This window comes from Salipiger sp. ABN3_019, assembly GCF_056158605.1.
The window spans coordinates 2,125,164-2,179,068 of record NZ_JBSWTP010000009.1 but is presented as its reverse complement, the minus strand read 5'-3'; the positions used below and the strand labels follow the sequence as shown (position 1 = coordinate 2,179,068).

General features: G+C 65.4%; 53 protein-coding genes, 1 tRNA gene and 1 pseudogene (2 of these 55 only partly in view). 23 read left to right on the top strand and 32 right to left on the bottom strand.

The window, feature by feature from the left end:
• Together trpD and ACXAD2_RS18700 are read right to left on the bottom strand one after the other, a co-directional pair.
• Nucleotides 1-307, bottom strand: the beginning of a protein-coding gene (gene trpD / locus ACXAD2_RS18705; protein WP_475172866.1) for an anthranilate phosphoribosyltransferase. The gene continues 716 nt to the left of window position 1, outside the view; only the first 307 of its 1,023 coding nucleotides appear in the window; its start codon is at nt 305-307; its stop codon lies beyond the left edge, outside the window.
• Nucleotides 304-885: an anthranilate synthase component II gene (locus ACXAD2_RS18700; protein ID WP_475172863.1), complete on the bottom strand. Its 582-nt coding sequence runs from the start codon at nt 883-885 to the stop codon at nt 304-306. The genes trpD and ACXAD2_RS18700 overlap by 4 nt, the downstream gene beginning before the upstream one ends.
• 176 nt (nt 886-1,061) lie before the next feature.
• On the opposite strand from ACXAD2_RS18700, the gene ACXAD2_RS18695 reads away from it, so the two are divergent.
• Nucleotides 1,062-2,723 carry a divergent polysaccharide deacetylase family protein gene (locus ACXAD2_RS18695; protein ID WP_475172859.1) on the top strand — a complete coding sequence of 554 codons (1,662 nt, stop codon included), beginning with the start codon at nt 1,062-1,064 and terminating at the stop codon, nt 2,721-2,723.
• A gap of 51 nt (nt 2,724-2,774) precedes the next feature.
• On the opposite strand, the gene ACXAD2_RS18690 is transcribed toward ACXAD2_RS18695, so the two are convergent.
• The 3 genes from ACXAD2_RS18690 to ACXAD2_RS18680 all read right to left on the bottom strand — a co-directional run bounded on the left by ACXAD2_RS18690 (nt 2,775) and on the right by ACXAD2_RS18680 (nt 4,497).
• Complete coding sequence (locus ACXAD2_RS18690) at nt 2,775-3,503, bottom strand: DUF1638 domain-containing protein (protein ID WP_475172856.1); 729 nt, start codon at nt 3,501-3,503, stop codon at nt 2,775-2,777.
• Nucleotides 3,487-3,660, bottom strand: a complete 174-nt coding sequence (locus ACXAD2_RS18685; RefSeq protein ID WP_193789500.1) for a hypothetical protein — start codon at nt 3,658-3,660, stop codon at nt 3,487-3,489. The genes ACXAD2_RS18690 and ACXAD2_RS18685 overlap by 17 nt, the downstream gene beginning before the upstream one ends.
• 138 nt (nt 3,661-3,798) lie before the next feature.
• On the bottom strand, nt 3,799-4,497 hold the full coding sequence (locus ACXAD2_RS18680) for a corrinoid protein (RefSeq protein ID WP_066100089.1): 699 nt from the start codon (nt 4,495-4,497) through the stop codon (nt 3,799-3,801).
• Between the two features lie 149 nt (nt 4,498-4,646).
• Between ACXAD2_RS18680 and ACXAD2_RS18675 the strand changes: the two genes are divergently transcribed.
• Complete coding sequence (locus ACXAD2_RS18675; RefSeq protein WP_475174960.1) at nt 4,647-5,723, top strand: PA0069 family radical SAM protein; 1,077 nt, start codon at nt 4,647-4,649, stop codon at nt 5,721-5,723.
• Nucleotides 5,724-5,772: 49 nt separating this feature from the next.
• On the opposite strand, the gene ACXAD2_RS18670 is transcribed toward ACXAD2_RS18675, so the two are convergent.
• From ACXAD2_RS18670 to ACXAD2_RS18660, 3 genes are all read right to left on the bottom strand, one after another.
• Nucleotides 5,773-6,003 (bottom strand): N-(5'-phosphoribosyl)anthranilate isomerase, encoded by a 231-nt coding sequence (locus ACXAD2_RS18670; RefSeq protein WP_066100086.1) that lies wholly within the window; start codon nt 6,001-6,003, stop codon nt 5,773-5,775.
• An 89-nt stretch (nt 6,004-6,092) separates the two neighbouring features.
• Entirely contained in the window at nt 6,093-7,103 is a 1,011-nt protein-coding gene (gene bmt / locus ACXAD2_RS18665; protein WP_164179517.1) for a betaine--homocysteine S-methyltransferase, read from the bottom strand.
• 118 nt (nt 7,104-7,221) lie between these two features.
• Nucleotides 7,222-8,295: a site-2 protease family protein gene (locus ACXAD2_RS18660; RefSeq protein ID WP_475172850.1), complete on the bottom strand. Its 1,074-nt coding sequence runs from the start codon at nt 8,293-8,295 to the stop codon at nt 7,222-7,224.
• A 192-nt stretch (nt 8,296-8,487) separates the two neighbouring features.
• Here ACXAD2_RS18660 and ACXAD2_RS18655 point away from each other — a divergent pair, with 192 nt between their 5' ends.
• Nucleotides 8,488-8,988: a superoxide dismutase family protein gene (locus tag ACXAD2_RS18655; protein WP_475172847.1), complete on the top strand. Its 501-nt coding sequence runs from the start codon at nt 8,488-8,490 to the stop codon at nt 8,986-8,988.
• Between the two features lie 52 nt (nt 8,989-9,040).
• On the opposite strand, the gene ACXAD2_RS18650 is transcribed toward ACXAD2_RS18655, so the two are convergent.
• The 6 genes from ACXAD2_RS18650 to ACXAD2_RS18625 form a co-directional block, all read right to left on the bottom strand.
• A complete protein-coding gene (locus ACXAD2_RS18650) occupies nt 9,041-9,631 on the bottom strand; it encodes a DsbA family protein (protein WP_475172844.1) in 591 nt (196 codons plus the stop codon).
• 59 nt (nt 9,632-9,690) lie between these two features.
• Nucleotides 9,691-10,173: an N-acetyltransferase family protein gene (locus tag ACXAD2_RS18645; RefSeq protein WP_475172841.1), complete on the bottom strand. Its 483-nt coding sequence runs from the start codon at nt 10,171-10,173 to the stop codon at nt 9,691-9,693.
• Nucleotides 10,166-11,680 (bottom strand): anthranilate synthase component I, encoded by a 1,515-nt coding sequence (gene trpE, locus ACXAD2_RS18640; protein WP_066100068.1) that lies wholly within the window; start codon nt 11,678-11,680, stop codon nt 10,166-10,168. Before trpE ends, ACXAD2_RS18645 begins: the two co-directional genes overlap by 8 nt.
• Nucleotides 11,681-11,684: 4 nt before the next feature.
• Nucleotides 11,685-13,532 carry a peptidyl-prolyl cis-trans isomerase gene (locus ACXAD2_RS18635; RefSeq protein WP_475172837.1) on the bottom strand — a complete coding sequence of 616 codons (1,848 nt, stop codon included), beginning with the start codon at nt 13,530-13,532 and terminating at the stop codon, nt 11,685-11,687.
• Nucleotides 13,533-13,569: 37 nt separating this feature from the next.
• Nucleotides 13,570-14,796, bottom strand: coding sequence for an aminotransferase (locus ACXAD2_RS18630; RefSeq protein WP_475172834.1), 1,227 nt, complete (start codon nt 14,794-14,796; stop codon nt 13,570-13,572).
• Nucleotides 14,797-14,859: 63 nt separating this feature from the next.
• On the bottom strand, nt 14,860-15,288 hold the full coding sequence (locus tag ACXAD2_RS18625; protein WP_475172830.1) for a winged helix-turn-helix transcriptional regulator: 429 nt from the start codon (nt 15,286-15,288) through the stop codon (nt 14,860-14,862).
• Nucleotides 15,289-15,405: 117 nt separating this feature from the next.
• On the opposite strand from ACXAD2_RS18625, the gene ACXAD2_RS18620 reads away from it, so the two are divergent.
• A complete protein-coding gene (locus ACXAD2_RS18620; protein ID WP_475172828.1) occupies nt 15,406-16,287 on the top strand; it encodes an NAD(P)H-binding protein in 882 nt (293 codons plus the stop codon).
• Between the two features lie 76 nt (nt 16,288-16,363).
• Here the strand turns inward: ACXAD2_RS18620 and gpt are convergent, their stop codons facing one another.
• Together gpt and fabI are read right to left on the bottom strand one after the other, a co-directional pair.
• Nucleotides 16,364-16,873: a xanthine phosphoribosyltransferase gene (gpt, locus tag ACXAD2_RS18615; protein WP_066106495.1), complete on the bottom strand. Its 510-nt coding sequence runs from the start codon at nt 16,871-16,873 to the stop codon at nt 16,364-16,366.
• 51 nt (nt 16,874-16,924) lie between these two features.
• Nucleotides 16,925-17,731 (bottom strand): enoyl-ACP reductase FabI, encoded by an 807-nt coding sequence (fabI, locus tag ACXAD2_RS18610; RefSeq protein ID WP_224904179.1) that lies wholly within the window; start codon nt 17,729-17,731, stop codon nt 16,925-16,927.
• Between the two features lie 129 nt (nt 17,732-17,860).
• On the opposite strand from fabI, the gene pdxH reads away from it, so the two are divergent.
• The 5 genes from pdxH (at nt 17,861) to ACXAD2_RS18585 (ending at nt 23,817) form a co-directional block, all read left to right on the top strand.
• Entirely contained in the window at nt 17,861-18,466 is a 606-nt protein-coding gene (gene pdxH, locus ACXAD2_RS18605; RefSeq protein WP_475172825.1) for a pyridoxamine 5'-phosphate oxidase, read from the top strand.
• 119 nt (nt 18,467-18,585) lie between these two features.
• Nucleotides 18,586-19,113, top strand: a complete 528-nt coding sequence (locus ACXAD2_RS18600) for a cold-shock protein (protein ID WP_263620157.1) — start codon at nt 18,586-18,588, stop codon at nt 19,111-19,113.
• Entirely contained in the window at nt 19,089-19,565 is a 477-nt protein-coding gene (locus ACXAD2_RS18595; RefSeq protein WP_475172818.1) for a DUF192 domain-containing protein, read from the top strand. The genes ACXAD2_RS18600 and ACXAD2_RS18595 overlap by 25 nt, the downstream gene beginning before the upstream one ends.
• Nucleotides 19,566-19,612: 47 nt before the next feature.
• Nucleotides 19,613-19,689: transfer RNA gene (locus ACXAD2_RS18590), tRNA-Pro, on the top strand.
• A gap of 528 nt (nt 19,690-20,217) precedes the next feature.
• Nucleotides 20,218-23,817 carry a vitamin B12-dependent ribonucleotide reductase gene (locus ACXAD2_RS18585; protein ID WP_475172815.1) on the top strand — a complete coding sequence of 1,200 codons (3,600 nt, stop codon included), beginning with the start codon at nt 20,218-20,220 and terminating at the stop codon, nt 23,815-23,817.
• A 197-nt stretch (nt 23,818-24,014) separates the two neighbouring features.
• Here the strand turns inward: ACXAD2_RS18585 and ACXAD2_RS18580 are convergent, their stop codons facing one another.
• Complete coding sequence (locus ACXAD2_RS18580; RefSeq protein ID WP_475172813.1) at nt 24,015-25,526, bottom strand: class I adenylate-forming enzyme family protein; 1,512 nt, start codon at nt 25,524-25,526, stop codon at nt 24,015-24,017.
• Nucleotides 25,527-25,614: 88 nt separating this feature from the next.
• On the opposite strand from ACXAD2_RS18580, the gene ACXAD2_RS18575 reads away from it, so the two are divergent.
• A complete protein-coding gene (locus tag ACXAD2_RS18575) occupies nt 25,615-26,235 on the top strand; it encodes a helix-turn-helix domain-containing protein (protein WP_475172810.1) in 621 nt (206 codons plus the stop codon).
• A gap of 50 nt (nt 26,236-26,285) precedes the next feature.
• Here the strand turns inward: ACXAD2_RS18575 and ACXAD2_RS18570 are convergent, their stop codons facing one another.
• From ACXAD2_RS18570 to ACXAD2_RS18535, 8 genes are all read right to left on the bottom strand, one after another.
• Nucleotides 26,286-26,525 (bottom strand): hypothetical protein, encoded by a 240-nt coding sequence (locus tag ACXAD2_RS18570; RefSeq protein WP_475172808.1) that lies wholly within the window; start codon nt 26,523-26,525, stop codon nt 26,286-26,288.
• 290 nt (nt 26,526-26,815) lie between these two features.
• Complete coding sequence (locus tag ACXAD2_RS18565) at nt 26,816-28,108, bottom strand: branched-chain amino acid ABC transporter permease (protein ID WP_475172803.1); 1,293 nt, start codon at nt 28,106-28,108, stop codon at nt 26,816-26,818.
• Nucleotides 28,105-29,115, bottom strand: coding sequence for a branched-chain amino acid ABC transporter permease (locus ACXAD2_RS18560; protein ID WP_475174957.1), 1,011 nt, complete (start codon nt 29,113-29,115; stop codon nt 28,105-28,107). The genes ACXAD2_RS18565 and ACXAD2_RS18560 overlap by 4 nt, the downstream gene beginning before the upstream one ends.
• Nucleotides 29,115-29,534 carry a hypothetical protein gene (locus ACXAD2_RS18555; protein WP_475172800.1) on the bottom strand — a complete coding sequence of 140 codons (420 nt, stop codon included), beginning with the start codon at nt 29,532-29,534 and terminating at the stop codon, nt 29,115-29,117. Before ACXAD2_RS18555 ends, ACXAD2_RS18560 begins: the two co-directional genes overlap by 1 nt.
• A gap of 11 nt (nt 29,535-29,545) precedes the next feature.
• Entirely contained in the window at nt 29,546-29,968 is a 423-nt protein-coding gene (locus tag ACXAD2_RS18550; RefSeq protein ID WP_164179536.1) for a hypothetical protein, read from the bottom strand.
• 22 nt (nt 29,969-29,990) lie between these two features.
• Entirely contained in the window at nt 29,991-30,824 is an 834-nt protein-coding gene (locus ACXAD2_RS18545; protein WP_475172794.1) for an ABC transporter ATP-binding protein, read from the bottom strand.
• Between the two features lie 139 nt (nt 30,825-30,963).
• Nucleotides 30,964-31,746, bottom strand: a complete 783-nt coding sequence (locus ACXAD2_RS18540) for an ABC transporter ATP-binding protein (RefSeq protein ID WP_475172790.1) — start codon at nt 31,744-31,746, stop codon at nt 30,964-30,966.
• A gap of 134 nt (nt 31,747-31,880) precedes the next feature.
• Nucleotides 31,881-33,065 (bottom strand): ABC transporter substrate-binding protein, encoded by a 1,185-nt coding sequence (locus ACXAD2_RS18535; protein WP_066100022.1) that lies wholly within the window; start codon nt 33,063-33,065, stop codon nt 31,881-31,883.
• A gap of 189 nt (nt 33,066-33,254) precedes the next feature.
• On the opposite strand from ACXAD2_RS18535, the gene ACXAD2_RS18530 reads away from it, so the two are divergent.
• Entirely contained in the window at nt 33,255-34,385 is a 1,131-nt protein-coding gene (locus ACXAD2_RS18530) for a PQQ-dependent sugar dehydrogenase (protein WP_475172784.1), read from the top strand.
• Between the two features lie 4 nt (nt 34,386-34,389).
• Here the strand turns inward: ACXAD2_RS18530 and ACXAD2_RS18525 are convergent, their stop codons facing one another.
• Nucleotides 34,390-35,394, bottom strand: a complete 1,005-nt coding sequence (locus ACXAD2_RS18525; RefSeq protein WP_066100016.1) for a GlxA family transcriptional regulator — start codon at nt 35,392-35,394, stop codon at nt 34,390-34,392.
• 257 nt (nt 35,395-35,651) lie between these two features.
• Here ACXAD2_RS18525 and ACXAD2_RS18520 point away from each other — a divergent pair, with 257 nt between their 5' ends.
• Both ACXAD2_RS18520 and ACXAD2_RS18515 read left to right on the top strand, forming a co-directional pair.
• Nucleotides 35,652-37,022, top strand: a complete 1,371-nt coding sequence (locus ACXAD2_RS18520) for a class II 3-deoxy-7-phosphoheptulonate synthase (protein ID WP_475172780.1) — start codon at nt 35,652-35,654, stop codon at nt 37,020-37,022.
• Between the two features lie 175 nt (nt 37,023-37,197).
• A complete protein-coding gene (locus ACXAD2_RS18515) occupies nt 37,198-37,650 on the top strand; it encodes a DUF4174 domain-containing protein (RefSeq protein ID WP_475172777.1) in 453 nt (150 codons plus the stop codon).
• 82 nt (nt 37,651-37,732) lie between these two features.
• Here the strand turns inward: ACXAD2_RS18515 and ggpS are convergent.
• From ggpS to ACXAD2_RS18500, 3 genes and pseudogenes are all read right to left on the bottom strand, one after another.
• Nucleotides 37,733-39,249: pseudogene (ggpS, locus tag ACXAD2_RS18510) on the bottom strand (glucosylglycerol-phosphate synthase).
• A 3-nt stretch (nt 39,250-39,252) separates the two neighbouring features.
• Nucleotides 39,253-40,029, bottom strand: a complete 777-nt coding sequence (locus tag ACXAD2_RS18505) for an HAD-IIB family hydrolase (protein ID WP_475172772.1) — start codon at nt 40,027-40,029, stop codon at nt 39,253-39,255.
• Nucleotides 40,026-41,162, bottom strand: coding sequence for an NAD(P)H-dependent glycerol-3-phosphate dehydrogenase (locus tag ACXAD2_RS18500; protein WP_475172770.1), 1,137 nt, complete (start codon nt 41,160-41,162; stop codon nt 40,026-40,028). The genes ACXAD2_RS18505 and ACXAD2_RS18500 overlap by 4 nt, the downstream gene beginning before the upstream one ends.
• A 444-nt stretch (nt 41,163-41,606) precedes the next feature.
• Between ACXAD2_RS18500 and ACXAD2_RS18495 the strand changes: the two genes are divergently transcribed.
• Nucleotides 41,607-42,521: a UTP--glucose-1-phosphate uridylyltransferase gene (locus ACXAD2_RS18495; protein WP_475172768.1), complete on the top strand. Its 915-nt coding sequence runs from the start codon at nt 41,607-41,609 to the stop codon at nt 42,519-42,521.
• An 88-nt stretch (nt 42,522-42,609) separates the two neighbouring features.
• Here the strand turns inward: ACXAD2_RS18495 and ACXAD2_RS18490 are convergent, their stop codons facing one another.
• Nucleotides 42,610-43,305, bottom strand: coding sequence for a PAS domain-containing protein (locus ACXAD2_RS18490; protein ID WP_475172765.1), 696 nt, complete (start codon nt 43,303-43,305; stop codon nt 42,610-42,612).
• A 266-nt stretch (nt 43,306-43,571) separates the two neighbouring features.
• Between ACXAD2_RS18490 and ACXAD2_RS18485 the strand changes: the two genes are divergently transcribed.
• From ACXAD2_RS18485 to ACXAD2_RS18475, 3 genes are read left to right on the top strand one after another with little or no spacing between them, the layout of a single operon-like run.
• The gene (locus ACXAD2_RS18485; RefSeq protein ID WP_475172763.1) at nt 43,572-44,462 is read left to right on the top strand and encodes a YicC/YloC family endoribonuclease; all 891 of its coding nucleotides are present in this window, start codon (nt 43,572-43,574) and stop codon (nt 44,460-44,462) included.
• A 7-nt stretch (nt 44,463-44,469) separates the two neighbouring features.
• On the top strand, nt 44,470-45,114 hold the full coding sequence (gmk, locus tag ACXAD2_RS18480; RefSeq protein WP_066106482.1) for a guanylate kinase: 645 nt from the start codon (nt 44,470-44,472) through the stop codon (nt 45,112-45,114).
• A complete protein-coding gene (locus tag ACXAD2_RS18475; protein WP_066099990.1) occupies nt 45,111-45,632 on the top strand; it encodes a gamma carbonic anhydrase family protein in 522 nt (173 codons plus the stop codon). Before gmk ends, ACXAD2_RS18475 begins: the two co-directional genes overlap by 4 nt.
• Before the next feature lie 16 nt (nt 45,633-45,648).
• Here ACXAD2_RS18475 and ACXAD2_RS18470 read toward each other — a convergent pair whose 3' ends face one another.
• The gene (locus tag ACXAD2_RS18470; RefSeq protein WP_193789499.1) at nt 45,649-46,158 is read right to left on the bottom strand and encodes a hypothetical protein; all 510 of its coding nucleotides are present in this window, start codon (nt 46,156-46,158) and stop codon (nt 45,649-45,651) included.
• Between the two features lie 314 nt (nt 46,159-46,472).
• On the opposite strand from ACXAD2_RS18470, the gene ACXAD2_RS18465 reads away from it, so the two are divergent.
• Complete coding sequence (locus tag ACXAD2_RS18465; RefSeq protein WP_066099983.1) at nt 46,473-47,657, top strand: trans-sulfuration enzyme family protein; 1,185 nt, start codon at nt 46,473-46,475, stop codon at nt 47,655-47,657.
• A complete protein-coding gene (locus ACXAD2_RS18460) occupies nt 47,657-48,721 on the top strand; it encodes an ATP-binding protein (protein WP_475172758.1) in 1,065 nt (354 codons plus the stop codon). The genes ACXAD2_RS18465 and ACXAD2_RS18460 overlap by 1 nt, the downstream gene beginning before the upstream one ends.
• On the opposite strand, the gene ACXAD2_RS18455 is transcribed toward ACXAD2_RS18460, so the two are convergent.
• Nucleotides 48,718-49,356 (bottom strand): hypothetical protein, encoded by a 639-nt coding sequence (locus tag ACXAD2_RS18455; RefSeq protein WP_475172754.1) that lies wholly within the window; start codon nt 49,354-49,356, stop codon nt 48,718-48,720. The genes ACXAD2_RS18460 and ACXAD2_RS18455 overlap by 4 nt on opposite strands.
• A gap of 286 nt (nt 49,357-49,642) precedes the next feature.
• Between ACXAD2_RS18455 and ACXAD2_RS18450 the strand changes: the two genes are divergently transcribed.
• The 4 genes from ACXAD2_RS18450 to pstB form a co-directional block, all read left to right on the top strand.
• On the top strand, nt 49,643-50,671 hold the full coding sequence (locus ACXAD2_RS18450; protein ID WP_475172750.1) for a substrate-binding domain-containing protein: 1,029 nt from the start codon (nt 49,643-49,645) through the stop codon (nt 50,669-50,671).
• Between the two features lie 91 nt (nt 50,672-50,762).
• Nucleotides 50,763-52,226: a phosphate ABC transporter permease subunit PstC gene (pstC, locus tag ACXAD2_RS18445; RefSeq protein WP_475172745.1), complete on the top strand. Its 1,464-nt coding sequence runs from the start codon at nt 50,763-50,765 to the stop codon at nt 52,224-52,226.
• Nucleotides 52,226-53,575 (top strand): phosphate ABC transporter permease PstA, encoded by a 1,350-nt coding sequence (gene pstA / locus ACXAD2_RS18440; RefSeq protein WP_475172743.1) that lies wholly within the window; start codon nt 52,226-52,228, stop codon nt 53,573-53,575. Before pstC ends, pstA begins: the two co-directional genes overlap by 1 nt.
• A gap of 18 nt (nt 53,576-53,593) precedes the next feature.
• Nucleotides 53,594-53,905, top strand: partial view of a phosphate ABC transporter ATP-binding protein PstB gene (pstB, locus tag ACXAD2_RS18435; RefSeq protein ID WP_224904126.1) — the 5' portion only. 486 nt of this gene lie beyond the right edge of the window; the window shows 312 of its 798 coding nt (coding positions 1-312); its start codon is at nt 53,594-53,596; its stop codon lies off the right edge, out of view.

The window sequence follows — 53,905 nt, the reverse complement described above, 5'->3', positions numbered from 1 at the left end:
CGCCCGCGACCACAAAGGCGGTGGCGGTCGAGATGTTCAGCGTGCCCTTGCCGTCGCCGCCGGTGCCGACGATGTCGATCGCGCCTTCTGGGGCGACCACCTTGTTGCATTTGGCGCGCATCACGGCGGCGGCGGCGGCAAATTCCTCCACCGTCTCGCCACGGGTGCGCAGGCTCATCAGCAGGCCGCCGATCTGGGCCGGAGTGGCCTCGCCCTCGAAGAGGATCTCGAAGGCCGCCTCGGCCTCCTCCCGGCTCAGCGGGCGGGTACAGGCGGCGCCGATCAGCGGCTTTAGTCGATCGCTCATGCAGGGACTTTCATGGTCTTCAGGAAATTCTCGATGAGGGCATGGCCGTGCTGCGAGGCGATGCTCTCGGGGTGGAACTGCACGCCGTGGATCGGCAGTTCGCGATGGCGCAGCCCCATGATCGTGCCATCCTCGAGCCAAGCGTTGACCACCAGATCCTCGGGCAGATCGTCGCGCGCGACGACGAGGCTGTGATAGCGCGTCGCCTCGAACGGCGAGGGCAGCCCGGCAAACACGCCGGTGTCATCATGGTGCATCTGCGCGATCTTGCCGTGGACGATCTCGTCGTGGCGCTTGACCGTGCCGCCGAATGCCTGACCGATGGTCTGATGGCCAAGGCACACCCCAAAGAGCGGCGTGCCGGTCTCGGCGGCGGCATGGGTGAGCGACAGGCAGATGCCAGCCTCGGTGGGGGTGCAGGGGCCGGGCGAGAGCAGGATGCCCTCGGGTTTCAGCGCCATCGCCTCCTGCACGTCGATCTGGTCGTTGCGGATGACCTTGGCCTCCACGCCCAGCTCGCCCACGTAATGCACGAGGTTCCAGGTGAAACTGTCGTAATTGTCGATGAGAAGCAGCATGGTAGACTCTTCAGGCTGGCGGGCGAACCCGCGGTGGGGGTATACATGCGCCCGCAGGTGGTGCAGCGTCAAGGCCATGTCCCGAACAAGTGCTTCGGGAGCGGCACGGGCGCCGTAGCATGGCGGCAAAGGGTCCGGCAACGGGGCCCGGGGTAGAGAAAAGGACGGGCAGGGACATGGCACGCGGTTTCTTGGCAGGGGCGATCTGGGGGCTGGTGGTCTCTGGCGTCGGTTTGGCGGCGATTTCGGTGGCGATGGGCCCGCCCGCCAATCGCCCGACACCGCCCAGTGTCGCGGAGGCCGAGGAGGCCGAAACTGGCGATGTGGCTGTTTCGGATAGCGCCGAAATGCCCGCGCCGCAGGACCCTGAGGCGCCTTCGGACAGCGCGCCGGATCAGAGCCCGTCTGGGGAGCCGCCGGTAGAGACACCCGAGCCAGCGGATGACGCCCCAGCCGAAGCGGAGCTTGCCGCATCCGAAACATCGACCGAAATTCCGACGCCGAGCGCCGAAGAGGCCGCACCGGAGAGTGAGGGTGCCGCTGAGGAGGCTGAGCCACAGCCGGTGACGCCGCCCGCCCGCCGCCCCAGCGAAGAGCGCGGCGTCGAGGCTGCCAGCGCCGGGCCGTCGCTCGCCGCGCCGGGATTGGTCGAGGGCAGCGCGCCCGACACCCAGCCCTCGCAGCGGCCCGAGCCCATTCCCGCGCCGCAGGCCCCCGACGCCCCCGGCACCTCCGAGGCCGCGCGGCTGGCCGTGGGCGGTGACGCGCCGGTGCAGCCGGGGCTTCCGACGCTGCCGCCCGAGGCACCGCTGGCCGAAGCGCAGCCCGCCGTTTCCACCGACCCGGCCCAGCCGCCGCAACCGGCAGAGGACAGCGGGCTGGCGGCAGAGCCGGAACCGGCCCCCGATGCTGTTTCGGAAGCACCCGAAATGGACAAATCTCCGCTGCCCGAGGCAGAGCCGCAAAAGCCCCGCGTCACCGTGCTGACCCCGGAGCGCAGCGAAACCCCAGAGCCCGCACCGCAAGAGGAGCGTCCCGCCATTGGCACGCCCGCCGACACGCTGGTGGGGCGCGAGGGCGCGGTGCCGCAGAGCCGCCTGCCGGTGGTCTCGGACGCCGAGGAAGCGCCTGACACCACAGACCCCGCGCCGCAGGACAGCCCGCTCTATCGTTATGCGGCGGCCACGGATCTTCCCGCCGGCGAGCCCGCGCTGTCGATTGTTCTGATTGATGACGGCAGCGGGCCGCTTGGGCCGGAGGCGGTGGAGGCGTTCCCCTTCCCGGTGAGCTTTGCGATCTCGGCGGACCATCCCGATGCTGCGGCGGCCGCGGCGGCCTATCGCGCGCGCGGGTTCGAGGTGCTGGCGCTGTCGGACCTGCCCGAGAACGCCACGCCCGCAGATACCGAGGTCGCGCTCGAAGGCGCGCTTGGCGCGGTGCCCGAGGCCATCGGCGTGCTCGAAGGGCCTGATCTGGGCCTGCATCAAAGCCGCGAGATCGGCACGCAGGCGGCGCAGTTCCTGCGCGATACCGGCCATGGGCTGCTGCTGATGGCCAATGGGCTCAACACCGCCGAGGCGCTGGCCCGGCGCGAGGGCGTTCCGGCGCTGACCGTGTTCCGGGACTTCGACGGCAAGGGGCAGGACCCGCGGGTGATGCGCCGGTTCCTCGATCAGGCCGCCTTCAAGGCGCGTCAGGAAGAGGGCGTGGTGATGCTGGGCCGTCTGCGCGCCGACACGGTCTCGGCGCTGCTCTTGTGGGGGCTGCAGGACCGCGCCAACAGCGTGGCGCTGGTGCCGGTCTCGGCCTTGCTGAAGCGCCAGCAGAACGACGGCTGATCCTTCCGCCTGACGGGCATTGAGCGTCTGGCGGGCTTGGGGTCGGGCGCGTCAGCCCTCGGCGCGCGCCCAGCGGCTGAGGTCGCGCTGCAGATCGCCATAGCCGGTCAGCCGCCGCTCGAAGGCGAGGCCAAGGCGGGCGGCGTGTGTCTCGGCGAGCGCCGCAAGCGCCGGGTCGTCGGTCTGCGCAAGATGCACCAGCGTGGTGTATTGGCCGAAATACATCTCGCGCAGCTCCGGGTGCCGGTCGAGCCCGAGCGGACGCCAGACGAAAGCGTCGAACTGGCGCACGAGGAAATCGGTGAGGAAGAAGCTGCGCATCTCGCCCCGTGCCTCGAACCGCGCGACGCCGTCGAAAAACGCATAGCAATGGGGGCCTTGCAGGATCTCGATTCCAAGCTCGTCGCACAGCGCCTGCAGCCGCCCGCCGGTGCCGCAATCGGCGTAGAGCAGCTTGATCTCGTCATACTGCGGGCGCTGCGCCGCTACGGCAGCGCGCACGGCCTCGGGGATACGGTCCGGCGTGTTGTGAAGCTCGGCGGGCAGGCAGCGCAGGTCCAGATGGTCCAAGCTGCCAGCGGCCTGCGCCTTGATGTCGAGGATTTCGCGGGCCAGCGCGCCGCAGGCGATCAGCAGGATTTGGGAAGGCGCGGGCGGCGGCGCGTCACAGCGCGGCCCTACCTGTGAGTCAGGTCCAGAAGGCTCAGAACCGGAAGTGTCAGCCTCGGAAGGCTCAGAACCGGAAGTGTCGGGCCCAATGAGGTCAGGCGCGGGTGTCATCTGCTGGCACCGAGGACATGCCCCAGCGGATCAGCAGCGCGACGGCGAGAAGCAGCGGGATCACCTTGCTGGCGCCCCAGGCGACGAAGGCCCACACGGTCAGCCCCGCAGAAGCGAGAACCGCGATAAGAAGGGTCACAAGCGTGGTCACCGGCATGGGCATCTCCTTTCCCTGTCTCTAAAGATAGGGGCCTGTCCCCGTGAAAGCAAAGGCAAAAGCGAAATTCGGCCACATTCCTGCGCCGGGCCGGTGGGCAGAGGCGCTGGGGCCGGGGGCGGGCCGCAACGGCTGGGCTCATTGCGCGGGGGCGCGGTTGTGGCGGCGGGCGACCAGTTCCTTGGCGGTTTCCACGGCGACGGCGGCATCGCGGCAATAGGCGTCGGCCCCGATGGCACGGCCGAATTCCTCGTTCAGCGGCGCGCCGCCAACCAGCACGATGTAATCGTCGCGCAGCCCCTCGGCGACCATCGTGTCGATCACCACCTTCATATAGGGCATCGTGGTGGTGAGCAGCGCGGACATGCCGAGGATGTCGGGCTTTTCGGTGGCCATCGCCTCGAGATAGGCCTCGACGGCGTTGTTGATCCCCAGATCGACCACCTCGAACCCCGCGCCCTCCATCATCATCGCCACAAGGTTCTTGCCGATATCGTGGATGTCGCCCTTAACCGTGCCGATGACCATCTTGCCGATGGTCGGCGCGCCGGTCTCGGCCAGCAGCGGCTTGAGGATCGACATGCCGCCCTTCATCGCATTGGCGGCCAGCAGCACCTCGGGCACGAAGAGGATGCCATCACGGAAATCCTCGCCGACGATCTTCATGCCGCCGACCAGCGCCTCGGTGAGCACCCGGTAGGGCGCCCAGCCCCGATCCAGAAGAATGGTCACGCCTTCCTCGATCTCTTCCTTCATCCCGTCGTAGAGATCGTCGAACATCTGCTCGACCAGTTCGGCGTCATCGAGTTCGGAGAGAATGATCTCGTCGTCGGCCATGGTCACCTCCCTTGCAACGTCTTTCCAGCCTGCGCCCCGGTGCGCGCCCGCTCATGGCCGATTGCGACACCGCCGGGCCCGGAGGCGACCTGCGCGCCGGGGGGATTGCGCGTGTTCCCTTTATGTTCTAGCGTGGCGCCATGAGCGAGATGTCCCGCATCGTCGAAAAAGAGCGCCGCCGGGGGCGCGGTGCGGGCTCGCGCGACAGCGGCAGGTTCGAGCGGTATTCCTATGCCGATGCGCATGATGGCTGGGATATCCCCGAGGAGCTTCCGCCGCTGCGCACCGAGGTCTCGGAAGAGCGCCCGCGCAGTATGATCAACCGCGTGCGCTCGCCCGACCTGCCGTTCGACCGGTCGATCAATCCCTACCGCGGCTGCGAGCATGGCTGCATCTACTGCTTTGCCCGGCCCAGTCACGCCTATCTCGGGCTCTCGCCGGGGCTGGATTTCGAGACCCGGTTGGTGGCACGGCCCGAGGCGCCGCAGGTGCTGGCGCGCGAGCTGCGGGCAAAGGGATACGACGTGGCGCCGCTGGCGATTGGCACCAACACCGACCCTTACCAGCCGATCGAGCGCGACCGGGGGATCATGCGGGCCTGCCTTGAGGTACTGTCGGAGTTCAATCACCCGGTGGCGATCGTCACCAAGGGCACGCTGATCGAGCGCGACATCGACATCCTGTCGGATATGGCGTCGCGCGGGCTGGTGCGGGTGGGCATCTCGGTCACCACGCTGGACGCCGATCTTTCGCGCCGGATGGAACCGCGGGTGCCTGCGCCAGCGCGGCGGCTGGCGACGATCCACCGGCTGAGTGCAGCGGGCATCCCGGTGCGGGTCATGGCCTCGCCGATGGTGCCCGCGCTGACCGATCCCGAGCTCGAAAGTATCCTTGCCGCCGGGGCCGAGGCCGGGGCGAGCGCCGCCAGCTGGATCATGCTGCGCCTGCCCCGCGAGGTCGCGCCGCTTTGGCGCGCATGGCTGGAAGAGCATTACCCCGGGCGCGCGGCGCGGGTGATGGCGCGGCTGCGCGAGATGCACGGCGGGCAGGACTACTCGGCGCGCTGGCACAGCCGGATGCGCGGCGAGGGGACCTATGCGCAGCTGATCGCGCAGCGGTTCGACAAGGCGGTGCGGCGGCTCGGGCTGGACGCGGCGCAGCCCGCGCTGCGCTGCGATCTGTTCCGTGCGCCGCCCCGGGCCGGTGATCAGTTGTCGCTGTTCTGAGCGGCAAATCTCTTCGAAGAGATTTGCAACGTCCTTCGAAGGACGTTGCCTAGCGCACCACCCGCACCGGCTCGCAATTGCAGAAGATCACCGTCTGACCAGCATTCTCGACCGCCCGAAAGCCGCGCCGGTCGAGCTCTGCCAGAAACCGCTCCCGCCCGACGATCCGGTCGATATCGCGCGTTTTGCGCCGGACAACGCCGCCCTGCGCGGCGGCGCGGCTGAGGAACATCTGGCGCAGCCAGTCCTCGGGACGAATCGGCAGCGGCAGGTCGGTCATCGCTGAAGCCTGCCGCCAACTTGGTTAACGACACGTGCTCAACGCCATGTGCTCGACGAGAAGTGTCGGCCGGAGCCACGTCTCGCCGGTCAGCCCCTGCGCCGCCCGCGCCGCGCGCGCTCGGGCGCAGAGCCGCTCAGCCCGTCGCTCTCGGAACTGAACGGACCCAGTGCCGCGACGATCTGCTCGAGCGTCGGGCGCGGGCCCAGCGGGCGCTCTTCCAGCGCCGCGCGCATGGCGCGCAGGTGCTCCGGCGTCGTGCCGCAGCAGCCGCCGATGATCCGCGCCCCGGCGTCGCGCGCCATCACCGCGTAATCGGCCATCAGATCCGGCGTGCCGTCATAGTGGATATGGCCGTCCTCATAGCGCGGGATCCCGGCGTTGCCCTTGGCGATGATCGGCCGTTCGGTGCCGCTGGCGGCAAAGCCCAGCACCGTGCGCAGAAGGTCCGAGGCTCCGGTGCCGCAATTGGCGCCAAAGGCCAGCGGCGGGTTCGGCAGGCTCTCGACCAGTCGCCCGAACTCGGCCGAGGTGACCCCCATCATCGTGCGCCCGGCGGTGTCAAAGCTCATGGTGCCGCACCACGGCATGTCCTGCCGGGCAAAGGCCTCGGCGGCGGCGCGAACCTCTTCGGGCGCCGAGATGGTCTCGAGCCAGAGCACATCGGCGCCGCCTTCCTTCAGCCCGGCAGCGGTCTCTTCGAAAATCTCCACCGCCAGCGCGTGGCTGAGCGTGCCGACCGGCTCCATGATCTCGCCCGTCGGGCCGACCGAGCCGGCGACCACCACCGGGCGCCCGGCGGCATCGGCCACCTCGCGCCCCAGTTCGGCGGCGCAGCGCGACAGCGCACGGGCACGGCCCCCGGCGTCATGCAGCTTCAGCCGCGCGGCATTGGCCCCAAATGAGTTGGTCAAAAAGATATCGGATCCCGCGTCAACCGCCCCTTGGTAGAGGGCGCGGATCTTGCCCGGCTGCGTCTCGTTCCACAGTTCGGGCGCATCGCCGGGCGCAAGCCCCATGTTGAACAGCGTGGTGCCTGTGGCGCCATCGGCAAGCAGCCAATCGCGCGTGCCGAGCAGCTTGGAAAGCGCATTCGTCATAGTATGCCTCTTGGAAATTCTCCCCCGCCGTGGGCTTTCCACATCATGGCAGATGGCGCAATCCCTCCCGTCGCGGCGGCGCCAATCAGCCGGTTTTCCCTGTGCGAGACGGCAACGCTCAGCCGGTCATGCCCGGCCCGCGCAGCACCATCAGCTCGCCCACATTTTCGCGCGTGACATAGCCCAGCACCCGGCTTTGCGCGTCGATCACCGCCACGGCGGGCGCTTGCGCCAGCGCGTCCAGCACCGATTGCAGCGGCGCGGCGAGGGGCAGTTGCGGCACCTCGGTCATCAGCTCCGAGACCTGCCGCGCCGCGTGATCCTCGGCCATGCCGCGAAACAGCGCGTCGCGGGTCAGAAATCCCGCAAGCTCGCCGCCGGGGGCCAGCACCGGAAACTCGTGCTGGGTGGTGCGGATCAGGGTCTGTCCGGCCATGGCCAGCGTGTCCTCGGGGCGCAGCGCCTCGAAGCTGGTGATCATCGCGTCGCGCGCCAGAAGATCATGCGCCACCGCGCGGTTCGCGACGTCCTGACTTTCCGCCTGTCCGGCGAAGAACACGAAGATGGCGATCAGGATCAGGATGAAATTACCCGAGCTGAGCCCCCAGAAGGCAAGGCCAAAGGCGAGGATCTGCCCGGTGGTGGCCGCCGCCTGCGTGGCCTTCACCCGTCCGATGCGCAGCGCCAGCACGGCGCGCAGCACGCGGCCGCCGTCCATCGGAAAGGCGGGGATCATGTTGAACAGCGCCAGCGCGAGGTTTATCGCCGCAAGCTGGCCGAGGAAGGCACCTGTGCCAGTGCCAAGCCCTTCCAGCCCGCCGAAGCCGGAAGAGGCGCCAAGCAGTACCAGCACCAGCCAGATCACCACGTTCACCATGGGCCCGGCCAGCGCGACGAGGATCTCTTGCACCGGGTTTTCGGGCATCCGCTCGAGCCGCGCCAGCCCGCCGATCGGCAGCAGCGTGATGTCGGGCGTCTTGATGCCGAAGCGCCGAGCGGTGAGCGCGTGGCCGAACTCATGCGCCACGACGCAGGCAAAGAGGGCGAGGATGAAGAGGATGTTCTGCACCGCCGCCGCCGCGCCGCCCACCGACCACGCCGCCGCGCCGATCCAGAGCAGCAGCAGAAAGAAGGTCGCATGCACCCGCAGCTCCGAGCCGAACAGGCGACCGATGGGAAATGACCAGGACATGGGCAGAGCCTCTCTCGCTGGGCGGGCGGCACCCGTGGCCGCTGCCTTCCCCAGAAGAGTTAATCATTTCCGCCTGTTTCGGAAGAGGGCGCAGCCACGCGCGGTTTTTTGCCGCGATGCTGCAACCGCGCTTGGCGCCACGCGTTGGCTCTCTGAGGCAGGCGCGCAACGCGCCGCACAGAGGAGATTTTCATGAAACGATTTGCCCTAGCCACCGCGCTTGTCACTCTCGCCGCCGCGCCGGTTGCCGCCGCCACCGCCACCGCGCAGCTGTCGGGCACCGACGGTAGCGCCATTGGCACCGTGACCGTCGCCGACACCCCCTCGGGCATGGCGCATGCCACGGTCGAGCTGCAGGGCCTTCCCGAAGGCGCGCATGGCATCCACATCCACGAGACGGGCGACTGCTCGGCCAGCGATTTCACCTCGGCGGGCGGCCACCTCGCGGGCGATGCCGAACATGGCGTGATGGTCGAAGGCGGGCCGCATCCGGGCGATCTGCCGAACGCGCATGTTCCCGCCGATGGCGCGGTGACGGTCGAGGCCTTCCTGCCCGATTTCGATGTGGAAAGCCTGATGATGGACGACGATGGCTCGGCCTTCATCGTGCACGCGGGGCCGGATGATTACGAAAGCCAGCCCTCGGGTGATGCGGGCAGCCGTCTGGCCTGCGGTGTGTTCGAAGCGGACTGACCCAGGCTCCATTGATCTGACGCGGTGCGCGGCGGTTAGCCCGCGCGCCGTGTCAGTGGCTCATAGCCCATGCGATGGCGTCCTCGAGCCGGTCATCGCCCCAGAAAAGCTCGTGTCCCACCAGAAAGCTCGGTGAGCCGAAGACCCCCAGCGTCATGGCATCGGCGGTGGCGCTGGCGAGCGCCTGCACGATCTCTTCGGAGCCAGCGCGCTCCATCACCCGCTCGGGGTCCTGACCGATCTCGCGCAGGCTCTCGAGCAGGTTCGGTGCCTCGCCCGCGGGCTCGCCCTGTTCGAACCAGCGCCGATAGGTGGCGCGCGTGTAGTCGATGCCCCAGCCCTCGCGCATGCCAAGCTCGGCCACCTCATTGGCCAGCACCAGCCCCGCCAGTGGATAGGGCGCCGGAAGCTTCGGCGACAGCCCGTACCCCTCGGCCCGCCGCGCGATGTCGCGCCACATGTAGGCGGTCTTTTCCGGCTTGCCCTTGAAGGGGATATTGTTCTGCGCAACCATCACGTGGCGGACGTTGAACGGATGCCAGCGGACCTCAATCCCTTTGGCATCCGCCAGCTGAGGCAGGCGCATGACGGTCAGGTAGCTGTAGGTGCTGCCGATGGAGAACCAGAAATCGATCGGTGTCATGCGCACTCCCCCTTACGCGGGAGATTAGCAGAAAACCGCGCGGAAATCTCGGGGCGGCTTCAGGTGCTCAGGTCAAAGCGTTTGCAATCCACGCCATCCGGGCTGCGCCAGCTGCGAAAGCCCATGGCCGCGTAATAGCCCCGACCCTCGGCATTGGCGGTTTGGATATAGGCCTCGATGGCCGGAAGCCCCGCGGCCTGCGCCGCTTCGCGCGTCGCGCGGAAGAGCCCCGATCCAACGCCGCGCCGGGCGGCGGCGGGAGAGACATGGGTGCCGATGATGCCCCAACCTTCGGGGGTGCCATAGGGATTGCCTGCCGTGGCGCGCGACAGCGCCTGCAAGCCAAGCACCTCGCCGTCTTCGGACAGGGCGACAAAGCAGCTGATCCCGTCAGGATTCGCCACATAGCTCGCCATCACGAAAGCCTCGTCCGCCGGGCGGGTGCGCTTTCCAGCGGCCACGAGAGCTTTCAGCATTGCCGAGAGCCCCGGCACATCCGCCGGGGTGGCCCGGCGGATCGTGACCTGCGCCGCGTCAGCCATTGCCAGAGCCGGTGAAACGGGCCGCGTCGGCGGCCGCGCGGCGGATGGCATTCGACTTGTGGACGGTCTCCATATACTCGGCCTCGGGGTCGCTGTCGTAGACCACGCCGCCGCCCGCCTGAATGTAGAGCTTTTCGTCCTTCACGATGGCGGTGCGCAGGGCAATGCACATGTCCATGTCGCCGCCCGCGCTGAAGTAGCCCACACCGCCCGCATAGACCCCGCGCTTCTCGGGCTCCAGCTCGTCGATGATCTCCATCGCGCGCACCTTGGGCGCGCCCGAGACGGTGCCTGCGGGCATCCCGGCAAAGAAGGCCGACAGCGCGTCCTGATCCTCGGCGAGCTCGCCCACGACGTTCGACACGATGTGCATCACATGGCTGTAGCGCTCGATGGTGAACTGCTCGGTCGGGCGCACGGTGCCGATTTTCGAGACCTTGCCGGTGTCGTTGCGCCCCAGATCGAGCAGCATGAGGTGCTCGGCCAGTTCCTTCTTGTCCGCCAGCAGATCGGCCTCGAGCGCGCGATCTTCCTCGGGGGTCGCGCCGCGCGGGCGGGTGCCGGCGATCGGGCGGATGGTGACTTCGCGGCCAAAGACCCGGACGAGGATCTCGGGGCTCGCTCCGACCACCTGAAAACCGCCGAAGTTGAAATAGAACATGAAGGGCGACGGGTTGGTGCGCCGCAGGCTGCGGTAGAGCGAGAAGGGCGGCAGCGGGAAATCCTGCGTCCAGCGCTGCGCCGGAACCACCTGAAAGATGTCGCCTGCGCGGATGTAATCCTTGGCCTTCTCGACTGCGGCCTTATAGCTCTCGCGGGTGAAGTTCGAGACCGGCTCACCGACCTCACGCGCCTCGCCCAGCTCGCGGCCCGCCTGCGGTAGCGCGCGTTCCAGATCGCGCACCGCGTCCATCACCCGTTCGGCGGCCTGCGCATAGGCGGCGCGCGCCGACTGGCCGGACTGCACCCAAGCGGGGGCCACGACCGTGACCTCGCCCTTCACCCCGTCGAGCACCGCCACCACCGAGGGGCGCAGCATCACCGCATCGGGCAGGCCGAGCGGATCGGGGTTCACGTTGGGCAGGCGCTCGACCAGACGGATCATGTCGTAGCCGAGGTAGCCGAAAAGACCCGCCGCGGCCTGCGGCAGATCCTCGGGCAGGTCGATCTTGCTTTCGGCGATCAGCGCGCGCAGCGAGGCGAGCGGATCGAGGGTTTCTTCCTCGAAGGCCTCGGGATCAAAGCGCGCCTGACGGTTGAGCCGCGCCTGCTGGCCGTGGCATTTCCACACGAGGTCGGGCTTCATGCCGATGATCGAGTAGCGCCCGCGCACCTCGCCGCCGGTCACCGACTCCAGCATGAAGGCGTCCTTGGCCGCCCCCGTCAGCTTGAGCATCAGCGACACCGGCGTGTCGAGGTCGGCGGCGAGCCGCGTGTAGACGACTTGGTTTTCGCCCGCTTCATAGGCGCGGGCGAACTCTTCGTAGGAAGGCGTGAGAGTGACCATTGGCTTACCGGAAGTTGGTGTGAACGGCATTCACCGCCTGCTGGTCGATCGAGACCCCGGCACGCTCCTGAATGTCGGTGACATAGGCGCGGAAGAGGTCCTGCGCCACGCTGTTTGCGGCCCGGTCACGCAGCAGCCCTTCAAGCTGCTTGGAGGCATCCGTGTCGCGGTCGACCGGCGCGATCCCGTCCAGCTGCATGACCAGCGCGGCACCGTCGCCGGGCAGGGCTCGGGTCTCGCCTTCGGTCATCTCGAAGGCGGCGGGCAGCAGCGCGGCGGGCATCTCGGGGATCTGCGCGTCGCGGGTCAGCCGCTCTTCGCGGGTCGGCTCGAGGCCCAGATCCTCGAAGCTGGCACCATCCTTGATCTGCTGCGCGAGGTCTTCGGCCTGCGCGACCAGCATCTCGGTGGTCTTGTCCTTGTCCCAGCCTTCGGCAACCTCGGCGCGCACTTCCTCGAAGGGACGCGGCGCGGGCGGGCGGATCTCGTCAAGGCGCATGGCATAGACGCCACCATCGCCCAGTTCGGCAATCGCCGGGTAGTCGTCTTCGGTGACCTGCTGCGCGGCTTCGCGGAACACGTCATAGCCCGCGATGCCCTGATCGCTCTGCTGGTTCCACTCGATCTGGCCAAGCTCCATATCGGTGTCACCGGCAAGCTCTTCGAGCGTCGCGCCGCCTGCAAGCTCGTCGTCGAGGCTTTGCGCCATGCCCTCGATCACGCGGCGGGCACGGTCCAGCGCCAGCTCGTCGCGCAGCTGCGGCACAGCTTCCTCGAAGGGCGTTTCCTGTGCCTGCAGGATACCGTTCACCCGGTAAAGCGCCGGGCCGAGGTTCGACGGCAGCGGGCCGACGACATCGCCGCTTCCGGCGGCGAAGACTTCGGCACCGGCCTCGCCAAGCGCGTCCTCGGTCAGATCGCCCATGTCGGTGTCGCTCAGCTCCAGCCCGCGCTCTTCGACCAGACCTTCGAAGTCGATCTCGCCCGAGGTGATACGCTCCATCGCCGCTTGCGCTTCGGCGTCATCCCCAAAGACCAGACGTTCGATCAGGCGACGCTCGGGCAGGTTGAACTCTTCGCTGCGCTCGTCATAGGCGGCCTGCAGCGCTGCGTCGTCCAGCTCGACGCTGTCGACGATCATGTCGGGCGTGATCCAAGCGTAGGTGATGACCTTGGTCTCGGGCATGGTGAACTGATCGATGTGATCGTCGTACCATGCCTGCAGCTCGTCATCGGAGGGCACCGGCAGGCCGGTCTCCAGCGCGTCGCGGCCGATGCGCGCCCAAGTGAACGAGCGCGTCTCGCCCGCCCAGCCAAGCAGCGTGTCGACATAAGTGTCGGGCAGCGCGGTGCCCGAGTAGATCGCGGCGTTGATCAGGTTGCGGGCGCTCTCATGGCGCAGATCGGTTTCGAACTCGGCCTCGGTCAGACCGGCGTTGCGCAGCGCGTAGGAATAGCTTTCGCGGCTGAACGCACCGTCCGGGCCTTGGAAGGCAGGCATCTCGCTCAGCGCCTCGGCCACTTGATCGTCGCCGACCGAAAGCCCGATGCGCTGTGCCTCGTCGTCAAGCGCGGCGCCGGTCACCACCTGCGCCAGCACCTGCCGGTCGAGGCCGAACTGCTGCGCCTGATCCAGCGTCATCGGCTGGCCGGTCTGCGCCTCGAACGCGCGCATCTCGTTCTGCAGCGCGCGGGTGTAATCGGTGGTCGAGATATCAGTGTCGCCCACCGAGCCGATGCCGCTTACGCCGCCGCTGAAGTTGACCGTGCCGAAGGCGCCGAAGCCCATCACCACGAGGATCAGGAGACCCCACACAAGGGTCTTGCTGATACTGCTCTTGCCGCGTGCCATCGCTGCCTCTCGCTCGTCCTGTTTCTGGCGTCGGGGTTTACTGGGCCAAGCCCTTGCTCGCAAGGGGCCTCTCGGCCTTGTTGGCCTGCGGCCAGTCGAGCGCGGCAAGCCGGTCGAAGAGCGTGCCGATTTCTTCCCGGTTCACATTGGCGAAGGCAAAGCGGAACTGCCGCGCGCCGCGCGGGTCCGAGGCGGGCATGAACATCGTGCCGGGCAGGGTCAGCACGCTGGCCTCGCGCACCAGCTTCGGCGCCAGATCGGCCGAGCTGCCTTCGAAAGGATGCTCGAAATAGGCGAAATAGGCCCCAAGCCCGAGCAGCTTCCAGCCCTTGGCTTCGAGCTTGGGCATGTTGTCGGCGATGGCGGCGCGGCGGTCGAGGATCTCACTGCGCTCTCCGGCCACCCATTGGCCAAGGTTCCGCAGCCCCCAGAGCGCCGCGCGCTGCCCGAGCTGCGGCGTGCAAATGGTTACAGTGTCGAGAAATTTCTCGATCTCTGGCAGCAGGTCTTCAGCGGCGATCACCGCGCCGACGCGGTGCCCGGTCAGACGGTAAGCCTTGGAGAAACTGTAGAGCTGGATCAGATGCGCGCGGTCCTCGGGGGCGGTCAGCAGATCATGCGGCGCGCCGCTGCGGCTGTCGAAATCCTTGTAGGTTTCGTCGACGATCAGCTTGAGGTCATGCGCCTTGGCCAGCTTCATGAAGGCGCGCAAGGTCTCTGCAGGATATTCCGCGCCACCCGGATTATTCGGTGAAACCAGAACGATAGCGCGCGTTCTTTCGGTGATGAGAGAGGAGGCGGTTTCGGTCTGCGGGATGAGCTGTTCGTCGGTCGGCAGCGGCACGGTGGTGACGCCGTCCATGTCCAGCCACATTTTATGGTTGAAATACCAAGGAGTTGGTAGAAGAACCTCGTCTCCTTCACCGCAGATCGCGCTAATGCTGGCTGCGAAGGCTTGGTTGCAACCTGCCGTGATTGCGACATTTTCTGGGCGAACCTCTGCGCCATAGTGGGCAGACCAATGCGCCGCCAGTTCCGTGCGCAATTCGGGCAGACCCAGAACCGGCCCGTAAAGGTGGGTTGCCGGGTCCTGCAGCGCCTCGGCCATCGCCGCCACCAGCGGTGCGGGCGGTGGGTCGATCGGCGCGGCCTGACTGACGTTGATCAGCGGACGGTCGGGCGGGAAAGTGACCCCGTCGAGCCAGCGGCGCGCCTCCATCACCGGCGGGGCGAAGGTGGTCTGGGTGCGGCTGAGCTTGGTCATGTCTGGTCTCTCCCTCAAAACTGCGCGGACGCTATCAGCGCCATGCAGCCGGGGGAAGAGGTCTCAGGCGGCTTCCCCGGCGTCGAAACTGGCGCGGGCGGCGGTGATCTCGCCATGGTGGCTGTCGGCCCAGACCAGCAGCGCGCCAATCGGCGCAAGCGACGAGCGGCCAAGCTCGGTCAGCGCGTATTCGACCGATGGCGGCTTGGTCGGAAAGACCTGCCGCGACACCATGCCATCGCGCTCCAACTGCCGCAGGGTCTGTGTGAGCATACGTTTGGAAATGTCTCCAACCTGCCGTTGCAACTGGGAAAAACGCTTTGGCGCGGGTTCGAGCGCGACAAGGATCAGCAGCGTCCACTTTTGCGCCATCCGGTCGAGCACATCCCGCACCGGGCATTGCGCCTCATCCTCGGGCGCGCCGGTCCATGCGGCCATACTGTCGAGCATGGCGCGCACCGCATCGGGGTTCCCTGCGTGTAACCTTGTCATGCGAATGTGCCTCCTTCCGGGATCAGGCGAGTAGGTCTAGAAAAGAGACCATAGCTCGAATCAGAACCCTGCGCCAGATCGCATCGGACCGGGCAGGGCGCACAGAAAGGAAAGACCATGTCGGAGAAGCTTGATTACCTGATCACCGGTGCCACCGGGCAGCTTGGGGCGCTGGTGCTGGAGCACCTGCGCGCAGCGGCCCCGGAGGCGCGCATTGGCGCGCTGGTGCGGCGCGCCGAAGCCGCCGCCGCGCTGGAGGCGCAGGGCCTTGCGGTGCGGGTCGCCAGCTACGACGATCCGGCGGCGCTGGAGGCGGCGTTTGCGGGCGTCGGCAAACTGCTGCTGATCTCCTCCAGCGAGGTCGGCAAGCGGGCGGAGCAGCACGGCAATGTGATCGCCGCGGCGGAGAAGGCGGGGGTTGGCTTCATCGCCTATACCTCGATCCTGAACGCCACGAACTCGCCGCTGACCGTTCTGCCGGGCGAACATGTGGCGACCGAAGAGGCGCTGGCCGCCTCGGGTCTGCGCTACGCGCTGCTGCGCAATGGCTGGTACAGCGAGAACTACGTGATGGGCGCCGGTGCCGCGCTTGAGCATGGCGCGCTGATCGGCGCGGCGGGCGACGGGCGCATCGCCTCGGCGGCACGGGCAGATTTCGCGGCAGCGGCCGTGGCGGTGCTGACCGGCGAAACCCCGGCGCGCGGCACCGTCTATGAGCTGGCAGGTGACGACAGCTACACGCTGACCGAATTCGCCGCAGCGCTGTCGGAGATCGCGGGCAAAGAGATCCCCTATGTGAACATGAGCGAGGCCGATTATGCCGCGGCGCTTGAAGGTGCGGGCCTGCCCGGTCCGGTGGCGCATATGCTGGCCGACAGCGACAATGGCGCGGCTCAGGGCGGGCTCTACAGCGACGACAAGACACTCTCGCAGCTGATCGGTCGTCCGACCACGCCGTGGCGCGAGACGCTGAAAGCGGGCGTCAAACTGGACGCATAACCGGCGCTAAGGGCACAAACGAAAAGGGGCGCTGCCGCGATGGCAGCGCCCCTTTGCATTGTAGAAGACCCGAAGATCAGTCCGCGGTGCCGTGGAAGGGTTTGACGTATTGCAGCGCCATGTCCCACGGGAAGAAGATCCACGTGTCCTGGCTCACCTCGGTGATGTAGCTGTCAACCTGCGGGCGGCCCATCGGCTTGGCGTAGACGGTGGCCACATGCGCCTTGGGCAGATGCTTGCGCACCACTTCCAGCGTGCGGCCGGTGTCGACCAGATCGTCGATGATGAGCACGCCGTCGCCGTCGCCCATCACCTCCATGTCGGGGAACTTGATGACCTTCGGCTCGGACTGCTCTTGGTGGTTGTAGCTCTTGACCGAGATCGTATCGACCATGCGGATGTTGAGCTCGCGCGCGATGATCATCGCGGGGGCCATGCCGCCGCGGGTGATTGCCACCACGGCGCGCCATTCGCCGCCCCCTTCGGGCGCGTGGCTCTGCAGACGCCACGCCAGCGCGCGGCTGTCGCGGTGCAGCTGGTCCCAGCTTACGTGAAAGCCCTTTTCATGGGGCAGGCGGTCGGTCATCTCGGGCATGGGAGCACTCCCTGGCGGATATCTGTCGTCGGTGTGAAGGGCTCAGCCCTTGGAGATGTCGGGCGCGTCGACGGCCTTCATGCCCACGACATGATAGCCCGCGTCCACGTGGTGCGTCTCGCCTGTCACGCCCGCGCCCAGATCAGACAGCAGGTAAAGCGCCGATCCGCCGACGTCGTCAATGGTCACGTTACGGCGCAGGGGCGAGTTATATTCGTTCCACTTCATGATGTAGCGGAAATCGCCGATGCCCGAGGCGGCCAGCGTCTTGATCGGACCTGCGGAGATTGCGTTGACCCGGATGCCATCCTTGCCGAGGTCTTCGGCGAGGTAACGCACGGAGGCTTCGAGGGCGGCTTTGGCCACGCCCATCACGTTGTAATGGGGCATGATCCGCTCGGCACCGTAATAGGTGAGCGTCAGCGCGGAGCCGCCATCGGTCATCATCTTCTCGGCGCGCTGCATCACCGCGGTGAAGCTGTAGACCGAGATATCCATGGTCAGCTTGAAGTTGTCGCGGCTGGTGTCGACGTAGCGGCCACGCAGTTCGTTCTTGTCGGAAAAGCCGATCGCGTGCACCACGAAGTCGATCTTGTCCCAGCGCTCCTTGAGGCTGTCGAAGAGCGCGTCGATCGACGCCTCGTCGGACACGTCGCAAGGCAGCACGATGTTCGAGCCAAGCTGCTCGGCCAGCGGATCGACCCGCTTTTTCAGTGCGTCCCCTTGGTAGGAGAAGGCAAGCTCTGCCCCCGCCTCGCGCAGTTTCTTCGCGATGCCCCAGGCAATCGACTTGTCATTGGCGAGACCCATGATCAGGCCGCGTTTTCCGGCCATCAGAGTATTTGACATCCCTCACCTCTACCCGGCATTGATTTTGTTTGTGTCCTTTAGGCGATTGGCCGGGGGGCATCAAGGGTTTGAGCGACGCCACGTCAGAAAGCGGGCGGCGCAGAGCGGGCAGCACAGGGAGACAGACAGATGAGCGACCGGACCGGCATCTTTGCAGGGGACGATCCTTTCGAGATCGCACGCAACTGGCTGAAAGAGGCCGAAGCGACCGAGCTGAACGATCCCAACGCCATCGCCCTGTCGACGGTCGACGAGGATGGCTTGCCGAATGTGCGCATGGTGCTGCTCAAGGAAATCGAGGCGAGTGCCTTTGTTTTCTACACCAACTACGAAAGTGCCAAATCTAAGGAAATTTTAGGCAGCGGTAAGGCAGCTTTTGTGTTACATTGGAAATCGTTGCGGCGTCAGATCCGTGTTCGTGGATTTGTCGAGAGGGAGGATGGCCCGCAAGCGGATGCATATTACGCGTCTCGTTCGCTCAAATCGCGTCTCGGGGCCTGGGCTTCCAAACAGTCCCGGCCTCTTGCGTCACGAGCGGCACTCATGGCGGAAGTTGCCAAGATTACGGCGACCAAGGGGCCGAACCCGCCGCGGCCTGAATTTTGGGGGGGATTTCGCATCACTCCCGTTGAAGTTGAATTTTGGGCCGATGGGGCGTTCCGGTTGCATGACAGGTTCGTCTGGAGGCGCACAAGTGTTTCGGATGAGTGGACAGTGACCAGATTAAATCCTTGAATTTCATGTTACGCGAAATGCAATTTCGTAGAGAATACAGGTTTCAATGACTTGCAATTGAGAGCCACACTGGCGCAAGACAGTGGTGGGGATACGCAAGACGACCAGTGGAAACGCATTTGACACAAGAAGAGAGTGAAACGCGGCGCGTGCTCGGCCGGGTAAAATGGTTTGACCCGGTGAAAGGGTTCGGCTTCGTCATCGCGGATGAGGGAGGGCCCGATATTTTGCTGCATGCCAATGTGCTGCGCAACTTTGGGCAGAGTTCGGTCGCCGATGCGGCGCGGATAGAAGTGGGCGTTCAGCGCACCGATCGCGGCATACAAGCCACCGAAGTGTTCCGGATTGAACCGCCGGAGGCGCCCGCGGGCGCCCCGCTTGCGGACTTCGAAGAGATCGATCCCGAGATCATCAAGGCAGCTCCGCTGGAGCCGGCACGGGTGAAATGGTTTGACAAGGCCAAGGGCTTTGGCTTTGCGAATGTCTTCGGGCGTGATCAGGACGTCTTCATCCATATTGAAGTGCTGCGGCGCTCGGGGCTGGCAGATTTGCAGCCCGGCGAGGCGCTGGCGATCCGCGTGATCGACGGCAAACGCGGCCAGATGGCCACGGAGGTCTGCGCATGGGAAACCGCCTTGGTGCCCTGACCCTGCTTGGGGTTGGGCTGAGCATTCTGTCAGGGCAGGCGGCGCAGGCGGCCTGCAGTGACGAGAGCCTGTGGCTCCGCGGTGACTGGGGCAGCGCACGCTTTGCGGTGCAGGTCGCGGATGACACGCGCGAGCGGGCGCGGGGGCTGATGTTCGTCGAACAGATGCCCTCCAGCGCGGGGATGCTCTTCGTCTATGACGCGCCGCATGAGATGAGCTTTTGGATGAAGAACACGCTGATCCCGCTGGACATGGTCTTTGCGGATGCCGAAGGCGTGGTCATCTCGGTGCATGAAAACGCCGTGCCCGGCGATCTGACGCCGATCCCCAGCGCGGGAGAGGCGCAATATGTGCTGGAGATCAACGGCGGTCTGGCGGCACAGCTCGGCATTGCCGAGGGCAGCGAAATGCAACATCCGCGCATCTCTGACGCCGCATGGCCCTGCGAGTGAGTTTTCCGCTTTTCAATCCCTGACGAGGCTTGTATTGCCTGTCGCGTCGGGGCGTAGCGCAGCCTGGTAGCGCGACGGTTTTGGGTACCGTAGGTCGGAGGTTCGAATCCTCTCGCCCCGACCACCACAGAGCGGCGAAACCGGTGTTCCGCGTCTCTGGGCTCTCTCTTCAGCACAAATGCTTCCGCGACGGCATCCGTGATCAACGGACGGGCACCGCACATTTTTTTGGCGATGGCGCGATCCCGACAAAAAAAGTCATTAGTGCTGACCTGAAAACAATCGGCCACATCTTGTGTCAGACAGGGGCGGGTTTGTTGCCGAACTGGCTCAAAGCCTACGTTACGTAAGCTTTGGTGGGAATTTCAGGCCATCGCACAGGGGTGCATTTTTCATACAGATGGTGTCCCAAGTGGTCCGGCTCACCAAATATATGGAGCCGTGCGGAATTTTTCGTTGACCGATGACGCTTTCTTGATCCAGTTTGTTGTCAGCGGATCAAGAGCCACAATATGTAGTGGCCTTCAGCAGGGTCAGATCAAACCGAAGCCTTTCTAAATCTGGCGGGCGCGCGATGGCGTGTCCGGCTGGGAAAGCTCTGTGCCTCGCAATCCGGATTTGAATTGTGGCCAAGGCAAAGGCAGAGGCGAACATGAAGATCGACAGACGTTTTACCACCGCGGGGCAGGACGCATACGCGGGCATCGATTTTGTCACCACCAGTTCCGAGATCCGCAACCCCGACGGCAGCTCGGTCTTCAAGCTCGACACGCTTGAGGTTCCGGCGGGCTGGAGTCAGGTCGCCTCTGACGTGATCGCGCAGAAATACTTCCGCAAGGCCGGTGTCCCGAGCGAGCTCAAAAAGGTCAAAGAGCAGGGCGTGCCGGAGTTTCTCTGGCGCTCTGTGCCTGCCTCGGCGGACACGCCGCATGGCGGCGAAACCTCGGCCAAGCAGGTCTTTGACCGCCTCGCTGGCGCATGGACCTACTGGGGCTGGAAGGGCGGTTACTTCACTGCCGAGAGCGATGCGCGCGCCTATTACGACGAGATGCGCCACATGCTTGCCCGCCAGATGGCCGCGCCAAATTCGCCGCAATGGTTCAACACCGGGCTGCACTGGGCCTATGGCATCGACGGGCCGAGCCAGGGCCATTTCTATGTGGACCATAAGACCGGCAAGCTCACCAAATCCAAATCCGCCTACGAGCATCCGCAGCCCCACGCCTGTTTCATCCAGTCGGTCAGCGACGATCTGGTGACCGAGGGCGGCATTATGGACCTCTGGGTGCGCGAGGCGCGGCTGTTCAAATATGGCTCGGGCACGGGCACCAACTTCTCGAGTTTGCGCGCCGAGAATGAGCCGCTGTCGGGCGGCGGCAAATCCTCGGGCCTCATGGGCTTTCTGAAGATCGGCGACCGCGCGGCGGGGGCGATCAAGTCGGGCGGCACCACGCGCCGCGCCGCGAAGATGGTGATCGTCGATGCAGACCACCCGGATATCGAGGATTTCATCAACTGGAAGGTCCGCGAAGAGCAGAAGGTGGCCAGCATCGTTGCTGGCTCTAAGATGCACGAGAAGATGCTCAACGCCATCTTCGACGCGATCCGGGGCTGGGACGGAGCCGAGAGCGACGCCTATGATCCCAAGGTGAACGCGGGGCTGAAAGCCGCCGTGCGTGAGGCGAAAAAGCTAGCGATCCCAGAGACCTATATCAAACGGGTGCTGGACTACGCGAAGCAGGGCTACGCCAGCATCGAGTTTCCGACCTATAACACCGACTGGGACAGCGAGGCCTATGCCAGCGTCTCGGGCCAGAACTCCAACAACTCGATCCGCGTCACCGATGCCTTCCTGCAGGCGGTGCGCGACGATGCCGATTGGGAACTGATCCGGCGCACCGACGGCAAGACCGCCAAGACGATCAAGGCGCGCGATCTGTGGGAGCAGGTGGGCCATGCCGCATGGGCCTGCGCCGATCCGGGCATCCAGTTCCACGACACGGTGAACGCATGGCACACATGCCCCGAAGATGGCGCGATCCGCGGCTCGAACCCGTGCTCGGAATATATGTTCCTCGACGACACCGCCTGTAACCTCGCCTCGATGAACCTGCTGACCTTCCTGGAGAACGGCAAGTTCGATGCAGACGGCTATGTGCACGCCACGCGGCTGTGGACGCTGACGCTGGAAATCTCGGTGCTGATGGCGCAGTTCCCCAGCAAGGAGATCGCGCAGCTTTCCTATGATTTCCGGACACTTGGGCTTGGCTATGCAAACATCGGCGGGCTGCTGATGACCATGGGGCTGAGCTATGACAGCGACGCGGGCCGGGCGCTCTGCGGGGCTCTGACGGCGATCATGACCGGCACGGCCTATGCGACCTCGGCAGAGGTGGCGGCAGAGCTTGGGGCCTTCTCGGGCTACGCGCGCAACCGCGAGCATATGCTGCGGGTGATGCGCAATCACCGCGCCGCCGCTTATGGGCGCGCCGAGGGCTATGAGGGGCTGGCGGTGCCGCCGGTGCCGCTGGATCACGCGAACTGTCCGGATCAAACCCTTGTCGATCTTGCGAAATCCGCGTGGGACGAGGCGCTGACACTGGGCGAGAAACACGGCTACCGCAACGCGCAGGCGACGGTGATCGCGCCCACCGGCACGATTGGCCTCGTGATGGATTGCGACACCACCGGGATCGAGCCCGATTTCGCGCTGGTGAAGTTCAAGAAGCTGGCGGGCGGCGGCTATTTCAAGATCATCAACCGCTCGGTGCCTTCGGCTCTGGCGGGGCTGGGCTACACCTCCAGCCAGATCGAAGAGATCACCTCTTACGCGGTGGGCCATGGCTCGCTCGGGAATGCGCCGGGGGTGAACCACACGGCGCTGATCGGCCACGGCTTTGGCAAGGCGCAACTGGAAAAGATCGAGGCGGCGCTGGCCACCGCCTTCGACATCCGCTTCGTGTTCAACCAGTTCACGCTGGGCGAAGAGTTCTGCCGCGGCACGCTGGGCATTCCCGCCGACAAGCTGAACGATCCGAGCTTCGATCTGCTGCGCCACCTCGGCTTCAGCAAGGCCGAGATCGAGGCGGCGAATGACCATGTGTGCGGAACCATGACGCTGGAAGGCGCGCCGTTCCTGAAGGCCGAGCACATCGGCATCTTCGATTGCGCCAACCCCTGCGGAAAGAAGGGCAAGCGCTACCTCAGCGTCGACAGCCACATCCGCATGATGGCCGCCGCGCAGAGCTTCATCTCGGGCGCGATCTCCAAGACCATCAACATGCCCAACTCCGCCACCATCGAGGACTGCCAGCAGGCCTATGAGCTGTCGTGGTCGCTGGGGGTGAAGGCCAACGCGCTCTACCGCGACGGCTCGAAGCTCAGCCAGCCGCTGGCCTCGGCGCTGATCGAAGATGACGAGGACGCGCAGGAGGTGCTCGAGACCGGCACACCCACCGAGAAGGCGCAGGTGCTGGCCGAGAAGGTGATCGAGAAGGTGGTGGTCAAGGAACTGGTCCGGTCCCACCGCGAGAAGATGCCCGACCGCCGCAAAGGCTACACCCAGAAGGCGGTTGTCGGCGGGCATAAGGTCTATCTGCGTACCGGCGAATATGGCGACGGCTCGCTTGGCGAGATCTTCATCGACATGCACAAGGAGGGCGCGGGCTTCCGCGCGATGATGAACAACTTCGCCATCGCGGTCTCGGTCGGCCTGCAATATGGCGTGCCGCTGGAGGAATTCGTCGACGCCTTCACCTTCACCAAGTTCGAACCGGCGGGCATGGTGCAGGGCAACGACAGCATCAAGAACGCCACCTCGATCCTCGACTATGTGTTCCGCGAACTGGCGGTGTCCTACCTCGACCGCACCGATCTGGCGCATGTGAAGCCCTCGGGCGCGACCTTCGACGATCTTGGCCGCGGCGAGGAAGACGGGCTGGGCAATGTTGAGGAACTCAGCGAACGCGCCGCGAACCGCTCGCTGGAAGTGCTCAAGCACATCTCCTCGTCGGGTTATCTGCGCAAGCGTCTGCCCGAGGAGCTTTCGGCGCTCGGCACGCTGGTCGCCGAAGAGCGGGTGAGTACAGTGACTGCCACCGCAACCTCGTCGCTGGCCATGGATGCGCGCACCAAGGCGCGGATGCAGGGCTATGAGGGCGAGGCCTGCGGCGAATGCGGCAACTACACGCTGGTGCGCAACGGCACCTGCATGAAGTGCAACACCTGCGGCTCGACCAGCGGCTGCAGCTAAGACGGATCACCGGGGCCGGCAGACCGGCCCATGGTTTCGGAGCGGGTGCGCCCGCTCCGCACATGCCCAGGCCGCAGGCAGAACACATCGCGAGCAGCACAACAGGATGAGCCTTGGCGCATGAACCTCAGAGCCCCTTTGGGGGCTCTTTTTCTTTTGTGATCAGTGAAGTGCGGGCTCGTCTCGAAGCGGCGGGCCTAGTCCAACGCGTAGTCCTTCAGTGCCTTGCGCTGCAGCTTGCCGTTGGGATTGCGCGGCAGCATCTCGACCCGCACCCACGCGCGCGGCTGCTTGTAGCGGGCCAGCCGATCTGCCGCGAGCGCCGCTAGAGTATCGCTGTCGAGCTCTTGCTCGGCGGTGTAGAAGGCCGCGATCACCGACACGCCATCTTTCACCGCCATATCGGTCACCGCCAGTTCCTGCACACCGGGCAGATCCGCGAGCGCCGCCTCGACCTCCAGCGGCGAGACGCGGTAGCCGCCAGCGTTCATCATATCGTCATCGCGGCCAAGATAGGTGATCGCGCCGCTGTCGGTCATAACCCCATGATCTCCGGTGACAAACCACTCTCCCACGTAGCGCGCCGCAGTCTCGTCTGCTGCGCCGATATAGCCGGTCATCAGGCCCGGGTCGCTGCGGTGCACGGCGATGGTTCCGGGCGTGTCCCGGGGCACCGTTGCGCCGTCTTCGCCAAGGATCGCCACGCGCCGCCCGTGCTGCGGCCAGCCAAGCGCGCCCTCGCTGGCTGGCTTTTCGGGACTGGCCGAAATGAAGGTCGAGCATTCGGACATGCCATAGGCCTCAAAAATCTCGGTCCCGGTTGCCGCGCTCCACGCCTGCCGCAGCGCCTCGGGTAGTTTTTCACCTGCGGCCAGCGCGTGGCGCAGCTTCGGCAGCGGCGGCACCGGGTATTTCAGGATTTGCCGAAACACCCCCGGCGCGGCGGCGAAGAGGCTGGCATCATTGCGTTTCATCAAAAGCGCCAGCTGCGCGGGGTCGGTGCCCGCCTTGGGGATCAGCGCGGTCGCGCCGATGGTCCAAGGGTCCATCAGCCCGGTGCCGAGCGTGTAGGTCCAGTTGAACGCGCCCGCGTGCAGCAGCCGGTCGCTGGGCTGCAGCCCGGTCCAGCCACGCATCATCATCTGCCGCGCCCAGATCGCGCGATGCGCATGACCGACGGCGCGCGGCGTCCCCGAGGTGCCGGAGGTGAAGACCACATAAGCCAGCCGTTCGGGATCGCCCATGGCGTAGTCCGCCGGGGAAAGATCGCGCCATGCGGTGAAGGTGGCCTCGGAGATGACCGGCGTTTCGGTTTCGGGGCAGGCGATGCCCGCGCCAAGCACGATCGCAGTGGGGCTGATCTGCTGCAGCAGCTTGGCCACTTCCGGCGCGGTCAGCTGCGACGAGGTGGGCACCGGCACGATCCCGGCGGTGATCGCGCCGAGATAGGCGATGGGGAAATCCACCGTATTGCCCAGTCTCAGCAGCAGCATCTCGCCCGGCGCGACGCCGGCCTGCAGCAGCCCCGTGGCGGTGCCCCGCACCGCAGCGACCAGCCGTGCATAGGACCAGCGCTCGGCCCCGGTGGTGCGCAGGATCGACAGCGCGATCTTGTCGGGCACGGTCTCTCCGGCGGCGAGCACATGGGCCGCGAGGTTGAACGGAGCGGGACAGGGCGCAAAGGGCCCTTCATCGAAAACGGACTGCATGACAAAAGGCTTAGGCAGCGCGCCGCATTCGCGCAAGCCTGCATGAGCGCCATTGCCAGCGCGCCGCGCGGGCGCTATGGCAAACGTCATGTCGCGCGATCCTCGAACACTCATCCGCATTGCCCGCGAGTCCGGGCAGGAGCAAACCGCCGAACCCCTCGATCTGGGGATGCGTGTGCGCGAGCTTCGCAAGGAGCGCGACTGGACGCTCGAGCAGGCGGCGAAACAGGCCGGGCTTGCGCGCTCGACCCTGTCGAAGATCGAAAACGGCCAGATGTCACCCACTTACGAGGCGCTGAAGAAGCTGGCCGTGGGGCTGGGTATTTCGGTGCCGCAGCTGTTCACCCCGCCGAAGCGCGAGCAGGTCTCGGGCCGGATGGTGCATGTGAAGGATGGCGAGGGGCTGCATCAGGTCACCACGACTTACGAGCATGAGCTGCTGGCCGAGAGCCTGACGCGCAAGAAGATGCTGCCCTACCGGGCGCGGGTCCGCGCGCGGTCGATGGATGAATTCGACGGCTGGGTGCGGCACGATGGCGAGGAATTCCTCTACGTGCTTACCGGGGTGGTGACGCTCTACACCGAGTTCTATGAGCCCATCGAGATGCGCCGCGGCAATTCCGCCTATTACGACGCCTCGATGGGGCACAACGTGGTGTCGGTCAGCCCCGAGGATGCGACGATCCTCTGGGTCACTTCTCTGACCTGAGGCTGGTCTGAGCCGGGGCTAAACGGTCAAGGCACCTGTCACGCTGCCGATTAGCCAGCCAGCCGGTCGATCTGTTGGTGCAGGACATTGGCGAAGGCCCAATCATCCAGCTCGCGCGTGGCTTCCTGCTGCGTGAGGTCATGGCGGGCGGCGATATGCTGCGCCATCTCGGTATGATCGTGGCGGCGCGCGCGCAGGGCGGCGTCATCGATATGCGGGAAGCGTGCTTTCAGGCGCTCGACGGTGAGGCCCCAGTTGCGGGTGGTGTCTTGCCATTCCATGTCTGTCATCACTCCATGTCTCATGACTCTTGAACGAGGTCGCCCGGCGGTTGTTCCCACATGCGGGTCACCGCAGGTGGTAGTTTCCGCAGGCGCGCTCCGGATGATCGGAAGCTTGATCGGAAGCCCGATCCGAAGGCCGCGCCTTGGCGGTGACGTCCACCTAAGATGAGGCAGGCGAATTACCATAGCGTTAGGATGCGACACGCCGTCCGCTCGGCCAAAGCCAGCGCATGGAGCAGGCGAATGAGCCAATCACCGCCGGTAGCGCCACCGGCGGTGATTGCTCGCGGTTGCGCTCAGCGCTCGGGGAGCAGTCCGCGCGGGGCGAAGCGCAGCACCAGCAGCAGGATCACCCCCATGGTCAGCAGGCGCATGTGCTGCACGCTGTCCTGCAGGTGGCCCTTGAGCCAATTGCCATCGGCCATGCCCGCGGTGATTGCATTGATGACGAACTGTCCCATGGGCTCGACCTGCACCCAGAGGAACCAGATCAGGAACCCGCCGAGCACCGCGCCGAGGTTGTTGCCCGAGCCGCCGACGATGACCATCACCCAGATCAGGAAGGTATAGCGCAGCGGCTGGTAGGTGCCGGGCGTCAGCTGCCCGTCGAGCGTGGTCATCATCGCGCCCGCCATGCCGCAGAGCGCGCAGCCAAGGATGAACACCTGCAGGTGGCGGCGGGTGACATTCTTGCCCATCGCTTCGGCCGAGACCTCATTGTCGCGGATCGCCCGCATCATCCGGCCCCAGGGCGAGTTCAGCGCCAGTTGCGCAAGGATCAGCAGCACCACCAGCACCACGGCGAAGAGCACCGAGTAGCCCAGCTTCACCGCCAGCGTCGAGGCGGTGGTGGCGTCGAGGCCCAGAGAGCCCGCCGTTTCGACAAAGCCCGGATCGGCCTGCAGGTCGATCTCATAGGGCACCGGGCGCGGCAGGCCGATGACGTTCTTGACGCCGCGCGACAGCCAGTCCTCGTTCTTCAGCACCGCGATGATGATCTCGGCGATGCCCAGCGTGGCGATGGCCAGATAGTCCGAACGCAGGCCAAGCGCGGTTTTGCCGATCGCCCAGGCCACGCCCGCCGCCATCAGCCCGCCCACCGGCCATGCCAGCAGCACCGGCAGGCCCAGCCCGCCGAGATAGCCTGCCGAGGCCGCGTCCACCGCCTCGATGGCCTCGACACCGGGATCGAGCAGCGCGCGATAGGCAAAGAACCCGGCGATGGTGATCGCCGCCACGGCCCAGCCGCGGAGGCCCTTGCCAAGCCGTTTCCATGCCAGCACCGCCGCGGCGATCACCGCCGCGCCAAAGGCCAGCGCGCCCAGCACGCGCGGCCCGCCTGCGGCGAAGGCCTCGGGCACCGGCGCCATAGACACCAGCACCACCGCCAGACCGCCGACGGCGACAAAGCCCATGACACCCACGTTGAAAAGCCCGGCAAGGCCCCATTGCAGGTTCACCCCCAGCGCCATGATGGCGCTGACGAGGCCCATGTTGAGAATGATCAGCGCCGAGTTCCAGCTTTGCAGAAATCCAGTGCCGAGGATCAGCGCTGCAACCAGCGCAAAGAGGCCGAGGGTGCGGGTCATATGGTCTGCCCCTTGAACAGTCCGGTCGGGCGGAACAGCAGCACGATCACCAGGATCACGAAGCTGACCGCGAATTTGTAGTCGGTGGAAAGCAGCTGCACGAGCCCGTCGGGCGCAAGGCTCTCGGGCATCAGATAGCCCAGAACCTTCTTCCACGCGTAGGTGATGCCGACCTCGGAAAAGGCGATGACGAAGCCGCCGGCGATGGCACCCAGCGGATTGCCGATGCCGCCGACGATGGCCGCCGCGAAGATCGGCAGCAGCAGCTGGAAGTAGGTGAAGGGCTTGAAGCTTTTGTCGAGCCCGTAGAGCACGCCCGCGATGGTCGCCAGCGCCGCCACGATGAGCCAGGTAACGGTGACCACACGCTCGGGGTTGATGCCCGAAAGCAGCGCCAGATCCTCATTGTCGGAATAGGCGCGCATGGACTTGCCGGTGCGCGTGCGGTTCAGGAACCAAAACAGCAGCGAGACGGTGATCAGCGCGACCACCACGGTCAGCGCCTGTGTGGTCTTGATCGCCAGCCCCTCATCAAGGCCGGTCATCGCCTTGAAATCGCGGGCCGAGATGAGAAAGCGCGTCCCATCGGCGAAGTTCTGGTCGTCCGGCCCGATGACGAAGCGCGTCAGCCCGTTGTAGACGAACATCACCCCCATCGAGACGATCACCAGGATCACCGGCTTGGCCTTCTGCCTGCGGTAAAAGCGATAGACCGCGCGGTCGGTGATCAGCACCAGCAGGGCAGCGCCGAGGATGCCGACCGGGATCGCCAGCAGCGCGGTGGGCAGCGGCCCGAGGTTCACCCCAAGCGCCTGCAGCCCCCAAGTGGCCAGCACGGCGCACATGGTGCCCCAGGCCATCGTGTCGCCATGGGCGAAGTTGGAAAACCGCAGGATGGCGTAGGTCAGCGTCACCCCCAGCGCGCCAAGCGCCAGCTGGCTGCCATAGGCGATGGCGGGGACAAGAACGAAATTGGCGAGCGCCACGAAGGCGTTGAGGATATCCATCAGGGCAGGATCCCGCATGTCAGAAAATCTATCTCCGCCGAGGGCGGCGCATTGGTGCCGCTGTCGACGATCTGGCGCGTCCAGAGCGCCGTTGTCTCGGAGGTCAGGCTCAGCACCATCCGCGTGCCCTCGGAGGGCTGCCAGAGGAACGGCCCGGCAAAGCCGAGCGCCGCGGCGGGCTGCGCGGGCTGCTCGTCGACCGTGACCTCATAGCGCCCGGCGCCCGCGGCATCGGTCTCCAGCGGGGCCAGCACGAAGCGCACGGGCCCGTCGCCCGCGGCGCACGCCCCGGCCTCCGAACAGGCGGTGACAAAGCTGCACTCCAGCACCAGCCGCGCGCCCTCGGCGGCAGCCGGGTGGGGCAGGCCAAGCGGGGGAAGGGGCAGGGCGGCCAGCGCCGCGATCCGCAAAGCTCTCATTTGCACAGCCTTCATTTGCACACGCCAAGGTAGCTGATCACCTCCGGCCCCTCGGCGCGGTGCACCGTGTAGCGGGTCTCGCCAGTGGCCGCGCGGGTGAAGAAATGCCGCTCCTCGATCTCACCGCCCCAAAGCGACATGGTGCTGCCGTCCGAAACCCCGATGAGCTCGACGCCGCGCCCGCCCGAGGAGAGCTGCGCGCGCACCACCATGCTGGTCTCGTCGAGCCCGCCGGAGCTGCCGTTCAGCACCGGCGCGAAATCGGTCTCGCCGCAGGGCGCGGCCTCGCGGCATTCCGTGGCGAAATCGCAGGCCAGCGCGACCTGCCGCTGCACCGGCGCGTCCTGCAGCGACATCTGCGGGCCCTCCTGCGCAAGCGCGGGCGCGGCCATAGCGCAAAGCACCAGAAGCTTCATCGTTCCGCAAATACGCATATCCAGCCCTCTCCGCCGCCGCTCAGCCACCGAGGAAGCTCCGCCGCACGTCGGGATCGACCAGCAGGTCCTTGCCGGTGCCGGTGAAGGCGTTCGCGCCCTGCACCAGCACATAACCCTTGTCGGCGATCTCCAGCGCCTGCCGGGCATTCTGCTCGACCATGAGGATCGGAATGCCGGTGCGCGCCACTTCGAGGATGCGGTCGAAAAGCTCGTCCATGACGATCGGCGAGACGCCCGCCGTGGGCTCGTCGAGCATCAGCACCTTGGGCCGGGTCATCAGCGCGCGGCCCACGGCGACCTGCTGGCGCTGGCCGCCCGAAAGCTCGCCCGCCGCCTGTTTGCGCTTGTCCTTGAGGATCGGGAAGAGGCCATAGATCTGTTCCATGGTCTCGCGGATGTCATCGCGCCGGATGAAGGCGCCCATCTCGAGGTTCTCTTCCACGGTCATCGAGGGGAAGATGTTGCGCACCTGCGGCACGAAGCCCATGCCGCGCCGCACCCGCTCTTGGGGGCTGAGCCCGGTGATGTCCTCGCCGTCGAGCCGCACCGCGCCCGAGCGCAGGTCGAGCATGCCGAAGACCGCCTTCATGGCAGTGGATTTGCCCGCGCCATTGGGGCCGACGATCACCGCGATCTCGCCGCGCTCCACGGCGATGGTGCAGCCGTGCAGAATATCCGCGCCCTTGCCGTAGCCGCCGGTCATCGCGTCGCCGATGAGGAAAGGCCCTTCAGTCTTCCCTACGGCTGCAGCATGACCGCCGCCGCCGCTGACCGGCATAGCCTCTCCCATCCCTGCGGGATTGGTGATCGAGCGGTCCTTGTTGCCGCGATCGTCATAGGTCTCGCCGCTCATGCCGCGCCCGCCTCTTCTTCTCTTTCCAAATACGCCGGGGGAGACGCGCGCAGCGCGGCGGGGGCGAAGCCCCCTCTGTCTTTCACTGCGCGCCTTTGGCGCGCGGAGGCGGAGCCCCCAGCTTTACTCAACAAGCAGATCATCCGCCGATCATCTCCTTGTTCTTCAGTCCGGTGCCCAGATAGGCCTCGATCACTGCCTCATTGGCCTTGATCTCGTCCACCGTGCCCTCGGCCAGCACCTTGCCCTCAGCCATGACGATGACCGGGTCGCACAGGCGCCCGATGAAATCCATGTCGTGCTCGATCATGCAGAACGTATAGCCGCGCTCTTGGTTGAGGCGCAGGATCGCGTCGCCGATGGTATTGAGCAGCGTGCGGTTCACCCCCGCGCCGACCTCGTCGAGAAAGACGATCTTGGCGTCGACCATCATCGTCCGGCCCAGTTCCAGCAGCTTCTTCTGCCCGCCCGAGAGGTTTCCGGCCTTCTCGTCCTTCAGGTGCGAGATGGTCAGGAAGTCGAGCACCTCGTCTGCCTGCTTCAGCAGCGCCGCCTCTTCCTGCGCGATGCGCCCGCGCCCGAAGATGGCGTTCCACAGGCTCTCGCCGGACTGGGTGCCGGGCACCATCATCAGGTTCTCGCGGCAGGTCATCGAGCTGAACTCATGGGCGATCTGGAAGGTGCGCAGCAGGCCCTTGTGAAACAGCTCATGCGGCGGCAGCCCGCTGATGTTCTCGCCATCCATGAAGACATGGCCCGAGGTCGGCGGCAGCGCACCGGCCACGACGTTGAAGAGCGTGGTTTTACCCGCGCCATTGGGGCCGACGAGCCCGGTGATCGAGCCCTTGGCGATCTCGAGGCTGGCCCCGTCAACGGCACGGAAACCGCCGAAGTGGCGGTGGAGGTTTTCGACGCGGATCAAATCTTGGGTCCCCGGAGGTTTGCGTGGGGTTTCTCGTGGCGGGCGTTCGGCGTCCCGCGTTCTGTCCGGCGCATGTTCTCCCGCGCCCTTGCTGGCGGGCGCGCCCGGGATCGCTCCCGGACGCGCCGCTTTGCTTACTTGAAGGAGACGGTCTCGAAGGCGCCGTCTTTGACTTCGTAGTAACGGTAGGTGCCAGCGGCTTCGCCTGCGCCGATCAGCTCGACGTTGGTGGCGCCGACGTAGTCGATGTCGCCGCCTTCGGCGAGGATCTCCAGCGCCTTGCCAAGCTCGCCCGGCAGGATCGGCTCGCCCGGGGCGTTGGCCACGTCGAGGATGTTGGCCGCAACCGCGGCCGACGACGGCTCGCCGCCCTTGGCCATGGCCAGCGCGATCAGCGCCGCCGCATCATAGCTCTCGCGGGTGTAGGTGCTTTCGGCGTTCACACCGGCGGCTTCGGCAACCTCGGCGAATTTATCCGCGCCTTCGCCCTGCGCCCAGGGCACCGAGCCGAAGGACCCGTCGATGTCGCTGCCAAGGTCGGCCAGCAGCGCGTCGGAATACATGCCGTCACCCATGGCGAAAGTGTCGAAGGCCCCGGTGTCGAGCGCGGCTTGGATCATGCCCTTGCCGCCCTGATCGGAATAGCCCAGCACCACCAGCACGTCGCCGCCCGCGGAGGCCAGCGCGCCGACTTCGGCGGAGTAATCAGCCTTGCCGTCTTCATGCGGCGCGGCGAGGGTCACTTCGCCGCCAGCCTCTTTGAAGGCCGCCTCGAAGGCATCGGCAAAGCCTTTGCCGTAGTCGTTGTTGGTGTAGGTCAGCGCCACCGAAGAGATGCCGCGATCCTGCAGGATGCCCGCCAGCACTTCGCCCTGGCGCGCGTCGGAGGGGGCGGTGCGGAAGAAAAGACCGTTGTCTTCGACCGTCGAGAGCGCCGGCGAAGTCGCCGAGGGCGAGATCATCGGCACGCCGTTCGGCACGGCGACGTTCGAGAGCACCGCACCGGTCACGCCCGAGCAGTCGGCGCCCATGATGGCGACGATGCCGTCGGTGGTGACAAGGCGCTCTGCGGCGGCGGTGGCGGCGGCGCTGTCGATGCAGGTGCTGTCTGCGCGCACCGGAACCAGCGTGACGTTCTCGAGGAACTTGCCGCTGTCGTTCACCTCGGTCATTGCCAGTTCGGCACTGTCGGCCATCGCCGGGGTCAGCGACTCGATGGGGCCGGTGTAGCCGAGGATGACGCCGATCTTGGCGTCATCGGCGAAGGCGGCACCGGCGGTGACGAGCGGAAGCGTAGAGGCCAGAAGCCACTTCTTCATGTGGTATCTCCCAGATTGGTTACTTGTTATTCTCGGCGGAGCCTATGCGGGCAAAATGCAAAAGAAAAGGGCGTTCCGCGAGCGATAATTACGTTCTCCCAACGTCAATCACGTTGCCGACAGATCGGCGGTTAAGCGCTGGTCCAAGGTCTTTCGCGCCCCATCTCGTCGGGTCAGGAGGATGTGACCATGCGAGACCGCTTCATCACTTTTTCGAGCACGCTGAGCGTGATGCTTGCCTTGGCGGGCGGACCGGCTTTGGCGCTGGAGACCAGCGCAGGCGAGATGCGGATCACGCCGGTTGTCGACGGGCTCGAGATGCCGTGGGGCTTCGATTTCCTGCCCGGCGGCGGGGTGCTGATCACCGAGAAGGCGGGTGTGCTGCTGCGCGTCAAGGATGGGCGGGCCGAGCGCCTTTCTGGCCTGCCAGAGGTCGCGGACAGCGGTCAGGGCGGGTTGCTCGACGTGCTGGTGCCCGAGGATTTTGCGCAGAGCCGCGAGGTCTTCATGACCTATGCCAAGCCGCAGGAGGATGGCGGCGCGGGCACGGCAGTGCTGCGCGCGGTGCTTCCCGAGGCGGGCACGGCGCTGCAGGACGTGCGGGTGATCTTTGAGATGACGCAGGGCAATTCCAGCGGGCGGCATTTCGGCTCGCGTCTGGTCGAAGGGCCGGACGACACGCTCTTTGTCACCGTAGGCGAGCGGGGCGAGGCGGCGGCGGCGCAGGACCTGTCGCGCCACAATGGATCCGTGCTGCGCATCGGGCGTGACGGCTCTGTCCCGCAGGACAACCCGTTCATCGGCACCGCCGGGGCGCAGGCGGCGATCTGGAGCTTTGGGCATCGCAACCCGCAGGGCGCGGCGATGGATGGCGAAGGGCGGCTGTGGGTGGCCGAGCATGGCGCCAAGGGCGGCGATGAGGTCAATCTGATCGAGCGCGCGGGCAACTACGGCTGGCCGGTGATCTCTTATGGCACGCATTATTCCGGCGCAAAGATCGGCGAGGGCACCGAAAAGCCGGGCATGACGCAGCCGGTGTTCTACTGGGACCCGTCGATTGCGCCCTCGGGCATGGTGTTCCTTGAGGACAGTGCCGTGCCCGCATGGGACGGCGACGCGCTGGTCGGTTCGCTGAAGTTCGATTTCATCTCACGGCTGTCGGGGGAGCCGCTGAGCGAGGTCGAGCGGATCGAAGCGCCGGAGACGGGCCGGGTGCGCGACGTGGATCAGGGGCCGGACGGCGCGATCTGGTTCTTGTCCGAGATCGACGGCACGCTCTACCGGATGACGCCACAGTCGGGGGCGGGCGAGGACGGCTGAGCCGTTAGTCCTCGGCCCGCACCGTGCCTTGGGTGCCGCGCTCGCGGTAGGGCGTGGTCTGGTAATGCGCCCGGTAGCATTTGGAGAAATGCGAGGGGCTGGCAAAACCGCAGGCCAGCGCGACGTTGATCACGCTCATGTCGGTCTGCATCAGCAGGTTGCGCGCCTTCTGCAGACGCAGTTCCATGTAGTAGCGCTTGGGCGAGCGGTTGAGGTAGCGCCGGAACAGCCGTTCAAGCTGGCGGGTGGACATGCCCACTTCCTTGGCCAGCACCGCAGGGCTGATCGGCTCTTCGATATTGGCCTCCATACGGTGGATGACCTGACTGAGCTTGGGGTGGCGCACGCCGATGCGGGTGGGCACCGAAAGCCGCTGACTGTCCTGATCGGTGCGGATCGAGCTGTAGATGATCTGGTCGGCCACGGCATTGGCCAGATCGGCACCGTGATCATCGGCGATGATCTTCAGCATCAGGTCGATCGAGGCGGTGCCGCCCGCCGCCGTCATTCGGTTGCCGTCGATCACATAGATCCGCTTCGACAGTTCGACCTCTTCGAATTCCTCGGCGAAACCGTCGTGGTTCTCCCAGTGAATCGTCGCGCGCTTGCCGTCGAGCAGCCCGGCCTTGGCCAGCGTCCAACTGGCGGTGCACAGCCCGCCGACCGCCTGACAGCGCCGCGCCTCGCGGCGCAGCCAGTTCAGCAGCTTGCGGGAGGTGGCCAGATGCACGTCGATGCCGCCGCAGACCAAGATCGTATCGTCCCGGCCCAGTTCGGGCAATTCGGAGGCAACCTTGAACTCCGGCCCCGCCGAGCAACGCACCGTATCGCCATCGGCACCGGCAAGGCTCCATTCGTAGAGCGTCTGACCTGACATGCGATTGGCGATGCGCAAAGCCTCGATCGCGGCCGAAAAGCTCAGAAGCGTGAATTGCTCCAGCAAAACAAAGGTGAAGCGGCGCGGCTTCTGCAGGCTGGCTGGTGCGGCGGGCACTCGCGGGTCGGGCATCGCGCGGATCCTTGCTGGTTACCTGCTGCGCAGGGGCAGGCGGGGTCACATGGTCAGGAAAGCCAATCTGCGTCAAGACATGTCGTTTTGATGACAGGGGGTTCGCGGGACATTTGCCGCTTCGCTATGCGCAGGGCTATGACGTGGCGTCCTTGACGCTGCGTGTATTAGCTGTGGCATTGCCGCATTTGGTTCGCTATACGCGATCCACGTTTCAAGGAACGTTTACGCTAACGGAGTGTCGTCGGGAGAAAGCCATGACCGAGTGGAGCAAATCGAGCTGGAGAACCAAACCGCGGATTCAGATGCCGGATTATCAAGATCAGGCAGAACTGAACGCTGTCGAGGCTCAGCTTTCGAAGTATCCACCGCTGGTTTTTGCGGGCGAGGCCCGTCGCCTGCGCGAAGAGCTGGGAAAAGCGTCGCGCGGCGAGGCGTTCCTGCTGCAGGGCGGTGACTGCGCTGAAGCCTTCGACCAGTTCTCGGCCAATTCCATCCGCGACACCTTCAAGGTGATGCTGCAGATGGCGATGGTGCTGACCTATGGCGCCAAGGTGCCGGTGGTGAAAGTGGGCCGGATGGCCGGTCAGTTCGCCAAGCCGCGTTCGGCCCCCACGGAAACCGTGGATGGCGTCGAACTGCCGAGCTTCCGCGGCGACATCATCAACGAGCTGGCCTTCACCCCCGAAGCGCGCAAGCCCGATCCGCGCAAGATGCTGCAGGCCTACACGCAGGCGGCGGCGACGCTGAACCTGATCCGCGCCTTCTCGACCGGCGGTTACGCCGATGTGCATCAGGTGCACCAGTGGACGCTCGGCTTCGTCGAGGGCGAGAAAGCCACGCGCTACCGCGACATGGCGAACCGCATCTCGGACACGCTGGACTTCATGAAAGCCGCCGGTGTCGACAGCAACCGGTCGGCGGCGCTGCATCAGGTGAACTTCTACACCAGCCACGAGTTGCTTCTGCTGGAGTATGAAGAGGCGCTGACCCGCATCAACTCGACCTCGGGCAAATGGCTCGCAGGCTCGGGCCACATGATCTGGATCGGCGACCGCACCCGTCAGCCCGATGGCGCGCACGTGGAATTTGCCCGTGGCGTGATGAACCCGATCGGCCTCAAGTGCGGCCCCTCGATGACCACCGAAGATCTCAAGGTGCTGATCGAGAAGCTGAACCCCGAGAACGAAGCGGGCCGCCTGACGCTGATCTCGCGCTTCGGTGCGGGCAATGTGGGCGATCACCTGCCGCGTCTGGTGAAGACCGTGAAGGAAATGGGCGCCAACGTCGTCTGGACCTGCGATCCGATGCACGGCAACACCATCAAGTCGGCCTCGGGCTACAAGACACGCCCGTTCGACTCGGTGCTGCGCGAGGTGCGCGAGTTCTTTGCCGTGCACCGCGACGAGGGCACCGTGCCCGGCGGCGTGCATTTCGAGATGACCGGTCAGGATGTGACCGAATGCACCGGTGGCCTTTACGCCGTGTCCGACGAGAACCTGTCGGACCGCTACCACACCGCTTGCGATCCGCGTCTCAACGCCTCGCAGTCGCTGGAGCTGGCCTTCCTCGTCGCCGAGGAGCTGACCGCGCTGCGCGACAAATCGGCGGATGTTGCCTCGGCCTGAGCCAGTGCATCCTGAGAATTGAGAAAGGCGGTCCTTCGGGGCCGCCTTTTTGCTTTTGGGGACGTGCGGTGACAAATCGCTGCGCGGTTCGGCCAATTTCGGCCCACCCGGAAATTGTGAGAGATCCGGAGCGGCGCCTTCTGCGTAGTCCTTGTAACCCTCAAGGAGATTGCAGATGCTTCGACGCCCATTTCCCCTTACCGCGGTCGGTCTTGCTGCCGCAGCCACGCTTGTCGCTCCAATCGCCGGTCAAGCCGCCGGACAGACAGATGGCGAGATTTTCCGCCCGCTCCCCGCAGAGCAACGCGACCTGCAGGACATGCGCTGGGACAAGCGCCCGGTGCTGCTCTTTGCGCCGTCCGAAAGCGATGAGACCTATAGCCAGCAGATGGCGCTCTTCCGTCAGGCCGAGGCAGAGTTGCGCGACCGCGATATCGTCGTGCTCAGCGACCTGCAGCCGGATCAGCCGAGCCCGCTGCGGCAGGGGTTCTCGCCCGGCGGCTTCAAGCTGGTGCTGGTCGGCAAGGACGGCGGCGTGAAACTGGAGGAAGACGCGGTGCTGTCCCCCAAGCAGCTGTTCGCGGTGATCGACCGGATGCCGATGCGCCGGAACGAGATGAACGACTGACCTGCAAGCAATTGATGCTGCAAGAGAAAGGCGCGGTCCGCAGACCGCGCCTTTCTTGTGTCTGGACGGACCGGAGGCGGCGTCAGGCCGCTTCGGTGTCGCTGGGTTCCTTCGGCTTGCCGAAATCCTTCGGCGACAGAAGTGCAAGCTGGTCGCTGGCCCAATGGTTGGTGTCGCGCTTTTCCACCGCGCTTCGCAGCAGCGCGATCCGGGCGCGGCGCTCTTCCTCGGGCATGTCGATGGCCAGATCGATGGCGAAATCCATGGCGCGGGTCGACCAGGGATTGGTCAGCACCGCCGCGCCGAGCTCCACCGCTGCGCCGGCGAATTCCGAGAGCACCAGCACGCCGTCGCCATCCTTGCGCGAGGCGACATATTCCTTGCAGACAAGGTTCATGCCGTCAGCGAGCGGGGTGATCCACGCCACGTCGGCCACCTGATACCAGGCCACAAGTTCCTCGAAGGGGATGGCGCGCGAGATCAGCGCGCAGGGCTGGAAGGTGAAGCTGCCGAAACGCCCGTTGATCCGGCCCGCGATCTCTTCGAGCTCTTTCTGGATCGGCTCGTAGACGGTCATATTGCGGTTGGCGGGCACCGAGACGTGCAGCAGGCGCACCTGACCGCGCAGGTCCGGGCGGCGCTCCAGCAGGCGCTCGAACGCCAAGAGCTGATCGGCACCGCCCTTGGTGTAATCGGTGCGCCCGACCGACAGCAGCAGCTTGCCGTCGCCGATCTCTGAGCGGAAGCGGGCGGCCAGCTTGTCGGTGTCCTCGCTCTCGGCAAGGCTTTTGATGTAGTCGGTGTTCACGCCCACGGGGGTCACCCCAAGATGCACCACATGCCCGTCGTCGAGGTGAATCTCGGTCGGCACCGTGCGGTCCGACAGCGCCGAGCCTTCCGACATCATGTCTTCGGCGACCTTGGTGCGCGGCACTTGGCCCACGTCGCGCAGGCTTCGCACGCAGCTCAGGAAGTTCGAGGCATAGCGCGGGATGTGAAAGCCCACCACGTCGGCGGCCAGCAGCGAGTCGATGATCTCGCCGCGCCACGGCAGCACGTTGAACATATCTGCCGCCGGGAAGGGCGTGTGGTGATAGAAGGAGATGCGCAGGTCGGGGCGCATCTGGCGCAGGTAGCCGGGCACCAGCCACAGGTTGTAGTCGTGGACCCAGACCGCCGCGCCATGGGCGGCCTCCGAAGCGGCCGCCTCGGCGAAGGCCCAGTTCACCTCGCGGAAGGTCGGCCAGTCGACCGGGTCGTAGTTATACTTTTCCTTGAACCCGTGCAAAATCGGCCAGAACGCCTCTTTCGAGGTGATGTGGTAGAAGCTGCGCACCTGTTCGGCGGTCAGCGGCAGGCGCGAGACGGTGTATTTGCCAAAGCTGTCCTCGATATCCACCACGCGGTCGAAACCGGGGTTCGAGGAATCTCGGCCTCTTTCCATGCCACCCAAGCGGCCTTGTCGACCGAGCCGAAGAAGCTCTTCAGCGTGGGGACGATGCCGTTGGGGCTTTTGTTTTCACGGAACTCGATCTTGCCATTCACCTCAACCTCTTCATAGGGCTGGCGGTGGTAGACGATCACCAGATCACTGGGCATGGGTCAGGCTCCTTTCGGAAGGTCGTGCATTTCGAAGGTCTGGATCGCCTCAATGATTCCCGCGGCGCCGATGCGCTCTGCTTTATGGACATGCGGCAGGTCCTTGACCTCTTTGATCAGGGCGTCCTCGGCGCCGCCCACGGCGACGGCGGGCAGCCCGCATTGCAGCATCGACAGATCGTTGAGCGTGTCGCCCGCGGCAAGCACGCGGCGCTCTTCGATCTTCAGATGCGAGACGAGAAGGCGCAACGACGGCCCTTTGGAAATGCCGCGCGGCAGCACGTCGAAATAGCGGTTGTCCGAGACCAGCGGGTCATGGCCCATCTCGCGCACCTTGTCGTGCGCCGAAGGATCGAAGGCCTCGGCGTCGAGGTCATAGCTGATGCGGTAGCGGAAATCGGTGGGCTGCAGCGTCAGGCCGGGGTGGCCTTCGAGCGCCGCGCGCACCGTGTCACCGGCGTTGCCCCATGTCTCGGCGATCTCTTCTTCGAGCGGCTCGATCGGGTGGATGTCGCCATCCTGCACCTCGGCGATGGTGGTGCCCACGTCGCCGACCACGAATTCGGGCCACGGCACGCCGCCGTCGCAAAGCTCGCGGATGAAGCGCGGGTCGCGGCCGGTGACGAAGATCAGGCCGACCGTGTCGCGGTTCGCCTCGATCCAGTCATAAAGGGTTTTCCGGTCCGCATCGGTGCCGCCAAGGAAGGTGCCGTCGAGATCGGTCGCCAGCACGAAGCGGCAGGTTGCGATGTCTCGGGCCTTCGTGGTGTCGAGGCTCATGCGGGGTCTCCTTCGTGGGGATGCAGTAGCAGGTCGAGGGCGCGGGGTTCGCCCTCGATCGGGGCAGCCCAAAGCTGCTGGAAGGTGGCGGTGAGCGGCGCGCCCTCATGCAGGACGGCATGCACCGCCTCGCAGATCGGCATGCGCACGCCGAGGCGGCGGGCCAGATCGACCACCGAGACGGCGTTCACTTCGCCCTCGACCACGACCGGCTTGCCGTCAAAGCATTCATCGCGCGCCATGCCGCGGCCCAGCTGCGTGCCAAGCGCCATATTGCGCGAGGTGGTGGACGAGCAGGTGAGGGTGAGATCGCCCGCGCCGGCAAGGCCGGTCACCGTCTCGCGGCGGCCGCCAAGCGCTTCGGCAAGGAACTTCATCTCATCCATGCCGCGGGTGATAAGCGCCGCGCGGGTGTTTTCGGCAAAGCCAGCGCCGGTCATCATACCGCAGGCGATGGCGATCACGTTCTTCACCGCGCCGCCAACCTCTACGCCGACCAGATCGTCGGAGATATAGGGGCGGAAGGCGTCGGTCTGCATGGTCAGCGCGAGCCGGGCCGCGGGGGCTTTCTCGGGCTCGATCCGGTCATGGTGCGTGAAGTTGAAGGCCACGGTGGCAGCGGTCGGATGGCCGAGCGCGGTTTCCGTGGCGAAGGTCGGGCCAGAAAGGGCGCCGACGGGATGGCCGGGAAGCTCTTCCTCGACCACATGGCTCAGCAGATAGCCGGTGCCGCGCTCGATGCCCTTGCAGCAGAGCGCGAGGGGCACGCCCTCGGGCAGAAACTCGCGCATCGAGCGGGCGACGTCGCGCAATGTGTGGGAGGGGGTGACCAGCAAAACCGCTTCGGTGTTTTCGAGCGCTTTGCGCAGGTCAGAGGTTGGACGCAGCGTTGCGGGCAGGTCGATGCCGGGCAGGTGGTCCGGGTTCTGGCCGGTGTCGGCCATGGCCTTGGCAAGATCGGGGCGGCGGCCCCAGATGCGTGTCTCGCATCCTGCGCGGGCGGCGGTGGTGGCAAGGGCGGTGCCCCAGCTCCCCATGCCGATCACGGTCAGGCGAGAATAGGGCGTGGCGCGCCGGGGGCCGGTGAGGCTTTCGGGCTGCGCGGGCGGGGTTGGGATGCTCTGTCCGTCCATGACACATGTGGGGCCGCTGCCACGTGGTGGCACCGTCGGCGACCCAGAGGGCTCTCTCCGTTGCTGTTGTCCTGATAACGCTGACTCTAGGTCGATTGTTCCGGGAATAACACCAGTGAACGCGAAATTTTTCTGCGCTTGCGAGGTATTTTCGATGCAACCCGCTGACATAACACGCATGTTTTGATCTGAAATTACTGCCTAAATTTTAATCATGGAACCATTTGGCGGCTCGTGGTGTTCGAGAAAACAAGAGGTTGAGCGTTCCGCCGCTCATCTCCGGGTGCCTCGGATTTGACCTGCGGAAAATTGGCCATACTCTCTTACCCATACGCCGCAGTGCAGCGGGGCTGATTACACAGGCCTTAGCACGGCATTGATATTTTGGCGGTCCGTCACGAGGGCGGATCACCGAGATCAGGTCACTCGAAAGGAGTTCCAGACGTGAGCACGCCCGATATGAAGACCGGCAAATCCAAAGTGAGAACTGCGATTTTCCCCGTTGCCGGACTCGGGACCCGTTTCCTGCCCGCGACCAAGGCAACACCGAAAGAGCTGCTGCCCGTTCTCGACAAGCCGCTGCTGCAGTTCGCCATCGACGAGGCGCGCGCCGCCGGGATCGAGCGGATGATCTTCGTCTCGCACCCCAGCAAGAGCGCCATCGAGCGCTATGTCCATCAGGACAAAGACCTTTGCGACACGCTGCGCGAGCGCGGCAAGCACAAGATCGCCAACTCGTTGCATGAGGCGGCGATCAACCCCGATGAAGAGCAGGTGTTCTTCGTCATGCAGCCCGAGCCGCTTGGCCTTGGTCACGCGGTGCTCTGCGCCGCCGAACATGCGCTGCCGGGTCCGGTGGCGGTGATCCTGCCCGACGATCTGATCGTCAGCGAAAAGGGCTGCCTGTCCGAGATGATCGAAGCCTATGAGACCTCGGAGCCGGGCCACATGGTTGCGACCATGGAAGTGAAGCGCGACGAGGTTTCGGCCTATGGCGTTCTGGTGCCCGAGGGCGAGGCCGAGGGCCAGATGCTGCGCGCGTCCGGCATGGTCGAAAAGCCCGAGGCCGACAAGGCGCCGTCGCTGCAGGCGGTGGTTGGCCGCTACGTGCTCGACGGGTCGATCTTTGCCGATCTCGACGGCCTGCCCGCCGGTCTGGGCGGCGAGATTCAGCTGACCGATGCCATCGCGCTTGGCGCGGAGAAGGTGGGTCTGTGTGGTTTCCGCTTCTCGGGCGACCGTTTCGACTGCGGCTCCAAGGCCGGGATGCTGCGTGCGACGCTGGCCTATGCCGGAACGCAGAAGGAATTCCACCCGGTGCTGCAGGAGCTGCAGCCGATGCCCATCGCGGCAGAGTGATCTTTTCGGACGCAGGTCCGCAAAATCAAAACGCGGCGCTTACGGGCGCCGCGTTTTTCTTATGTCGCGATGGGCTCGCCCAATTGGCTCAATCGTCGTTAGAGACGATCAGGCGCAGGTAGGGCGGACGTTTGCCGCCGGTCTCCTGCGCGGGTTTGAACGGAGCGGGCGTGAAAGGCGCGCCGTCTTCGGCAAGCGCGCGGATCGGCGCGACGGGCGGCTTGGGCAGGCTGACGGGCTTGGTGAGGCTGTGCTCGTCGCGCTTGGCCAAAGCCTCACCCGGCGCATGCATGCTGATGCTTTCTATGCGGAAGCGTCGGGGCGTGCGCCCGACGCGGCCATGGGTCACCAGTGCGCCGATCATCCGGCTGAGATCGCCCATGTCCGAGCGCAACGGCAGAAGCACCATGTCCCCGGTCAGGCGGCTTTTGCCGAAGCCTTCCTCGGCCACAAGCTGCATCCGCACTTCCACGCCGTCGGCGAAGAGTTTGGCAATGGCCGCGCCCAGTTGGTCGCGATCCTCGGGGGCGATCAGAGCCGAGAGCGGCATGCCCGAGGTTTCCATTCCCATAAGCTCGTTGAGATGGGTGCCCGCCACGCGCAGCTTTGCCAGCATCGGGGCAATGCGCTCTCCGAGGAAAGCATATTCCAAGGCGCTTTCGATGCCGCGGGGGTCGATCTGGCTGCGCAGCGGGATCTGCCCGTCGGCGCCGACGAGCCCCTGCCAATAGGCCTCGATCAGCCGCAGCGGCGCGAGACGCCGTTCCTTCTCGTGCTCTGTCATAGACACCACACCCTCGCCGTTACCACCCAACCCGAACATCTGCACTCGCTCCAATGCTAACACTTTTCGCCGGATGCGCGCCCCCGAATGCAGCCGACGTTGATTGGAGATTAAGTTACCTCAAATGCGTCCGGTTTTCGCCCCAATTGTGACCGAAGGGTTAACAGTGCCTTTTAGGGTGCGGCTGGACAGGCTCGGCATGGGCTTGTAGGCCATTGAAAGCGGGCGTCGAATTTTGCCCGGACGCGAATTTGAAAGGGTCTGAAATGCGGCAATCCATGACCGGTTTTGCATCACGCCAAGGAGAAACCGCGGGGCTCCGCTGGAGCTGGGAGTTGCGCGGGGTGAATGGCAAGGGGCTGGAGCTCCGCCTCCGGCTGCCCGACTGGATCGAGGGGCTCGAGCCGCAGGTCCGCGCCGCGGCGCAAAAGGCGCTGGCGCGGGGCAACGTGCAGATCTCGCTCAAGACGCAGGGCAACGGCGAGGAGGCGGCGGCGGAGCTTGATGAGGCGGTGCTGACGCGCGTCCTGACGGCGATGGCGCGGATCGAGGGGGCTGCGGCCGGGCAGGGGCTGGTGCTCTCGCCATCCTCTGCGGCGCAGATTGTGGCCCTGCGCGGCGTGCTGAGCACCTCTGGCGCGCCCGCCGATATCACCCAGTTGCGCGGCGAGATGCTGGCGGCGTTCGGCGAGGCGCTGGAGGAGTTCACCCAGATGCGCCGCACCGAAGGCGCGGCTCTGGCCGCGATCCTGACCGGGCAGCTTGATGAGATCGAGGCTTTGGTGGCGCAGGCCGCCGAGGCGGTCGAGGCGCGTCGGGGCGAGCAGGACGAGCGTCTGCGCGCCCAGTTGCAGCGCGTGATGGAGGGGGTGAGCGGCGTCGATGAGGCGCGCGTCGCGCAGGAACTGGCGGTGATCGCGGTGAAATCCGACGTCACCGAAGAGCTTGACCGCCTGACCGCCCATGTGGCCGCGGCGCGCGAGCTTCTTGCAGCGGAAGGGGCTGTAGGGCGGCGCCTCGACTTTCTGATGCAGGAATTCAACCGCGAGGCGAACACGCTCTGCTCGAAATCCGGCTCCGCCGCCTTGACGCAGGTCGGCCTGACCCTCAAGACGGTCATCGACCAGATGCGCGAGCAAGTGCAGAACGTGGAGTAATATGACTATGAGCGGACGGCGCGGCCTCCTGATCATCCTTTCCTCGCCCTCGGGCGCGGGCAAATCGACCTTGGCCAAGCGTCTGCGGGCGTGGGATCCGTCGATCATCTTTTCGGTCTCGGCGACCACACGGGCGCCGCGGCCCGGCGAGGTGGACGGCGAGGACTACCATTTCATGCCCGAGATCGACTTCAAGAAGGCCGTGTCGAGCGGCAATATGCTCGAACACGCGCATGTCTTCGGCAATTTCTACGGCTCGCCCAAGGGCCCGGTGCGCGAGGCGATCATCGACGGGCAGGACGTGCTGTTCGACATCGACTGGCAGGGCGCGCAGCAGATCACCAACTCCGAGCTTGGCCTGCACACGCTGTCGATCTTCCTGCTGCCGCCGTCGATCGGCGAGCTCAAGCGGCGGCTCGAGGCGCGCGGTCAGGACGGCGCCGATGTCATCGACAAGCGGATGCAGAAAAGCTGGGACGAGATCTCGCACTGGGGCTCGTATGACTTCGTTCTGGTGAACGAGGACCTCGACGAGACCGAGGCGCAGCTCAAGAGCATCATCACCGCCACGCGGCTGCGCCGCACCCAGCAGCCCGGACTGCTGAACCATGTGCGGGCGCTGCAGGCAGAGTTTGAGGAGGGCGACGTATGACAGTTTACGCGTTGGACGGGGTGGCCCCGGAGCTTCACGAAAGCGCCTGGGTCGCGCCCGATGCGAACCTCATCGGCAAAATTGTCATGGAAGAGGGCAGCTCGGTCTGGTTCGGCTGCACGCTGCGCGGCGACAATGAGGAAATCCGCGTGGGCGCAGGCTCGAACGTTCAGGAGAACGTGGTGTGCCACACCGATATGGGTTTCCCGCTGACCATCGGCGCGGGCTGCACCATCGGCCATAAGGCGATGCTGCACGGCTGCACGATCGGCGAGAACTCTCTGATCGGCATGGGGGCGACAATCCTCAACGGCGCGAAGATCGGGCGCAACTGCCTGATCGGTGCCGGGGCGCTGATCCCGGAAGGCAAGGAAATCCCCGATGGCAGCCTTGTGATGGGCATGCCGGGCAAGGTGGTCCGGCAGCTTGACGAGGCGGCGATCGAAGGGCTGCGGAAGTCGGCGCTGAACTACCAAGAAAATGCCCGACGCTTCAGCGCCGGGCTAATCCCTGTCTGATCCGGCGAATGCTGGGTCAGGCGTTGGCGAGTGCGTATTCGACCTTGCTGCTAACTTCGTCCTGAAGACGACGGGTCAGCAGCGGCGTCGGAATGCCGCGAAGCGCCGGTTTGCGGTTCGGTGCGCGCTGGCTTTCCTGCAGGAAGCCAAGAATTTGCTCGGCATGATCACGGTTGCGCGCCACAAGCTTGTGGCCCTTCACCGTCCATTGCCAATAGGCGTCCTCCGGCCAAGAGATCGTCTTCGCCTCGAAGGTCTTGCAGGCCTTGCACCACACCATGCCCCGCTCGTTCAGCCGATACCCTTCGCCGGTCTCACCCGGTTGCAGGAACTTCGGCTTCTTGCAGTCCGGCTGTTGCCACTTGAACTGCTCGGGGAAAAGTTCTTCTACGACAACGCGGCCCCAGACATGCGAATGTTCTGGGACGTCAGGTAGCCGTACGACACAGGTAAACCGGAAAGGCTCGAAGAACTGGGCAGCCTTGCCGCAATCACTACAGCGTACATCGAGAGGATCATTCTGCATCTTCGTCGACGCTCCTGTAAGTTGTAGGTGCCCCCACCTACGTCTTTAGGATGTGTTAAGAATTGGGCTGAAATCAACCTTAATTATTGCAAACTTCCCGTTACACGGGTGTAAAGAGGGCGACAGTAAACAATTCTGACGGACGTTCACGCTTGCTGCAGACGCTTTTGAATTTTCTGTGATTTTGTTTAGTTTTTCGCGTGAATGCGGGGTGATTGTTCCGCCACGGTTCTGCGCGGATTTTTGCCTCAGATTCTCTGTCTTGTCCTGACCGGGGCGCTGTGCAAAGCCTGTGGCCGAATTAAGGAGGCCCCATGGACACCCGCAAGACCCTCATTCGCCCGGTTCCCGTACCCGCATCGGTTTCTTCGGCCGTGGTCACGCCCATCATGCCGGCGGTGGTTTACGCCTCCGACAGCCCGGATTCGCTCGACGATCAGTACAATGGGGTCACCTCCGGCTACACCTATGCGCGCGAAGGTCATCCCAACGCCGACATGCTGGCGCAGCGCATCGACGCGCTTGAGGGGATGGAGGGCGGCATCGTCACCGGATCCGGCATGTCCGCTGTGTCCGCCGTTCTGCTTGGGCTGCTGAGCGCGGGCGATCACGTTCTGGGGGCCGATCAGCTTTATGGCCGGTCGCTGCGGATGATGGCCGAAGACCTGCCGCGCTTGGGCATCGCCACCTCGCTGGCCGATCCGACCGACATCACCGCTTTTGCTGCCGCATTGCGGCCCGAGACAAAGCTGGTGCTGATCGAACTGGTGTCGAACCCGACGCTGCGGATCGCCGACCTCGACGGGATCGCCGCGCTCTGCAAGGAAAAGGGCGTGCTGCTGGCGGTGGACAACACCTTTACCACCCCCGCCGCGATCAAGCCGGTGGAGCGCGGTGCCGATATCGTCATTCATTCGGTGACCAAGCTGCTCGCGGGCCATGCGGATGTGACGCTGGGCTGGGTGGCCGCCAAGGACCCGGAGGTGAACCAGCGCCTGCGCGTCTTCGCCGTGACCGCGGGCCTCACCGCAAGCCCGTTTGATTGCTGGCTGGCCGAGCGCGGGTTGATGACCTTCCCGCTGCGGTTCCGCCAGACGCAGGAGACGGCGCAGCGGCTGTCCGATTTCCTGACCGGCAAGCCGGGCGTGCGCCGCGTGCTCTATCCGGGCCGCGCCGACCATCCCGACGCCGGGCGCGCGCAATCGGTGCTGCGGGGCAATCCGGGCAATATGCTCAGCTTCGAGCTGGACGGCGGGCGGGCCGCGGCCAATGCTTTCACAGAGGCGGCGCAGGGCATCGCCTTCGCGCCGACGCTGGGCGATGTGGGCACCACGCTGTCGCACCCCGCATCCTCGTCGCACCGCGCGCTGACGCCCGAGGGGCGGGCCGCGCTGGGGATCTCCGAGGGCTTCTTCCGCGTCTCGGTGGGTCTTGAGGATCCCGAGGCGCTGCTCGAGGTCTTCGAGAGTGGTCTCAAAGCCGCGCGAGAGGCGCTCTGATGAAGGCCGAGGCGCGCGATCTGATCGACGCCATGCCGCTTCCGGCGGTGCTGATCCGCTGGGACGAGAGGATCGACGCCGCCAACGCCGAAGCGACCGCCTTGCTGGGCGAGGGGCTCGCGGGCCGGCATTTCATCACCGTGCTGCGCCAGCCGGTGCTGCTGGATGCGATCGAGGGCACGTTTCGCGACGGCACACCGCGCAAGACCCGCTACCTGTCGACCGATGGTCGGCAGGACACCGCCTTTGATGTGGCCTGCCGCGCGGTGGCGCTCGAGAAAGGGCCGGGCGTGCTGCTCACCTTCGCCGATGTCACCCATCTGGAGCAGGCCGGGCAGATGCGGCGCGATTTTGTCGCCAACGTCAGCCATGAGCTGCGCACGCCGCTGACCGCTTTGCTGGGGTTCATCGAGACCCTGCGCGGCCCGGCGCGCGAAGATGCGGCGGCGCGCGAGCGCTTTCTGGGGATCATGGAGACCGAGGCCGAACGCATGGAACGGCTCGTGGGCGATCTGCTCTCGCTCAGCCGTCTGGAGGCGGAAGAGCGCGTGCGCCCGACCGAGCCGCTTGATCTGCCGGAGCTTATGGGCTCGGTGCTGAACGGGCTGGCGCCGCTGGCCGAAGAGGCCGGTGTCAGCTTGGTCCGCGATCTGCCCGAGGGGCCGCTGGAGGTAGTTGGTGATTCCGATCAGCTGCGGCAGGTCATGGTCAATCTGGTTGAAAACGCGGTGAAATATTCCGGGCGCGGCGCGCAGGTGACGGTGCGCCTGTCGCCGCCGACCTATCAGCCGCGCCTGCGGGCTGAGGGGGTCGAGATCGAGGTGATCGACACCGGTCCGGGCTTTGATCCGCTGCATATCCCGCGCCTGACCGAACGGTTCTACCGGGTCGACAGTCACCGCTCGCGCGAGATGGGCGGCACCGGGCTGGGCCTCGCCATCGTCAAGCATATCGTGAACCGCCACCGCGGGCGGCTGCGGATCGAAAGCACGCCGGGCAAGGGCAGCACCTTCCGGGTGATCCTGCCGCTGCGCGCCACCGCCGCTCGTTCGGATGGTGCCTAGGAAACCCTAGGCTTCAGCGAGAGCGCGGCAATCGCCGCCAGCGCTTTCTCGGGATCGGGGTCTTTGCCAAGGGTTCGTTCCGCCCAGTCCTGATGCGCCCCGACGATCCTGAGCGGGAAGCGGTCCAGCCCCAGAACCTTGGCGACGCAGAAGCGATGGTTGCCCGAGCCAGCCTTCAGGATATCACCCTGCGGGCCGATGACCGCGGTGCTGGCATAGCCTTCGTCACCGCAGCGGTAGCCCTCACGCTCGAGGCTCTCGATCAACGGCAGAACATAGCTGGCAAAGAAGGCGCGAATCTCCGGCTCGCTATGCATCTCGATGGTCTTGTGGCGCGCGCAGCCGGTCTGTTCGAGGTCTGCCAGCAAGTCCCGGTACCACGCGCTTTGCCCGACATCGCCGCGATGCCGGACGACATCGGCCACACGGATGTAGCGCGGTGTCTCGGCGACAGGTCGCGGGGTCGCAAAATCGGCGCGTGGAATCACGAAGGGCTCGCGGTGTTTTATGAACGGACGCAGCATGGCGACGACCGGCGCGGGCAATCTGCGCGACAAATGGCGCAGCTTTCTTTTGCCGACCGGCCATTTGCTGCCAACAGCCAGATCGACGGTGCGCGGGTCGACCCAAATCACGGCCCGGTCCCCGGAGCCGTGAAGAAAATACCTTTGCATCAACGGCATAGTGCGCGTCTCCCTGCGGGTCAGGGGGTGGTGTTAGGCAGCGTTTGCACCCGTATGGGTGGCATTCGTGATCTATTTTTCGCACATCTGTTTAGTGGGTCGCTCAATAAAATGGCCCAATTCGGACGGTGTCATAAAAGCGTTACATAGGTGTCACAAAAGCATAGCGAACGTTGCCTAGGCACCGCTTCAAGTTCCCCGACCGGGGGACGGGTTCTGACCAAACAGGAGCATTCATATGCAATCCGTCAAACTCGCCGTTTCGGCACTCGCGCTCGCCGCTGCTTCGGCCACCGCTGCTGCCGCACGTGACAACGTGCAAATTGCTGGCTCGTCGACCGTGCTGCCCTACGCCTCGATCGTCGCCGAAGCTTTCGGCGAGAACTTCGACTTCCCGACCCCCGTCGTGGAATCGGGCGGCTCCTCGGCTGGCCTGAAGCGTTTCTGCGAAGGCGTTGGCGAGAACACCATCGACATCGCGAACGCCTCGCGCGCCATCCGCGAAAAAGAGATCAAAGCCTGTGCCGACGCTGGCGTGACCGACATCATCCAGGTCCGCATCGGCTATGACGGCATCGTCTTCGCGTCGCAGAAAGACGGCCCCGAGTTCACCGCGTTCGAGCCGGCTGACTGGTACAACGCGCTGGCACCGAAAGTCGTCGTCGATGGCGAGCTGGTCGACAACCCCTACACCAAATGGTCGGAATTCAACGCCGATCTGCCGGACGTCGAGATCGCTGCCTTCATCCCGGGCACCAAGCACGGCACCCGCGAAGTCTTTGAAGAGAAGGTTCTGGCGGCTGGCTGCGAGACCACCGGCGCTCTGGAAGCCATGGTCGCTTCGGGCATGTCGGAAGACGACGCTGAAGACGCCTGCATCGCGGTCCGCACCGACGGCAAGTCGGTCGACATCGACGGCGACTACACCGAGACCCTGGCCCGCATCGACAGCAACGCAAACGGCGTTGGCGTCTTCGGTCTCGCGTTCTACGAGAACAACACCGACAAGCTCAAAGTCGCGACCATGTCCGGCATCGAGCCGTCGACCGAGACCATCGCGTCGGGTGAATACCCGGTGTCGCGTCCGCTGTTCTTCTACATCAAGAAGGCCCACATCGGTGTGATCCCCGGCCTGAAAGAATTCGCAGAGTTCTTCGTTGCTGACGAGATCGCTGGCCCCGATGGCCCGCTTGCCAACTACGGCCTCGTGTCCGACCCCGAGCTGAGCGCGACTCAGGCCATGGTCGCCGACGAGGGAACCATGTAAGCGGACGTCAGTCTGTTGGGCGGAGGGCAGCTTCGCGCTGCCCTCCGTTTTGCTTTTTGGTGATCTCTCACCGGAATAACTTGGGGGCCCAATGCCTGTTCTTTGGCTGATCCTGATCGTTCTCGCGCTGGCCGTCGCGGGATATTTCGCCGGGCGCGCACGCGCCATTTCCAGCGCCGGCGACGACCGACGCGGCCTTCATTCGCTGCCGAATTATTATGGCTGGAACGTCGCGATCAAAGCGATGGCCCCGGCCTTCCTCGTTCTGATCATCTGGCTGGTCGCCCAGCCGTTCGTGGTCAACAGCAAGGCCACCGGCCTGCTCGACGCTGCCGCCATCCCCGAAGGATCCACGCTGGGTCTGGTGATGTCGGATGTGCGCCGCGTGGCTGACGGGCTCGACCTCGCTGTCGAGCAGGGGCTGCTGACCGCTGGTGAGGCCTCGGACCTGAGCACGTCGGGCACCGACGTTCGCGGCATTCTCGGCAGCGCCGGTGTTGCCGTCGGCTCGGACATCACGCCCGAGGTGCTGGACGCCGCGCAAAGCTATCGCACCAGCAACGCGACCGGCGATCTGCTGCGCGCCATCGTGGTGCTTGGCCTCGCGCTGGCTGGCGGCGCATGGGCGCTGGCGCAGACCAACAAGGATTTCCGCGCGCGCAACTCGGTCGAGCATGCGATCCGCGCGATCCTGATCGGTGCAGCGTCCATCGCGATCCTGACCACCATCGGCATCGTGCTGTCGCTGGTCTTCAATACCGTCGAGTTCTTCCGCATCTACCCGGCGTCGGAATTCTTTGGCTCCTTCACATGGTCGCCCAGCTTCGGCGGCGGCTCGCAGCTTGGCATCTGGCCGCTGCTTTGGGGCACGCTTTATATCTCGCTGATCGCGCTGCTGGTGTCGGTGCCGATCGGGCTGTTTGCCGCCGTCTACCTGTCGGAATACGCCGGGCCGAAGTTCCGCTCGGTGGCCAAACCCGCGCTGGAGCTCTTGGCCGGTATCCCGACCATCGTCTACGGTCTCTTCGCGCTGCTGACGGTCGGCCCGCTGCTGCTGTCGGTCTTTGGCCGCGACGGGCTGAACTGGATGCAGGCGGGCACCGCCGTGATGACCGCCGGCCTCGTGATGGGCATCATGCTGATCCCCTTCGTCAGCTCGCTGTCGGATGACATCATCAACGCCGTGCCGCAATCGCTGCGCGACGGGTCTTACGGGCTTGGCGCAACCCAGTCCGAGACCATCAAGCAGGTGATCCTGCCCGCCGCGCTGCCCGGCATCGTCGGCGCGATCCTTCTCGCGGCCTCGCGCGCCATCGGCGAGACGATGATTGTGGTGATGGGGGCAGGGGCCGCGGCCCGGCTGTCGCTCAACCCGTTCGATGCGATGACCACCGTCACCGCCAAGATCGTCAGCCAGCTGACCGGCGACGCGGATTTCGCCTCGCCCGAAGCGCTGGTGGCCTTCGCCCTCGGCATGACGCTCTTCGTCATGACCTTGGCGCTCAACGTCTTCGCGCTCTACATCGTGCGCAAATACCGGGAGCAGTACGACTGATGTCCGACGCAACCTATTCCGGCGACGCGCCCAAGTCCCACGGGCTGCTGACCGTCGATCCCCGCACCAAGAAACGCAACGCCTCCGAGAAACGCTTTCGCACCTATGGCCTCGCCGCCATCGGCGCCGGTGTGTTCTTTCTCGCGGTGCTGCTGATCGCCATCGTCAGCAACGGCATCGGCGCGTTCCAGCAGACCTTCATCGAGGTGCCGGTCTATCTCGAAGAAGCCAAGCTCGACAAAAACGGCAACCGCGATCCGGTGGAAATGCAGAAGGTCTCGACCTTTGGCTACAACCCGCTGATCCAGAACTCGCTGTGGAAAGTCGTCGTCGACAGCGGCGCCGAGACGCCCTTTGAGGAAGCCAAGGACGTCAAGGAGATGATCTCTGCCTCGGCTGCGGCCAAGGTGCGCGACTGGGTGCTGGCAAACCCCGAGCGGGTTGGCGAAACGGTCGATTTCCAGATCCTCGCGTCGAGCCGCGTCGACGGCTACCTCAAGGGCCGCGTCAGCCGCGAGAGCATCGCGCAGGACAAGAACATCGACGCCGAGCATCTCGATCTGGTCGACGCGCTGCGCGCGCAGGGCGTGGTCCACAAGGGCTTCAACTGGGAGTTCATCACCGGCGCCGACGCCTCGGAAAGCCGCGCCGAACAGGCCGGTCTGGGTGTGTCGATGCTGGGCTCGCTCTTCATGATGATCACCGTGCTGCTGCTGGCGCTGCCGATTGGCGTCGCGGCCTCGATCTACCTCGAAGAGTTCGCGCCGCAGAACAAGTTCACCGACTTCATCGAGGTGAACATCTCCAACCTTGCCGCCGTGCCCTCGATCGTCTTCGGTATCCTCGGCCTCGCGGCCTTCATCCAGTTCGCGCATCTGCCGCAGTCGGCACCGCTTGTGGGCGGCCTGACGCTGACGCTGATGACGCTGCCGACCATCGTGATCTCGACCCGCGCCGCGCTGAAGGCGGTGCCGCCGTCGATCCGCGATGCAGCGCTGGGGGTTGGTGCCTCGAAAATGCAAGCGACCTTCCACCACGTGCTGCCGCTGGCCATGCCCGGAATCCTGACCGGCACCATCATCGGCCTTGCCCAAGCACTCGGCGAAACCGCGCCGCTGCTGCTGATCGGCATGGTCGGCTATATCGCCACCAACTATCCCGAGGGGGTCTTTTCGGGCTTCCTGTCGCCGAACTCGGCCATGCCCGCCCAGATCTACGAATGGGCTAAGCGCGCCGACCCTGCCTACTACGAGCGTGCCTGGGGCGGGATCATCATCCTGCTGGTGTTCCTGCTGGCCATGAACCTGCTCGCCATCGTGCTGCGCCGCAAGTTCGAGCGCCGCTGGTAAGCTATAAGGATATTGAACATGTACGACTCGCCATTGAGGAAGACCGAAGTGGATACCAACGCTAGCAAGATTTCCGCCCGTGACGTGCAGGTCTATTATGGGGACACGCACGCCATCAAGGACGTCAATGTCGAGATCCTCGACAAGACCGTGACCGCCTTCATCGGTCCTTCGGGCTGCGGCAAATCCACCTTCCTGCGCACTCTGAACCGGATGAACGACACGATCGACATCTGCCGCGTCGAAGGGCTCATCGAGCTCGACGGCGAGGACATCTATGACAAGCGTGTCGACCCGGTGCAGCTGCGCGCCAAAGTGGGCATGGTGTTC

What these genes read in the sequence shown, in the direction of transcription:
- ACXAD2_RS18515 (WP_475172777.1), top strand. Translation starts at nt 37,198, where the DNA reads ATGCTTCGACGCCCATTTCCCCTTACCGCGGTCGGTCTTGCTGCCGCA.
- ACXAD2_RS18645 (WP_475172841.1), bottom strand. Translation starts at nt 10,173, where the DNA reads ATGGCTGACGCGGCGCAGGTCACGATCCGCCGGGCCACCCCGGCGGAT.
- ACXAD2_RS18535 (WP_066100022.1), bottom strand. Translation starts at nt 33,065, where the DNA reads ATGAAGAAGTGGCTTCTGGCCTCTACGCTTCCGCTCGTCACCGCCGGT.
- ACXAD2_RS18460 (WP_475172758.1), top strand. Translation starts at nt 47,657, where the DNA reads ATGAAGGCCGAGGCGCGCGATCTGATCGACGCCATGCCGCTTCCGGCG.
- fabI (WP_224904179.1), bottom strand. Translation starts at nt 17,731, where the DNA reads ATGTCAAATACTCTGATGGCCGGAAAACGCGGCCTGATCATGGGTCTC.
- ACXAD2_RS18580 (WP_475172813.1), bottom strand. Translation starts at nt 25,526, where the DNA reads ATGCAGTCCGTTTTCGATGAAGGGCCCTTTGCGCCCTGTCCCGCTCCG.
- ACXAD2_RS18490 (WP_475172765.1), bottom strand. Translation starts at nt 43,305, where the DNA reads ATGACAGAGCACGAGAAGGAACGGCGTCTCGCGCCGCTGCGGCTGATC.
- ACXAD2_RS18485 (WP_475172763.1), top strand. Translation starts at nt 43,572, where the DNA reads ATGCGGCAATCCATGACCGGTTTTGCATCACGCCAAGGAGAAACCGCG.
- ACXAD2_RS18595 (WP_475172818.1), top strand. Translation starts at nt 19,089, where the DNA reads ATGGGAAACCGCCTTGGTGCCCTGACCCTGCTTGGGGTTGGGCTGAGC.
- ACXAD2_RS18660 (WP_475172850.1), bottom strand. Translation starts at nt 8,295, where the DNA reads ATGTCCTGGTCATTTCCCATCGGTCGCCTGTTCGGCTCGGAGCTGCGG.
- ACXAD2_RS18680 (WP_066100089.1), bottom strand. Translation starts at nt 4,497, where the DNA reads ATGGCCGACGACGAGATCATTCTCTCCGAACTCGATGACGCCGAACTG.
- ACXAD2_RS18465 (WP_066099983.1), top strand. Translation starts at nt 46,473, where the DNA reads ATGGACACCCGCAAGACCCTCATTCGCCCGGTTCCCGTACCCGCATCG.
- ACXAD2_RS18670 (WP_066100086.1), bottom strand. Translation starts at nt 6,003, where the DNA reads ATGACCGACCTGCCGCTGCCGATTCGTCCCGAGGACTGGCTGCGCCAG.
- trpE (WP_066100068.1), bottom strand. Translation starts at nt 11,680, where the DNA reads ATGGTCACTCTCACGCCTTCCTACGAAGAGTTCGCCCGCGCCTATGAA.
- ACXAD2_RS18450 (WP_475172750.1), top strand. Translation starts at nt 49,643, where the DNA reads ATGCAATCCGTCAAACTCGCCGTTTCGGCACTCGCGCTCGCCGCTGCT.
- ACXAD2_RS18565 (WP_475172803.1), bottom strand. Translation starts at nt 28,108, where the DNA reads ATGACCCGCACCCTCGGCCTCTTTGCGCTGGTTGCAGCGCTGATCCTC.
- gpt (WP_066106495.1), bottom strand. Translation starts at nt 16,873, where the DNA reads ATGACCGACCGCCTGCCCCATGAAAAGGGCTTTCACGTAAGCTGGGAC.
- ACXAD2_RS18530 (WP_475172784.1), top strand. Translation starts at nt 33,255, where the DNA reads ATGCGAGACCGCTTCATCACTTTTTCGAGCACGCTGAGCGTGATGCTT.
- ACXAD2_RS18655 (WP_475172847.1), top strand. Translation starts at nt 8,488, where the DNA reads ATGAAACGATTTGCCCTAGCCACCGCGCTTGTCACTCTCGCCGCCGCG.
- ACXAD2_RS18525 (WP_066100016.1), bottom strand. Translation starts at nt 35,394, where the DNA reads ATGCCCGACCCGCGAGTGCCCGCCGCACCAGCCAGCCTGCAGAAGCCG.
- ACXAD2_RS18550 (WP_164179536.1), bottom strand. Translation starts at nt 29,968, where the DNA reads ATGCGTATTTGCGGAACGATGAAGCTTCTGGTGCTTTGCGCTATGGCC.
- ACXAD2_RS18505 (WP_475172772.1), bottom strand. Translation starts at nt 40,029, where the DNA reads ATGAGCCTCGACACCACGAAGGCCCGAGACATCGCAACCTGCCGCTTC.
- ACXAD2_RS18650 (WP_475172844.1), bottom strand. Translation starts at nt 9,631, where the DNA reads ATGACACCGATCGATTTCTGGTTCTCCATCGGCAGCACCTACAGCTAC.
- ACXAD2_RS18520 (WP_475172780.1), top strand. Translation starts at nt 35,652, where the DNA reads ATGACCGAGTGGAGCAAATCGAGCTGGAGAACCAAACCGCGGATTCAG.
- ACXAD2_RS18560 (WP_475174957.1), bottom strand. Translation starts at nt 29,115, where the DNA reads ATGGATATCCTCAACGCCTTCGTGGCGCTCGCCAATTTCGTTCTTGTC.
- ACXAD2_RS18470 (WP_193789499.1), bottom strand. Translation starts at nt 46,158, where the DNA reads ATGCAGAATGATCCTCTCGATGTACGCTGTAGTGATTGCGGCAAGGCT.
- ACXAD2_RS18570 (WP_475172808.1), bottom strand. Translation starts at nt 26,525, where the DNA reads ATGACAGACATGGAATGGCAAGACACCACCCGCAACTGGGGCCTCACC.
- pstC (WP_475172745.1), top strand. Translation starts at nt 50,763, where the DNA reads ATGCCTGTTCTTTGGCTGATCCTGATCGTTCTCGCGCTGGCCGTCGCG.
- ACXAD2_RS18625 (WP_475172830.1), bottom strand. Translation starts at nt 15,288, where the DNA reads ATGACAAGGTTACACGCAGGGAACCCCGATGCGGTGCGCGCCATGCTC.
- ACXAD2_RS18475 (WP_066099990.1), top strand. Translation starts at nt 45,111, where the DNA reads ATGACAGTTTACGCGTTGGACGGGGTGGCCCCGGAGCTTCACGAAAGC.
- ACXAD2_RS18620 (WP_475172828.1), top strand. Translation starts at nt 15,406, where the DNA reads ATGTCGGAGAAGCTTGATTACCTGATCACCGGTGCCACCGGGCAGCTT.
- ACXAD2_RS18700 (WP_475172863.1), bottom strand. Translation starts at nt 885, where the DNA reads ATGCTGCTTCTCATCGACAATTACGACAGTTTCACCTGGAACCTCGTG.
- ACXAD2_RS18630 (WP_475172834.1), bottom strand. Translation starts at nt 14,796, where the DNA reads ATGACCAAGCTCAGCCGCACCCAGACCACCTTCGCCCCGCCGGTGATG.
- pdxH (WP_475172825.1), top strand. Translation starts at nt 17,861, where the DNA reads ATGAGCGACCGGACCGGCATCTTTGCAGGGGACGATCCTTTCGAGATC.
- ACXAD2_RS18575 (WP_475172810.1), top strand. Translation starts at nt 25,615, where the DNA reads ATGTCGCGCGATCCTCGAACACTCATCCGCATTGCCCGCGAGTCCGGG.
- ACXAD2_RS18675 (WP_475174960.1), top strand. Translation starts at nt 4,647, where the DNA reads ATGTCCCGCATCGTCGAAAAAGAGCGCCGCCGGGGGCGCGGTGCGGGC.
- ACXAD2_RS18545 (WP_475172794.1), bottom strand. Translation starts at nt 30,824, where the DNA reads ATGAGCGGCGAGACCTATGACGATCGCGGCAACAAGGACCGCTCGATC.
- pstA (WP_475172743.1), top strand. Translation starts at nt 52,226, where the DNA reads ATGTCCGACGCAACCTATTCCGGCGACGCGCCCAAGTCCCACGGGCTG.
- ACXAD2_RS18695 (WP_475172859.1), top strand. Translation starts at nt 1,062, where the DNA reads ATGGCACGCGGTTTCTTGGCAGGGGCGATCTGGGGGCTGGTGGTCTCT.
- ACXAD2_RS18585 (WP_475172815.1), top strand. Translation starts at nt 20,218, where the DNA reads ATGAAGATCGACAGACGTTTTACCACCGCGGGGCAGGACGCATACGCG.
- ACXAD2_RS18555 (WP_475172800.1), bottom strand. Translation starts at nt 29,534, where the DNA reads ATGAGAGCTTTGCGGATCGCGGCGCTGGCCGCCCTGCCCCTTCCCCCG.
- bmt (WP_164179517.1), bottom strand. Translation starts at nt 7,103, where the DNA reads ATGACGAATGCGCTTTCCAAGCTGCTCGGCACGCGCGATTGGCTGCTT.
- ACXAD2_RS18690 (WP_475172856.1), bottom strand. Translation starts at nt 3,503, where the DNA reads ATGACACCCGCGCCTGACCTCATTGGGCCCGACACTTCCGGTTCTGAG.
- ACXAD2_RS18685 (WP_193789500.1), bottom strand. Translation starts at nt 3,660, where the DNA reads ATGCCGGTGACCACGCTTGTGACCCTTCTTATCGCGGTTCTCGCTTCT.
- gmk (WP_066106482.1), top strand. Translation starts at nt 44,470, where the DNA reads ATGAGCGGACGGCGCGGCCTCCTGATCATCCTTTCCTCGCCCTCGGGC.
- ACXAD2_RS18635 (WP_475172837.1), bottom strand. Translation starts at nt 13,532, where the DNA reads ATGGCACGCGGCAAGAGCAGTATCAGCAAGACCCTTGTGTGGGGTCTC.
- ACXAD2_RS18500 (WP_475172770.1), bottom strand. Translation starts at nt 41,162, where the DNA reads ATGGACGGACAGAGCATCCCAACCCCGCCCGCGCAGCCCGAAAGCCTC.